The organism is Bdellovibrio bacteriovorus (assembly GCF_001592755.1).
Lineage (GTDB): Bacteria > Bdellovibrionota > Bdellovibrionia > Bdellovibrionales > Bdellovibrionaceae > Bdellovibrio > Bdellovibrio bacteriovorus_E.
The window spans coordinates 152,117-206,867 of the sequence record NZ_LUKF01000001.1 but is presented as its reverse complement, the minus strand read 5'-3'; the positions used below and the strand labels follow the sequence as shown (position 1 = coordinate 206,867).

General features: G+C 45.3%; 61 protein-coding genes (2 of these 61 cut by a window edge). 36 read left to right on the top strand and 25 right to left on the bottom strand.

Annotated elements, in window-relative coordinates; translation table 11 throughout:
• Both AZI85_RS00985 and AZI85_RS00980 read left to right on the top strand, forming a co-directional pair.
• Positions 1–187 carry the 3' end of a hypothetical protein gene (locus AZI85_RS00985; protein WP_063242324.1) on the top strand. The gene continues 407 nt to the left of window position 1, outside the view, so 187 of the gene's 594 nt are visible here — the last part of the coding sequence; the start codon falls outside the window, past its left edge; the stop codon is at positions 185–187.
• 9 nt (positions 188–196) lie between these two features.
• Positions 197–907: an SDR family NAD(P)-dependent oxidoreductase gene (locus AZI85_RS00980; protein WP_063242323.1), complete on the top strand. Its 711-nt coding sequence runs from the start codon at positions 197–199 to the stop codon at positions 905–907.
• Between the two features lie 12 nt (positions 908–919).
• Here AZI85_RS00980 and AZI85_RS00975 read toward each other — a convergent pair whose 3' ends face one another.
• The 5 genes from AZI85_RS00975 to AZI85_RS00955 form a co-directional block, all read right to left on the bottom strand.
• Entirely contained in the window at positions 920–1,369 is a 450-nt protein-coding gene (locus AZI85_RS00975; protein WP_063242322.1) for an OmpH family outer membrane protein, read from the bottom strand.
• A 170-nt stretch (positions 1,370–1,539) separates the two neighbouring features.
• The gene (locus AZI85_RS00970) at positions 1,540–2,913 is read right to left on the bottom strand and encodes an HAD-IG family 5'-nucleotidase (RefSeq protein WP_063242321.1); all 1,374 of its coding nucleotides are present in this window, start codon (positions 2,911–2,913) and stop codon (positions 1,540–1,542) included.
• Between the two features lie 7 nt (positions 2,914–2,920).
• Positions 2,921–3,286 (bottom strand): rhodanese-like domain-containing protein, encoded by a 366-nt coding sequence (locus AZI85_RS00965; RefSeq protein ID WP_253720765.1) that lies wholly within the window; start codon positions 3,284–3,286, stop codon positions 2,921–2,923.
• Positions 3,287–3,361: 75 nt separating this feature from the next.
• Complete coding sequence (locus AZI85_RS00960; protein WP_063242319.1) at positions 3,362–4,294, bottom strand: hypothetical protein; 933 nt, start codon at positions 4,292–4,294, stop codon at positions 3,362–3,364.
• 118 nt (positions 4,295–4,412) lie between these two features.
• The gene (locus tag AZI85_RS00955; RefSeq protein ID WP_063242318.1) at positions 4,413–6,401 is read right to left on the bottom strand and encodes a M13 family metallopeptidase; all 1,989 of its coding nucleotides are present in this window, start codon (positions 6,399–6,401) and stop codon (positions 4,413–4,415) included.
• Positions 6,402–6,564: 163 nt separating this feature from the next.
• Between AZI85_RS00955 and AZI85_RS00950 the strand changes: the two genes are divergently transcribed.
• The 6 genes from AZI85_RS00950 to AZI85_RS00925 all read left to right on the top strand — a co-directional run bounded on the left by AZI85_RS00950 (position 6,565) and on the right by AZI85_RS00925 (position 11,567).
• The gene (locus AZI85_RS00950) at positions 6,565–7,080 is read left to right on the top strand and encodes a hypothetical protein (protein WP_063242317.1); all 516 of its coding nucleotides are present in this window, start codon (positions 6,565–6,567) and stop codon (positions 7,078–7,080) included.
• A 44-nt stretch (positions 7,081–7,124) separates the two neighbouring features.
• Positions 7,125–8,387, top strand: coding sequence for a DEAD/DEAH box helicase (locus AZI85_RS00945; RefSeq protein ID WP_301335682.1), 1,263 nt, complete (start codon positions 7,125–7,127; stop codon positions 8,385–8,387).
• Between the two features lie 106 nt (positions 8,388–8,493).
• A complete protein-coding gene (gene hppD / locus AZI85_RS00940) occupies positions 8,494–9,549 on the top strand; it encodes a 4-hydroxyphenylpyruvate dioxygenase (RefSeq protein WP_063242315.1) in 1,056 nt (351 codons plus the stop codon).
• A gap of 9 nt (positions 9,550–9,558) precedes the next feature.
• Positions 9,559–10,746 (top strand): bifunctional diaminohydroxyphosphoribosylaminopyrimidine deaminase/5-amino-6-(5-phosphoribosylamino)uracil reductase RibD, encoded by a 1,188-nt coding sequence (gene ribD / locus AZI85_RS00935; protein ID WP_063242314.1) that lies wholly within the window; start codon positions 9,559–9,561, stop codon positions 10,744–10,746.
• Positions 10,743–11,117, top strand: coding sequence for a PspC domain-containing protein (locus AZI85_RS17775; protein WP_081110865.1), 375 nt, complete (start codon positions 10,743–10,745; stop codon positions 11,115–11,117). Before ribD ends, AZI85_RS17775 begins: the two co-directional genes overlap by 4 nt.
• Before the next feature lie 42 nt (positions 11,118–11,159).
• A complete protein-coding gene (locus AZI85_RS00925) occupies positions 11,160–11,567 on the top strand; it encodes a hypothetical protein (protein WP_063205307.1) in 408 nt (135 codons plus the stop codon).
• Here AZI85_RS00925 and AZI85_RS00920 read toward each other — a convergent pair.
• Genes AZI85_RS00920 through rfaD form a run of 3 tightly spaced genes read right to left on the bottom strand, consistent with a single transcriptional unit; the run spans position 11,564 to position 15,081 of the window.
• A complete protein-coding gene (locus tag AZI85_RS00920; protein ID WP_253720763.1) occupies positions 11,564–12,361 on the bottom strand; it encodes an RNA methyltransferase in 798 nt (265 codons plus the stop codon). The two genes, AZI85_RS00925 and AZI85_RS00920, sit on opposite strands and share 4 nt — an antisense overlap.
• Positions 12,361–14,103 carry an aromatic amino acid hydroxylase gene (locus tag AZI85_RS00915; protein WP_063242313.1) on the bottom strand — a complete coding sequence of 581 codons (1,743 nt, stop codon included), beginning with the start codon at positions 14,101–14,103 and terminating at the stop codon, positions 12,361–12,363. The genes AZI85_RS00920 and AZI85_RS00915 overlap by 1 nt, the downstream gene beginning before the upstream one ends.
• A gap of 9 nt (positions 14,104–14,112) precedes the next feature.
• The gene (gene rfaD, locus AZI85_RS00910; protein ID WP_063205305.1) at positions 14,113–15,081 is read right to left on the bottom strand and encodes an ADP-glyceromanno-heptose 6-epimerase; all 969 of its coding nucleotides are present in this window, start codon (positions 15,079–15,081) and stop codon (positions 14,113–14,115) included.
• Positions 15,082–15,325: 244 nt separating this feature from the next.
• Between rfaD and AZI85_RS00905 the strand changes: the two genes are divergently transcribed.
• From AZI85_RS00905 to AZI85_RS00895, 3 genes are all read left to right on the top strand, one after another.
• Positions 15,326–16,810: a S41 family peptidase gene (locus tag AZI85_RS00905; RefSeq protein WP_253720761.1), complete on the top strand. Its 1,485-nt coding sequence runs from the start codon at positions 15,326–15,328 to the stop codon at positions 16,808–16,810.
• On the top strand, positions 16,807–17,448 hold the full coding sequence (locus AZI85_RS00900) for an alpha/beta hydrolase (protein ID WP_063242312.1): 642 nt from the start codon (positions 16,807–16,809) through the stop codon (positions 17,446–17,448). Before AZI85_RS00905 ends, AZI85_RS00900 begins: the two co-directional genes overlap by 4 nt.
• A 237-nt stretch (positions 17,449–17,685) precedes the next feature.
• Positions 17,686–18,432, top strand: a complete 747-nt coding sequence (locus AZI85_RS00895) for a murein L,D-transpeptidase catalytic domain family protein (RefSeq protein WP_063242311.1) — start codon at positions 17,686–17,688, stop codon at positions 18,430–18,432.
• Between the two features lie 639 nt (positions 18,433–19,071).
• Here AZI85_RS00895 and AZI85_RS00885 read toward each other — a convergent pair.
• Positions 19,072–19,515: an Lrp/AsnC family transcriptional regulator gene (locus AZI85_RS00885; RefSeq protein ID WP_063242309.1), complete on the bottom strand. Its 444-nt coding sequence runs from the start codon at positions 19,513–19,515 to the stop codon at positions 19,072–19,074.
• An 86-nt stretch (positions 19,516–19,601) separates the two neighbouring features.
• On the opposite strand from AZI85_RS00885, the gene AZI85_RS00880 reads away from it, so the two are divergent.
• Positions 19,602–19,847, top strand: coding sequence for a DUF2917 domain-containing protein (locus AZI85_RS00880; protein WP_155723877.1), 246 nt, complete (start codon positions 19,602–19,604; stop codon positions 19,845–19,847).
• Here the strand turns inward: AZI85_RS00880 and AZI85_RS00875 are convergent.
• Positions 19,840–21,696, bottom strand: coding sequence for a hypothetical protein (locus tag AZI85_RS00875; RefSeq protein ID WP_063242307.1), 1,857 nt, complete (start codon positions 21,694–21,696; stop codon positions 19,840–19,842). The genes AZI85_RS00880 and AZI85_RS00875 overlap by 8 nt on opposite strands.
• A gap of 178 nt (positions 21,697–21,874) precedes the next feature.
• Between AZI85_RS00875 and AZI85_RS00870 the strand changes: the two genes are divergently transcribed.
• Entirely contained in the window at positions 21,875–22,441 is a 567-nt protein-coding gene (locus AZI85_RS00870; RefSeq protein WP_253720759.1) for a hypothetical protein, read from the top strand.
• On the opposite strand, the gene AZI85_RS00865 is transcribed toward AZI85_RS00870, so the two are convergent.
• On the bottom strand, positions 22,430–23,596 hold the full coding sequence (locus AZI85_RS00865; RefSeq protein WP_063242305.1) for a hypothetical protein: 1,167 nt from the start codon (positions 23,594–23,596) through the stop codon (positions 22,430–22,432). The two genes, AZI85_RS00870 and AZI85_RS00865, sit on opposite strands and share 12 nt — an antisense overlap.
• 1 nt (position 23,597) lies before the next feature.
• The gene (locus AZI85_RS00860; RefSeq protein ID WP_081110862.1) at positions 23,598–24,125 is read right to left on the bottom strand and encodes a peroxiredoxin; all 528 of its coding nucleotides are present in this window, start codon (positions 24,123–24,125) and stop codon (positions 23,598–23,600) included.
• 67 nt (positions 24,126–24,192) lie between these two features.
• Between AZI85_RS00860 and AZI85_RS00855 the strand changes: the two genes are divergently transcribed.
• Together AZI85_RS00855 and AZI85_RS00850 are read left to right on the top strand one after the other, a co-directional pair.
• Positions 24,193–24,963, top strand: coding sequence for an exodeoxyribonuclease III (locus tag AZI85_RS00855; RefSeq protein ID WP_253720757.1), 771 nt, complete (start codon positions 24,193–24,195; stop codon positions 24,961–24,963).
• A gap of 54 nt (positions 24,964–25,017) precedes the next feature.
• Complete coding sequence (locus tag AZI85_RS00850) at positions 25,018–25,593, top strand: FxsA family protein (RefSeq protein ID WP_253720755.1); 576 nt, start codon at positions 25,018–25,020, stop codon at positions 25,591–25,593.
• A gap of 54 nt (positions 25,594–25,647) precedes the next feature.
• Here the strand turns inward: AZI85_RS00850 and AZI85_RS00845 are convergent, their stop codons facing one another.
• On the bottom strand, positions 25,648–26,931 hold the full coding sequence (locus tag AZI85_RS00845) for a penicillin-binding transpeptidase domain-containing protein (RefSeq protein WP_063242303.1): 1,284 nt from the start codon (positions 26,929–26,931) through the stop codon (positions 25,648–25,650).
• 137 nt (positions 26,932–27,068) lie between these two features.
• Here AZI85_RS00845 and AZI85_RS00840 point away from each other — a divergent pair, with 137 nt between their 5' ends.
• The 5 genes from AZI85_RS00840 to AZI85_RS00820 all read left to right on the top strand — a co-directional run bounded on the left by AZI85_RS00840 (position 27,069) and on the right by AZI85_RS00820 (position 31,089).
• Entirely contained in the window at positions 27,069–27,677 is a 609-nt protein-coding gene (locus AZI85_RS00840; RefSeq protein ID WP_063205294.1) for a TetR/AcrR family transcriptional regulator, read from the top strand.
• A 94-nt stretch (positions 27,678–27,771) separates the two neighbouring features.
• Positions 27,772–28,116 carry a hypothetical protein gene (locus AZI85_RS00835; RefSeq protein WP_063205293.1) on the top strand — a complete coding sequence of 115 codons (345 nt, stop codon included), beginning with the start codon at positions 27,772–27,774 and terminating at the stop codon, positions 28,114–28,116.
• A gap of 431 nt (positions 28,117–28,547) precedes the next feature.
• Entirely contained in the window at positions 28,548–28,919 is a 372-nt protein-coding gene (locus AZI85_RS00830; RefSeq protein WP_063242302.1) for a TraR/DksA family transcriptional regulator, read from the top strand.
• 220 nt (positions 28,920–29,139) lie between these two features.
• Positions 29,140–30,324 carry a hypothetical protein gene (locus AZI85_RS00825; RefSeq protein WP_063242301.1) on the top strand — a complete coding sequence of 395 codons (1,185 nt, stop codon included), beginning with the start codon at positions 29,140–29,142 and terminating at the stop codon, positions 30,322–30,324.
• Positions 30,325–30,333: 9 nt separating this feature from the next.
• Positions 30,334–31,089 carry a ferritin-like domain-containing protein gene (locus AZI85_RS00820; protein ID WP_155723873.1) on the top strand — a complete coding sequence of 252 codons (756 nt, stop codon included), beginning with the start codon at positions 30,334–30,336 and terminating at the stop codon, positions 31,087–31,089.
• A 40-nt stretch (positions 31,090–31,129) separates the two neighbouring features.
• Here the strand turns inward: AZI85_RS00820 and AZI85_RS00815 are convergent, their stop codons facing one another.
• Positions 31,130–31,630 (bottom strand): GAF domain-containing protein, encoded by a 501-nt coding sequence (locus AZI85_RS00815; protein ID WP_063242300.1) that lies wholly within the window; start codon positions 31,628–31,630, stop codon positions 31,130–31,132.
• A gap of 85 nt (positions 31,631–31,715) precedes the next feature.
• A complete protein-coding gene (lexA, locus tag AZI85_RS00810; RefSeq protein ID WP_063205288.1) occupies positions 31,716–32,441 on the bottom strand; it encodes a transcriptional repressor LexA in 726 nt (241 codons plus the stop codon).
• 190 nt (positions 32,442–32,631) lie between these two features.
• Between lexA and AZI85_RS00805 the strand changes: the two genes are divergently transcribed.
• Together AZI85_RS00805 and AZI85_RS00800 are read left to right on the top strand one after the other, a co-directional pair.
• Positions 32,632–33,453 carry a hypothetical protein gene (locus AZI85_RS00805; protein ID WP_063242299.1) on the top strand — a complete coding sequence of 274 codons (822 nt, stop codon included), beginning with the start codon at positions 32,632–32,634 and terminating at the stop codon, positions 33,451–33,453.
• 208 nt (positions 33,454–33,661) lie between these two features.
• A complete protein-coding gene (locus tag AZI85_RS00800; protein WP_063242298.1) occupies positions 33,662–34,987 on the top strand; it encodes a polysaccharide deacetylase family protein in 1,326 nt (441 codons plus the stop codon).
• Positions 34,988–34,989: 2 nt separating this feature from the next.
• On the opposite strand, the gene AZI85_RS00795 is transcribed toward AZI85_RS00800, so the two are convergent.
• Both AZI85_RS00795 and AZI85_RS00790 read right to left on the bottom strand, forming a co-directional pair.
• Entirely contained in the window at positions 34,990–35,334 is a 345-nt protein-coding gene (locus AZI85_RS00795) for a hypothetical protein (protein ID WP_063242297.1), read from the bottom strand.
• 102 nt (positions 35,335–35,436) lie between these two features.
• Entirely contained in the window at positions 35,437–35,658 is a 222-nt protein-coding gene (locus AZI85_RS00790; protein WP_063205284.1) for a hypothetical protein, read from the bottom strand.
• Positions 35,659–35,822: 164 nt separating this feature from the next.
• Here AZI85_RS00790 and AZI85_RS00785 point away from each other — a divergent pair, with 164 nt between their 5' ends.
• A complete protein-coding gene (locus AZI85_RS00785) occupies positions 35,823–36,710 on the top strand; it encodes a M14 family zinc carboxypeptidase (protein ID WP_253720753.1) in 888 nt (295 codons plus the stop codon).
• Positions 36,711–36,901: 191 nt separating this feature from the next.
• Here AZI85_RS00785 and AZI85_RS00780 read toward each other — a convergent pair whose 3' ends face one another.
• Together AZI85_RS00780 and AZI85_RS00775 are read right to left on the bottom strand one after the other, a co-directional pair.
• On the bottom strand, positions 36,902–37,861 hold the full coding sequence (locus tag AZI85_RS00780; RefSeq protein ID WP_063242296.1) for an aldo/keto reductase family protein: 960 nt from the start codon (positions 37,859–37,861) through the stop codon (positions 36,902–36,904).
• A 29-nt stretch (positions 37,862–37,890) separates the two neighbouring features.
• Positions 37,891–38,292, bottom strand: a complete 402-nt coding sequence (locus AZI85_RS00775; RefSeq protein WP_063205282.1) for a hypothetical protein — start codon at positions 38,290–38,292, stop codon at positions 37,891–37,893.
• A gap of 147 nt (positions 38,293–38,439) precedes the next feature.
• Here AZI85_RS00775 and ung point away from each other — a divergent pair, with 147 nt between their 5' ends.
• From ung to AZI85_RS00725, 10 genes are all read left to right on the top strand, one after another.
• Positions 38,440–39,126 (top strand): uracil-DNA glycosylase, encoded by a 687-nt coding sequence (gene ung, locus AZI85_RS00770; RefSeq protein WP_063242295.1) that lies wholly within the window; start codon positions 38,440–38,442, stop codon positions 39,124–39,126.
• A 14-nt stretch (positions 39,127–39,140) separates the two neighbouring features.
• Positions 39,141–40,037: a DUF72 domain-containing protein gene (locus tag AZI85_RS00765; RefSeq protein ID WP_063242294.1), complete on the top strand. Its 897-nt coding sequence runs from the start codon at positions 39,141–39,143 to the stop codon at positions 40,035–40,037.
• Positions 40,038–40,120: 83 nt separating this feature from the next.
• Entirely contained in the window at positions 40,121–40,435 is a 315-nt protein-coding gene (locus AZI85_RS00760; RefSeq protein WP_063242293.1) for a hypothetical protein, read from the top strand.
• A gap of 40 nt (positions 40,436–40,475) precedes the next feature.
• On the top strand, positions 40,476–40,889 hold the full coding sequence (locus AZI85_RS00755; RefSeq protein WP_063242292.1) for a hypothetical protein: 414 nt from the start codon (positions 40,476–40,478) through the stop codon (positions 40,887–40,889).
• Between the two features lie 2 nt (positions 40,890–40,891).
• Positions 40,892–41,944, top strand: coding sequence for a 3-dehydroquinate synthase family protein (locus AZI85_RS00750; protein WP_063242291.1), 1,053 nt, complete (start codon positions 40,892–40,894; stop codon positions 41,942–41,944).
• A complete protein-coding gene (locus tag AZI85_RS00745) occupies positions 41,937–43,112 on the top strand; it encodes a 3-phosphoshikimate 1-carboxyvinyltransferase (RefSeq protein ID WP_063242290.1) in 1,176 nt (391 codons plus the stop codon). Before AZI85_RS00750 ends, AZI85_RS00745 begins: the two co-directional genes overlap by 8 nt.
• Positions 43,109–44,908, top strand: a complete 1,800-nt coding sequence (locus AZI85_RS00740) for a shikimate kinase (RefSeq protein ID WP_063242289.1) — start codon at positions 43,109–43,111, stop codon at positions 44,906–44,908. Before AZI85_RS00745 ends, AZI85_RS00740 begins: the two co-directional genes overlap by 4 nt.
• On the top strand, positions 44,905–45,930 hold the full coding sequence (gene aroC / locus AZI85_RS00735; RefSeq protein WP_063242288.1) for a chorismate synthase: 1,026 nt from the start codon (positions 44,905–44,907) through the stop codon (positions 45,928–45,930). Before AZI85_RS00740 ends, aroC begins: the two co-directional genes overlap by 4 nt.
• Positions 45,931–45,941: 11 nt before the next feature.
• Complete coding sequence (locus AZI85_RS00730; RefSeq protein WP_063242287.1) at positions 45,942–46,841, top strand: 1,4-dihydroxy-2-naphthoyl-CoA synthase; 900 nt, start codon at positions 45,942–45,944, stop codon at positions 46,839–46,841.
• A gap of 126 nt (positions 46,842–46,967) precedes the next feature.
• Positions 46,968–47,213, top strand: a complete 246-nt coding sequence (locus tag AZI85_RS00725; RefSeq protein WP_063242286.1) for a hypothetical protein — start codon at positions 46,968–46,970, stop codon at positions 47,211–47,213.
• A 135-nt stretch (positions 47,214–47,348) separates the two neighbouring features.
• On the opposite strand, the gene AZI85_RS00720 is transcribed toward AZI85_RS00725, so the two are convergent.
• From AZI85_RS00720 to aroF, 5 genes are all read right to left on the bottom strand, one after another.
• The gene (locus tag AZI85_RS00720) at positions 47,349–47,663 is read right to left on the bottom strand and encodes a hypothetical protein (protein WP_172795282.1); all 315 of its coding nucleotides are present in this window, start codon (positions 47,661–47,663) and stop codon (positions 47,349–47,351) included.
• Between the two features lie 121 nt (positions 47,664–47,784).
• Complete coding sequence (locus AZI85_RS00715) at positions 47,785–48,255, bottom strand: hypothetical protein (RefSeq protein ID WP_063242284.1); 471 nt, start codon at positions 48,253–48,255, stop codon at positions 47,785–47,787.
• Entirely contained in the window at positions 48,252–48,977 is a 726-nt protein-coding gene (locus AZI85_RS00710; RefSeq protein ID WP_063242283.1) for a TIGR04255 family protein, read from the bottom strand. The genes AZI85_RS00715 and AZI85_RS00710 overlap by 4 nt, the downstream gene beginning before the upstream one ends.
• A 101-nt stretch (positions 48,978–49,078) precedes the next feature.
• The gene (ubiE, locus tag AZI85_RS00705) at positions 49,079–49,789 is read right to left on the bottom strand and encodes a bifunctional demethylmenaquinone methyltransferase/2-methoxy-6-polyprenyl-1,4-benzoquinol methylase UbiE (protein WP_063205271.1); all 711 of its coding nucleotides are present in this window, start codon (positions 49,787–49,789) and stop codon (positions 49,079–49,081) included.
• A complete protein-coding gene (gene aroF, locus AZI85_RS00700; RefSeq protein ID WP_063242282.1) occupies positions 49,779–50,612 on the bottom strand; it encodes a 3-deoxy-7-phosphoheptulonate synthase in 834 nt (277 codons plus the stop codon). The genes ubiE and aroF overlap by 11 nt, the downstream gene beginning before the upstream one ends.
• Before the next feature lie 78 nt (positions 50,613–50,690).
• Between aroF and AZI85_RS00695 the strand changes: the two genes are divergently transcribed.
• From AZI85_RS00695 to AZI85_RS00685, 3 genes are read left to right on the top strand one after another with little or no spacing between them, the layout of a single operon-like run.
• The gene (locus tag AZI85_RS00695; RefSeq protein WP_253720751.1) at positions 50,691–51,716 is read left to right on the top strand and encodes a chorismate-binding protein; all 1,026 of its coding nucleotides are present in this window, start codon (positions 50,691–50,693) and stop codon (positions 51,714–51,716) included.
• Positions 51,713–53,281, top strand: a complete 1,569-nt coding sequence (menD, locus tag AZI85_RS00690) for a 2-succinyl-5-enolpyruvyl-6-hydroxy-3-cyclohexene-1-carboxylic-acid synthase (protein WP_063242281.1) — start codon at positions 51,713–51,715, stop codon at positions 53,279–53,281. The genes AZI85_RS00695 and menD overlap by 4 nt, the downstream gene beginning before the upstream one ends.
• The gene (locus tag AZI85_RS00685; RefSeq protein ID WP_253720749.1) at positions 53,269–54,036 is read left to right on the top strand and encodes an alpha/beta fold hydrolase; all 768 of its coding nucleotides are present in this window, start codon (positions 53,269–53,271) and stop codon (positions 54,034–54,036) included. The genes menD and AZI85_RS00685 overlap by 13 nt, the downstream gene beginning before the upstream one ends.
• Here the strand turns inward: AZI85_RS00685 and AZI85_RS00680 are convergent.
• Positions 54,016–54,751, bottom strand: the 3' portion of a protein-coding gene (locus tag AZI85_RS00680; RefSeq protein WP_063242280.1) for a S1 family peptidase. Its footprint extends 113 nt past the window's final position; 736 of the gene's 849 nt are visible here — the last part of the coding sequence; its start codon lies off the right edge, out of view; the stop codon is at positions 54,016–54,018. The two genes, AZI85_RS00685 and AZI85_RS00680, sit on opposite strands and share 21 nt — an antisense overlap.

Sequence of the window (54,751 nt, the reverse complement as noted above, 5' to 3'; positions counted from 1 at the left end):
TGATTGGAACGGTTGGGGTTGGGTTGAAACAGTTTATCACTTCCCGATCGAACGTTGGCGTGTGATTTCCAGTGAATGCGTGATTGATGCGCGCAACTGGTCTACAGGTGTTCTAGTTCCGGTTGACCCCGTTGATGGCGGCGGCGGCGGTGCGGGCCCTGACTTCCCGGTTCCACGTCCTCAATAAGGAATTGTCATGAAAAAAATTGCCATCGTCACAGGTGCGAATCGAGGTTTGGGTCTTGCGACAAGCGAGGCCTTGGCGCAAAGAGGTTTTAAAGTGGTGATGGCCATGCGAAATCCAGATAAGGCGCAAAAGCAAATCAATGCCTTCAAAATGAAGGACTTGGATGTGGTGCCGATGAAGCTGGATCTTTCGCAAGAAAAAAGTATTAATGATTTCGTTGAAAACATCCGCAAAGATTTTGGTTTTGTGGATGTTCTTGTGAATAACGCTGGAATCCTGATCGACAGTGAAGATGGCGGAAATTCTTCTTTATTTAAAACGAAAGCTTCAACTATTCAGAAAACATTTACGACGAATACTTTAGGTCCTTTTTTGCTGACTCAGAAAATTTTTCCGTTGATGCAGCAAGAAGGTTACGGCCGTATTGTAAATGTCTCTAGTGGTATGGCCCAGCTGTCAGTTCCGCAAAACGCTTCCGCGTCTTATCGTATCTCTAAAACGGCTCTGAATATGGTGACGAATCTTTTTGCTTCGGAAGTGCAAGGGGCAGATATCTGTGTGAACTCCGTATCACCGGGGTGGGTGCGCACGGATATGGGTGGCCCACATGCAGACCGTACAGTTGAGCAGGGAATCAAAGGCATCATCTGGGCAGCCACTCTTCCTAAGGGTGGTCCTAACGGTGGCTTCTTTCGCGATGGTGACCCTTTACCTTGGTAAAGGGTGCTGGCACTATTTCTCGCTTTCGTAGGCCTTAATCACATCTTCTGTTAAATCAGCGTCCGTAGATGAATATACGATCATACGAGTGTCTTGCAGCACCATCGTAAATCCTTTTTCTTTAGAAACTTTCGCGATGACCTTTTCCATTTTTTCAAGAATAGGAGCTGTCAGTTGCTCTTGTTTCTTTTGAATGTCGTTCTGACTTTTTGTTACGTTTTCACGAAAGGCGATAACGGCTTTTTGATATTCAATTTGTTTGGCTTTAAAAGCCTCTTCTGAAAGAACCGCCTTTTTCTTTTCTAGCTCCTGAGCCATGTTTTTAAGTTCAACTTCGCGCTTTTCGAAATTCTTTTTCTCTTCGGAATACTGTGCATCGAGTTCGGCGGTGGCTTTTTTTCCAGCCGCAGTTCCTTTGATTGCTTTTTGCATATCGATGAAACCGACCTTGGCGTCAGCCATGACATGGGAAGTAGCAAAAACAAGCAGTGCGGAAACAATAAACTTTCTCGTAGACCATCCTTAGAAATGTGTTCTTCGAGACTCTCTAGATCAGTTTAACTGTCGAAATAAAAAAAGCCACTCTTATGGAGTGGCTTTGCTGCGGTGTAGACCCAAAAAGAAGCAGGCACCTAGTAGATTTCGTGGGCTAGTGGGCGGCGTGGGGCGCGGAAATAAGTTCTTGGCGAAAGATCCAAGAGGTCTCCGAGCTTTTCCATGTAAACGCAGGCGTAGCGGTCTAACTGATAGGCGAAGTAGCTTTCTTCGTTACCGGCTCTCATCAGTTGACCCCAGTTGCCGTTGTACATGGCTTGCTGCTTTTTGATCAGCTGACTGATTTGCGCGTCGATTTCAGAAATGGTTTTCTGAAGACCATCGATTTGCGTGTCGTTGATGTTCGCGGCTTTTTCAATTTTACGAGTCATCAGGTCTGTCAGTTCATCTTCTAAAGGCTCTTTCTTTTTCATCAAGACTTCGATTTCTTGATTCAAAGGTTCGGCTTTTTTATTGTTGTTCACTTCGTCATCCAACTCTTCAATGACCATAGCTGTTCTCCAGTTACAGTCCTTTTTCAAGCGAAGGATGTCGCCGTAAATATGGTCCCCGATGTACAGGATGTCGTCGCCGGCAAGCTCAAGATCGGCCGTGAATTTCTTCGCGTTACCGCCTTGGTAGATACCGGGAGTCAGTTTTCCTTCCATGTTTGTCATCGTGCCATCTTCGGGATTTACGCGAAGATATTTTTGGCTTTCATAGAAGAACTTGGGTTTCGAGGCAAAAGTAATTACGAATTCAAACAGATCTTGCCAAGACTTGTGTTCTTTCAAGAAAGGTTGAATCGCATAATCCAACAATAATTTTGTATAGTGGAAATCAGAATTCGTTAAAACGAAGATCTTCTTTCCATGACGACGGAATTTTTCAAGTCCTTCAACAAGCTCAGGATCCTTAATGATGTAGTGATCCAGATTTTTCTTAACAACGTCTTTCAAAGAGCCATCGCGATGGGCTTCATCCAAAGCATCCAACACGTCGTCGGCGATTTGGGAATACTCCGGATACTTGTTTCCAAGATCCGTGTCTTTAAGCTCGACGATCTGAGCGATCAAGTTCGCCAAAGAAATTGAAAACGAAGTATCGACGGCCAAATAGTCCGAGTTGCTTAAGTCGATGTAAGTCGACTTGTAAAGCTTTTGATGGCTTTTGAAATCCAACGGCTTCAAACCATGGTAGCTGGCGCGAATCGCCGTATAGCGATTCAATTTCAAAAGGTTCCCCATCTTACGATCGATCACCAGACCGCGAATCGCGTAGTTGTAGTCAAACGTCAACTTACGCAAAGCTTCTGGATAACCACGTTTGATCAATTTTTCGATCATAGTGGTGTGAGAAAGGCGTTCGAAGTTTTCACTGTTATAACGAACCAACGTATGGTCCATATCAACGCCGATGTAACGAATCTTTTTCAGATTCAAAGTTCTATTAACAAATACTTTTCCTGGCATATTTTTTCTATCTTTCAACAGGCAATTGAAGGTGGTTCCAAAGCATCATTCCACCTTGCATATTATAAACGTGTGTAAGGCCATTCATTTTTGCAAAAGCTGTGGCCTGAGCAGAGCGACCGCCACTTTTACAGATGAAGACCACGGTTTGGTCTTTAGGTAAATTTTCAAGATGATCGGGAAGAGTGTTCAGAACTACTAGCTCTGAGCCCGGGACGTGACCCAATTCGCCCGTGTACTCGTCAGGTTGACGAACATCAATAAGCTTCACATTCGCCATCAGCTTTTGCACTTCAGCCGGTGCGATGTCGTAGACTCCCTCATAATGAGGATTTTCAGTTTTTGTTTCGAAGTTCACTAACTTCACTGTCACAGATTCCTCCTGCGTCACAGCCAAGATTCTTAGCATAACAGGACTTGCTTTGAAATGCAGCAAAGAGAGGCTTTTTTATTGGGGTGCAGCAGTGGCCGAAGTCACACAGCGGAAACCCACGTGGGTGTTTGAGTACGAGGTTGAATTGTCGAGGTCCACAGCGAAAACTCCGGTGTCAGTTCCATTATAAAGGCTTCCGCCGCGTGCAATCGCTCCGCCCGGTCCATTAATCCAGGCAAAACCCATTCCGCAATATTCGTTCGAGTTAGGACTCGCACAAACCAAAGAGCTTGAGGGAGCAAACAAAGTAGCAAAACTTCCGCCCAGTCCCACTAAATCAGCGATGTAGTCATTGCTTGAAGCGCCGGGATCGGTGAAATCTTCTTTGTTCCACTCCCAAGAGTTCCCCGCGAAATCCCAAAGCACTTCGCCGTTAGACAGTTGATGAGTTCGTCGGTTTTCATGCCACAAGCTGGGACTGCAAACGGCGTCGAGCGAAGCTTGCGAATCCGCAGCTCCAGAGCTATCGAAGTCATAACCATAACAGGGATGATCGTCTCCGCCGGCTTCAAGCAGACTTCCGTAAGAGTTATCAAAGTGACCGCGATTTAGAGCCCCTGAACTAACAGCACCGGAACTCCAGTTTGCCGTCGTTTCAGTGATGTTGGTGGCAATCTTATTCCATTGAACCGTGCTGATAAGGTCGTAGTCAGAACCCAAAGCCTGACAAGCGGTGATCGCATCATCGCGATCGATATTGCCCCAAGGTGTACCACCAGCTTGTGAGGTGGCAATGCCAGCGACATCTTTCATTTCATATTTTGCGACACAGAATCCGGGAGGAGTTTCGCTCGCGGAAGGGGGTACGTAAACATATCCCGTGGGACAGGAATACTGAATGACGTCCTCTTCAGGGATTTCTGTGAGTGCATCTGTCACTTTTTTAAGATCCAAGCTACACGCACTCAAAGATATGAGTAACGCCGAATAAAACAAGATACGTTCCATGATCTTCTTATCGGTTCTTTAACAAAACACGCAAGCTTTGCGCCGTCATTTTGCTTAAATGCGATGAAGAGTAGAATTCAAAAAAAGCCGCTTCAATTTGATGCGGCTTTTTGTCTTATTACCAGATTTGTACTCTTTCTTTTGGATCTAAAGTCATTTTATCGCCTGGTTTGCATTGGAAAGTTTCCGCAAACGCGGGCTGATGTTTTACTTGTTCATTGATACGCGCCCATCCCGCCGAGTGCGGATCGGTTTTACGCATCAGCTTTTCAAAATCAGGGCGGATCACCGTGCACCACAAACGACCATAGGCGATGAAGAAATCTTTTTTATCTTTTTCAGTGCCTTGGCCCTTAGGGAAAGCGGCATTGTAAGCAAACGTCAAACCGACAAGATCAGCGACGTTTTCACCCAACGTCAGCTTGCCGTCGTGACCAATTTGATTGAATTGATCAATCATCTTTTGCCCGCGAAGGTTGAACTCCATGATGTCTTTTGTTGTCATCCACTGACGAAGACGGCCCTGAGAATCATATTTTGATCCGCTGTCGTCAATGCTATGACCCAATTCATGTCCCATCACTGCGCCAACGGCGCCTAGGTTTTCAATCACCGATCCATCTTTGTCGTAGAATGGATATTGCAGAATACCAATCGGCAGAACAAATTTGTTTTCGTTACTGCTGTAATACGCGTTCACCGTCAACGGTCCCATACCCCAGGCGTCTTGATTGGCGGGTTCACGAAGCTCTGTCATGTTCTTTTCCCAGCGAGCTTCGTTGTATGTGTGCATGTTCTGCACATAATTTGTTTTAGAATATTGACGAAGAGGAACGAAATCCCATTCTTTGTCCGTGTGAGGCTTTACTAATTGCAAGCGCGCAGTTTTAATTTTCGCGATGGCTTCTTTTTTACCTTCTTTAGAAAGCCATTTGTTGGCTTCTAGGCCCTCCAAAATACTTTGACGAATACGTGCGCCCACTTCATTGACTTTGCTTTCGTCGAAATGAGGAAAGACTTTGTCGACCAACGCCGCATCAATTTCTTTCATGAAATAGTTGCCCGCGGTCGTCGTGCAACGCTCTTGACGGTCAGGACGCTTTTCAGGACCGCCAAAGAACTTTTTTTCAAAATTAAATCCGGCTTGGAAAAACTTCGGGTAACCATCGTCCATTTGATCGCCCAAAGCTTTATACAGATAAACGTCTTTCCATACTTGCAAAGGAAGCTTGTCTAGTTGCGCGTTGATGAAATCCAAAGATTCGGGGATCGGTGTATTTACAACCACTTCAGGGGGGATTTTATCAAACAGAGGTTTTAAATAGAGCTGCGGATACTTTTTTAAAAGATCTGCTTGAGAGCTCACACGTTTTTCACTCCAACGCTGATGACGAACAGCAGTTACCGGGTAAGTTTTAATAAACTCTTGTTCGAATGCGACCATCGCCTTTGCGCGCGCCTGAGCATCCGCCTTCTTTACTTTGGGTTCGATGTTTTGGATGAACATGGTGAGCAAGGATTCGTACTCTTTCAAAAGCTCTGGCTGCTCATAGTACTTGTGATCGGGAAGAAGCATGAAATTGGCATAAAGCATGGCATCCATCTTTTTCGGATTGTCCAAATTCGGAGACGCCCAAAGATAAACCATGTTGCCAAAGCCCTTCGGCAAATTTTCATGAGAGTAACGAACTAATTCTTCGGTGGTTTTAATTTTACCGATCTCGTTCACCATGCGAACGACTTCGGCTTTTTCGTCTTTGGCTTTCGCGGAAGTATTCATGCACGACATGTAAACATCGCGGATCTGTTCGCTGCGCGAATCCATATTTTTTTGCGCAGGAAGGTCCTTCATGAATTTCTTTTTAACTTCCAAAAGACGTTCTCTAGAATCATTGAAGGCAAAGGTGTGGCTGCGGCGATCCGGGCGTAGTTTGAATGAGGCCTCCGCTTTTTCGCAAACGTATTTGTGAAAGTCTTCACAGGGACTGACATCCGTGCTCAAGGGGAAGGATCTTTTTTCGGGGATGTCGGAAGAGGGAGCCGCCGTTTTTGCGGACTTAGCCTGTGCTGACAGAACGAGGGTGGAGGCCAATAGAAGTTTTAACATGCTTGAGTTCCCACATTGGAAAAGGTTGTTCGTTTGTAAATCGTAAACCTGCCTAAATTCATTTAAAAGGCCTTTGGGACTATGATCGAGGGCGTTATCGACAAGTTAATCAATTTTACTTACCCGGAAACTCGCGGTAATCGAAAAGGAAAGGGGATCTCTTATGAAAAAATTTGTTTTGCTCCTCGTAGCAACATTGGCTTTAACAGCCTGTAAGACAGTCAAAATTGAAAATGGCGAAGTGCCGGATGAATATCTGTCTCGCGCGAAGAAAGTAGAAGGCGTTTATCAAGGTTCTTTCGAAGGACGTCGTGGTGAATTGGCGATCACATTTCAAGGAAACAGACCCGTACTTACTTACAAAGATGCTCGCGGTGACAGTTTCGTGATGCCTCAATGTCAGTCTTCGGTAAACGATTTGAAATGGGCGTACGTGACTCGCAAGGGTGTTGTTGAATCCGTGGGATTCTACTTTGATCCAGGCGTGTGCTTTATGGATGGACGTGAGGTTGTCTTGAGTTTCAGTAACAACTACAACACCATTCACGTTAGAATCTTAGATCGTCGTTATTTTGACCGTCACTGTCGTTGGGAAGTCGTAGATCCACGCATGGGCCCTCGCGAAATCTGCGAGACTGTGCAACGTGAAGTGAACTTAAACGGTAAATTCTCTCGCTAAGCTATTGAAGGAACGATTGTGTCTGTGGCATGATCGTTCCATTCATGTCAAAAACTCCTGTCGACCTTTCTCCTGAACAATCTGGCGCCCTGGAACTTCTTCGTTCCGGCGAAAATGTTTTTCTGACAGGCGGAGCCGGCAGCGGCAAAAGTTTTCTTATTCGTCACTTCATGAAAGAGCTTGATCCCAAGTCCATGCCGATCTTGGCCAGCACGGGGGCGGCTGCGGTCCTTCTGGGCGGACGGACTTTTCATAGCTTCTTTGGACTAGGCATTATGGAAGGCGGACCTGACGCCACTTATGCTCGCGCCTCTAAAGATACAAAATTAATGGCTCGTCTTCGTAAAGTCGAAGGCGTGATCATCGATGAAATTTCCATGATCCCCGGTCAAGCTTTGATGATTGCCGAAGCGCTTTCGCAAAGAGCTCGTGAATCAAAACTTCCCTGGGGAGGAATGCGCATAATATCCGTCGGTGATTTTGCACAGCTGCCACCCGTCACGCAAACAGGGCAAAGAGACTGGTGTTTTATGAATGCCGTCTGGCACCAAAGCGGTTTTCAAAACGTCAAGCTGTCCCACAATCAACGTGTCAGCGATAACTTATTTTTGGATATTTTGAGTGATGTTCGACACGGATTGACCACGGAACGCGTGCGGGATTTTTTGAATGAACACTTGCAAGAACACGATGAAGATCATCCGGGCACGCGCCTTTTCCCTAGAAAAATAGCAGCGGATAATTTCAATCAAAAAAAATTGCGTGAACTCGACGAAGAAGAGATCACCATTGCATCCATTTACTTTGGAACTGAAAAACATATCGAGATTTTACAGAAATCAGCACCGGTTCCTTTGCAGCTTGTTCTTAAGCTGGGTTGTCGGGTGATGTTTTTACAGAATGATCCGCAAAAGCGTTGGGTGAATGGGACTCGCGGTGTTGTCACCGATATCACCGCCGACACCGTGATGGTGAAAAAAGATGGTGGTCGCGAAGTCCAAGTCGAAAAAACATCTTTTGCTATTCAGGACGCTGAAGGCAATATCATGGCTCAAGTGGTGCAGTTCCCACTGACTTTGGCTTATGCTACGACAATTCACAAAAGTCAGGGGGCCACCTTGGACGATTTGTGGTGTGACCTAAGCTCATTGTGGGAACCGGGTCATGCTTACGTGGCTTTAAGCCGATTGCGGGCTTCAGACGGACTTCATCTTATTGGTTGGAATCCTCGTTCTATCATCGTGGATCCGAAAGTCTTGGATTTCTATCAACGAATATTCGCTTCATCTTCTGACCTCAGGGCTTAATGCTAAAGGCCAGATGTTCCCTGCTTAAGTGATTGATATTCCTTAGCTTCTTCTTGCTTGAAATCAGTGTTAAATAGGGCTACTGTCGGTTTTTTAGGAGGAAGCAATGGCTCAAATTACAGAGCAAAATCCCATCGGCCTTAATGGCGTGGATTTTATTGAATATTCAGGTCCCGATGCTCACTATTTCGAAACTATCTTCAAACGTTATGCGTTTAAAGAAGTGGGACAAGTTCATGGCAAAAACATCCGCTTATTCCGCCAAGGCGACATCAATTATATTTTAAACTGTGAACCGCAAACTTTCGCGACGGACTTTGCAAAAATGCACGGCCCTTCGATCTGTGCGACGGGCTTCCGCGTTCAAGATGCAGAACACGCATTTAAGACCGCAGTGGCACGCGGTGGCCGTCCTTACGAAGGCAATGATCACCAAAAAGGAGCGACACCATTCCCAGCTATCTATGGCATTGGTGACTCTTTGATTTATTTCATCGACGAGAAAAACCAAAACAAACTTTATAACGAAATCTTCCAAGTAAAGCCGGAAGATAAGTTTCCTGAAGGCGTTGGTTTTACAGTGATTGATCATTTCACCAACAACGTTCCTAAAGGTGAAATGGATAAGTGGTGTGACTTCTACACGAAAGTTTTGGCTTTCCGTGAGGCTCGTTACTTCGACATTCGTGGTGCAAAGACCGGTTTACTTTCCAAAGTTATGCGTTCTCCTTGCGGAAAATTTTCGGTCCCAATTAACGAACCGACAGAATCGAAATCTCAAATTCAAGAGTACTTGGATGAATATAAAGGTTCTGGCATTCAGCACGTGGCTTTGTTGACGACTGACATTGTTCAAACTTTGGAAAACTTGAAGAACAGTGAAATTCAATTCTTAACTCCACCTCCGCACTCTTACTATGAGATGCTTCCTGAGCGCGTGCCAAACGTGACAGAAGATTTGAACCGCCTAGAAAAGAACGCAATTCTGGTAGATGGAGATGAAAAAGGTTACTTGCTACAAATCTTCACGAAAAATACGTTCGGTCCGATTTTCTATGAAGTGATTGAACGCAAAGGTCATGATGGTTTCGGTGACGGTAACTTCCAAGCGTTGTTTGATGCTATCGAACGCGATCAACGTGAACGTGGATATTTAACATAGTCAGGATCTATGGAACTAATTAAGCCCCTTTCAATTCCCGCAACGGGAACGAAGCTTTCACCCGAACAGGCAATGAAACTTGCTATCAGTGAGGCTTACAAAGGGGCGACGCGAGTCAGTCCCAATCCCTTAGTGGGCGCTGTCGTTTTAGATGCCAATGGAGGATTTATTTCCTGCGGGCATCATGAATTTTACGGCGGCCCTCACGCTGAGGTGAATGCTCTTAAAAATCTGTCTTCGGAAACTTTAAAAGGGGCTCATGTCTTTGTGACCTTAGAGCCTTGTGCCCATGAAGGTAAAACTCCTTCTTGTGCAAAGATGATGGCTAAACTTCCTTTGAAAAAGGTGACGTTTGGTCTTATCGATCCGAATCCTTTGGTTGCTGGTCAGGGTGCTGACATTTTGAAAAATGCCGGTATTGAAGCCGAAGTTTTTTCATCCCAGAATGCGGAAGAAGAAAAAGAAATCAAAACGCAGCTTGAAGAGGTGTGCGAAGCTTTTCTTTGGAATTTCCGAAAGAAAAAAGTTTTCGTCGCTTTGAAGATGGCTTCCAGTATTGACGGTCAAGTCGCTTTGAAGTCGGGTGAAAGTCAGTGGATCACGGGACCTCAATCGCGTGAATATGTTCACTATCTGCGGGCTTGTTACGACGCCGTTGTCGTGGGCAAGGGGACCATCGACTTTGACAATCCTTCTTTGAATATTCGTCACCCCGAGATCAAGAAAGACAATAAAGTCGTCGTGATCGACGGCGAAGGCGAATTGCTTTATCGCTTTGACGATCTCAAACTTTCCGAAGTCCATGCTTCAGAAAATATCTTTTGGTGTGTGGCTGAAGAAGCCAAAGAGCGAGTTGATAAAACTTTATCGAAACTTAAGAAAACTCCGCAGATCGTTTATGTGAAAACGAACGTCGGCGGGGATCTAGATCTTGAAGCTCTGTTAGCTCAGCTTTACGCAAAAGGCTTAAGATCGGTGATGGTCGAAGGCGGAGCCATGACGGCAAGTACATTTATCAGCTCCGGTCTGGCGAACCGTCTTTACATGTTCCAGGCTCCTATCATCATGGGATCTGGTGGCGCGCGCTCGTGGACCGAGACGGTGCGCATCTCTGAAATGAAGAATAAGATTCATATTAAAAACCCTCGTTACCTGACTTTTGGAAACGACTTTATGATCACGGGGACATTGTCATGACAGTAAATACGGCGACTCAAAACTACCGTTGGGTTCGGGCGAGTGATGGTGCTTTGGCAGGTGTCTGCAAAGGTTTAGGTACGGCCTTAGGTATTGAAACGTGGATCGTGCGCGTCATTTGGCTTGTTGCAATATTGTGGTTCGGTACGGGAATCCTGCTTTATTTGATTCTGGCAGTTTGTTTGCCCCGCGTCGACAAGCTAGACCATGCGCTGGATGGCAAGCTTCTAGGCGTCTGTGCTAGAATAGCCAAGAGATACCGCATCGAAGTCGGGTTGATCCGAACAGGTTTCGTGGTCATGGCTCTTGTGACTTTTGGTGTGGCGATCTTGGGTTACGGGCTTTGTTACTTTCTTATTCCGAAAGCCTGAACCTGGTAAGTCGCTTTCGAGCGCAGGAGTATTTAATTATATATGGGTGATGACAGTAGTAGGTCGATCGTAAAAGCCCTCAAAAACGAATGGTCTCTTTTCTGGGAAGCCTTCCAAGGTGAAGAGACCCCATCTGACGATTCCTTTAAAACTGGAAAACTGGAAGTTCTGACTTCAGAACAGATTCATGAAATGACGAAAGCTTTGGTCGAAGACCGCAAAAAGCTGAATCAAAAAATGGAAACCGTTTCCAAAGAAATTGATCTTAATTCAGCTAAACTTGAAAGCCTTCGCCTGGTGGGAGCCGAAGATTCTGACACCATTGCCAGAATCAATGAGCTGACGGACTTAGGCCAAAGTATGACAACGGCTTTAACGAAACTGGATCAGCAGCTTCGTGTTATTCGTGAACAGCAAGACCGTCTTCAAGACGACTTGATCACGTCTTAGGCTTTGCCGTCTCTTTTTTGATATTCTTTCCATTCACGAAGCTTGCGAATGCTTTGTTGAAGTACGGTTTCAAGAACAACCAGTTCTTTCTTCGTCGGTGTGTTTTGTAAAAGCATGCGGCGAAGAACCGTAAACACATTGATTTTGCGCTGACGAGTTAAATCAAAACCCATCTCTTGTAACCACGTGTGCAAAGTTTCTTCGGGATTGATGCCCTCAATTCCCTGAGGAGCGCGACGGCTTTTTCCGCCATCAAGCTTTGTGCGTTGTCCGCCCCACATTTTTCTTAAAGAGAACATACCCAATAAAGTCGCTTGAGCTAAGTTCAGGCTCCAGTTTTCACCGAATGTCGGTAAGCAGGCACAGAAGTTTGCATGTTCTAAGTCTTCAGCAGCCAGTCCCCAGTCTTCAGGGCCGAAGATCAAGTGGATGACATAAGGTTCTTCGCTTTGAACTTGAAATTGAGGCGCATGATCCGCGATATCTGTCAGTACCTCGTCGATGTCTCGGACTTGGCGTCCTTTTCCGTCGCGGGCCGTGAAGCAGATTTTAATGCTTTCAGGTTCTTTGGCAAAAAACTCGTCCCAAGAAGCGTAAGTCGTTCTGTTTTGCAGACCCGTTTGTCCAGTAGCTGCGGCCTGCTGAGCTTCATAAGTAATTTCACAAGCAGGCGCGACAAGTACGAGTTTATCAAAACCCATATTGCTCATCGCGCGCGAAGTGGAACCGATGTTTCTTTCATAGATAGTGCGCACCAGAACAATGCGCACCTCAAAGGGACGTTTCAAATTCATTAAAGAGCTCCTGCCAAAGTCAGACCGTCTTGGATCAAACCTTGGGTTTTTTCATCCTTTTTCGCAAGCCTTGCCAAATCTTCTTCGATTTGTTTTTTCAATGAAGATTGGGGATCGCGGGCTTGAAGAATTTCTAAAGCTTCTAATAACAAAAGCCAATCCTCCGCAAAAAGACTGCGGTGAGATTGTAAAATTTCCGATAATTCTTCTGTCAATTTCGAGCCTTGCACTTTTTCTTCACGCAGTTTTCTGACGGCGCCATAGTTGCGATGTCTTGAAAGCTCTTGTTCGGAATAGCTTGGAACGGGAACGCGCTTTGCGATGAAGTCGACGGTTTCGCCATAGGCCTCACGATCTGCAGGTCCTCCAAAGACCGATGTCACCGAAGAGCCGATAGCCATGTCGTAAGTGCCCCATTCCGGTGCAAACAAAACGCGGCCATTAAGTTCTGCTTTCGCGTTTTCCAAAGTCAAAGTGATGGTTTTACTGTTCTTGATAAGGCGATACTGAACCACGCCTGTTACAACCACACCCGAAGTAAATTCTAGGCGGGTGGTCTTTCCAGATTCCACTTGAAGTTCGGCCCACTCTGCATCCGTAAATGTTGACGGGCACTTCTTAGGATGAGCTTTCAAAAAGCCCACCGGAGTTCCAAAACCATGCGCGTGGTATTTCTTGTCATGACCAGACAGCTCTTGATCCATGTAACAAAGCTGTGTCGGTCCGCTGAGACGCAGATAAGCGACTTGCCCTTTGGCGTCTGTGATAGCCTCAACAATTTGACCCGATATTTGAATTCCTGAATTAAGTTCCGCGGTATTTACCGAGTGAGCTTCTATAGCTTTGTTTAAACCCGCAAGTCCCCCCAAGCGGAAGGCCATTTGCTGGGCCATATCTTCTAACACTTTGCTGAGTGTTTTAAAATCGGGAGTCACAAAAAGTTGAGGTTGTGGCTCCGTGATATCGTAAGTCTGTTTGATGCAGTCTACAGTCAGTGGAAGCTTTTTAACTTTCTGGCTTAGACACCACTTGGATTCACCCACGCTGGAAAGCAATCCCGCGCCGAAAATTTTTGGATTATCCAAAGTACCGATAAGCCCGTATTCCGCCGTCCACCAATTCATGCGTGATAATTCAGAAGCTTCTGAAACATGCGACATGTTTTTGCTGACGATTTCCAGATGTTCTTCTGCAGCTTTGATTTGTTCCGGAGTTGAAGCTGGATTTTCTTTAATGTCAGAAAGATCACGAATTGCTTCATACAGATCGAGATCTTCTTTGCTGATGATCGCCTTTTTTGCGACTTGAGCGTATTGACGAAGATATTCAGAAAATTCAGGGTGAATCAAAATCGGTGCATGTCCTGCCGCTTCGTGAACAATATCTGGAGCTGGCGTGTAAAGAAGATGCTCTAGGGTGCGCATATCTGAGGCGATAGGAAGCACACCCAAAGATTGAAGCTCCATAAATGCGGCTGGTGGAATAAATCCGCTAACAGGAAGAGCTCTCCAGCCGAATTCTTTCAATTTTGCGCTGACGTCTTCAATGCGCGGAATTTTTTCGATGTTGATGCCGGTTTTTTCTAAACCTTCGACATAACATTCATGAGCGTGCTTTGAAAGAAACGCCTTCAACTGACGAAGAATGTATCTCCAAACCGCTTGATCTACGGGGGTGTATTTTTCGTAGTGTTGTTCAACGACGTATTTTCTTAAATGTGGCGGTAAAAAGTCTGTCTCCATATTCAGTCCTTAAAGCGAAGGATCGTCTTTTGACAGGTAGTTTTGCACATAATCAGCAACAGCTTTTTCAAGCGGCCATTTTGCTGGGCTCATACCGGCAGCCAACCATTTATCTGTTTTTGCTTCAGTGAAATACTGATATTGCCCACGAATATTTTCTGGCATTTCCAGCCAGTTGATTTTCATTTCTTTTTTCATCGCTGTAAATACAGCGCCGGCTAAATCCAACCACGTACGAGGTTTACCAAAGCCCATGTTGTAAACACCGTTCTTCGGTTTTTTATCCATCAGCTCTGCCATCCAACCTGTGACATCTTTTACGTAAACGAAGTCGCGCATGAATTCGCCGTCCTTGTATTTTGGATCCGCGGATTTGAAAAGACCCAAGTTTCCATTGGCTTTGATCTGATTGTAAGCTTTGAAGGCCACACTCGACATCGCCTCTTTGTGGTACTCATTAGGTCCAAAGACGTTGAAAAATTTAAGTCCGTACCAGTGAGGAGGCGTTTTTGTCTGCTTCAATGCCCAACGATCGAAAAGAACTTTCGATTCGCCGTAAAGATTGAGTGGACGAAGTTTTTCAGGGTCCGTCGTATCGTCAAAGCCAAGCTCACCTGCACCGTAAGTTGCGGCGCTGGAAGCATAAATCATGGATTTTCCATGTTCTGCGCACCATTCAAAAATTCTTTGCGTGTAGTAAGTGTTGTTTTCCCAAAGAAACTCTTTGTTGGTTTCAGTAGTGGAAGAACACGCCCCCATGTGAATGATCCAAGTGACTTTTTTCTTGGCTTCGTCGGTTTCAAGGAAAGGCCAAAGCTCGTCTTTAAGAAGAAACTTCGTGATTTGACGTTTTTTAAGAAGATTGCGTTCGTTCAGCCCAACAGAGTCTACGGCGATGATGTCCGTAAAGCCTTTTTCGTTGAGTTCCCACACCATCACGCTGCCAATAAAGCCGTTTGCACCAGTTACAATAATCATAGTTTTTCCACCCTATTACAGAGCCGATTTTTTCTCAAGGACAGGGGCCAGTTTTGCGGCCTGTTAGAGGCCTGTTCAACCCAGCAAAAAATACCAAAAAAGCGCCTCAGAATGGAACTAATTCGATCTGAGGCGGCACAACCGTTGCTCAAGAGTGTCACTAATCGGGAGGCGATGAGTGCTTAGTTCACCACGTTTTTTCATAGCATCATTGTTAGTATTGGCCGTGGGGGTCAGTCTTTCCTTGTCGCGTACTTCTTACCGCGACACTTCCAAGGTGAAGTCTGTTGAAGACTACTGGGCTGAGACGGGGCTCGGCCCAGAAGCCTTGGAAGACCTTTTACAAGATCAAACCTGCAGCAGTTCAGAGCGCTACTATTTGGCTTGTGCCAACGCGGTCTTAACTATCGCGGGTCGCTTCAATCTATCCCTGACTCAAGACGGAAAACTGGTTTCTGCTGACGATGTGTCCACTGACATGAGTTCAGAGAAAAAACAGCTCGCTCCATGGAGAGAGTTTTTCTCGAAAGACACAGCAAAGGCAGTGAAAGTTTCATTCTTCAATGCTTGGAAAGAACTAGAGAAAAAGCACATTTCTGAAAATCAAAAATCTTGGATGGTGGGAATGGGCCTTAATGGTTTCATTTCTGTCTTTCGTGATCCGCACACTTACTTGATGCCTGTTTCTCAATTTAAAGAAGTTGTTTCGAAAGCGGACAATCGTTCGACTTCTTTGGGAATCACTTTGGGGCAATCGGCTTTAGGTTATGTGGTTCGTAAAGTGACCGAGGGCAGCCCGGCAAAGTTGGCCGGAGTTGAAAAAGGGGACTTGTTAGTTTCCGTGAACGGTAAAAAAGTCCGCGGTTTGATGCAAGTGCGTGTCTCTGAACTTTTAAAAGGCGAAGTCGGTGACGTGACTTCTGTTGTTGTTGAACGTGATGGAGAAAAGAAAAAGTTCCGTCTTCGTCGTACTGAGATCACCGTGGCCACAGTTTCTACTCGTGTGATTGATGGTATCAAGCCCATCGCTGTTGTAGGCATCAACAAGTTTGCAAAAGGTGCTTGTGACAAAGTGAAAGAGTCTTTAGAGATCGTTAGAAAATCCCACGTCCGTGGAATGCTTTTGGATCTTCGTGATAATCCAGGTGGTCAAATGGAAGAAGCCGCTTGTATTGCGAGCCTTTTTGTTGGCGGCGATAAAAAGATCTTTGAAGTTCGTTATCTAGATCCAACAAAAAAGCCTGAAGAGTACTATGGTGGTGAAGAGAAAATGTTCTCGTTGCCGATGGCGATTCTTATCAATGGTTCTTCTGCCAGTGCGGCTGAAATCGTTGCGGGTGCATTACGTGACTTGAACCGTGCTGTTCTTGTGGGCGAGAAAACTTTCGGTAAAGGTTCATTCCAAGAGGGTGAATACTGGTCGCAAAACAAGAAGATCGCTCTTTTTGAAACCAAAGGTTTTTACTATCTTCCATCGGGACGTTCTCCGCAGATGAAGGGCTTAGAGCCGGACGTGGCAGTGAACTTTGAAAAGATCTCTGTTTCAAGAGAGTCTGATCAGTTCATGAATCCATTGTTAGCTCCTGAAAAGCAAGTGCGCTCGTCCATGGCGTATTCTTCGGGAGATTGCCTTGAGATGGAAGAGCTGGGTTCTGGTGATGACGTTCAATTGACGAAGGCGCGCCAAGTTTTGTTTTGTTCTCGTTCTGTGGCTAGAGCAGGTTTATGATTTCGACGAATTTATTTAAGCATAAGTTTATCCCCGCAAAAAAGAAGTCCGAATTTTTGATGATTGTTTTGCACGGTCGCGGTGACAGCATTCGTCCGTTTTATTCCTTTAATGATGAGCTGAATATTCCAGAAATGAATTATCTTCTGTTGAATGCGCCTCGCCGTTTTATGGATGGTTACACTTGGTATGGAGAGCCTCCGTTTCAAAGTAACGGTGTACTTAAAATTCGGGAAAAGCTTTTTGATCTGTTAAATGATTTAGAAAATCAGGGCTGGGATCCGAAAAAGATCTTTCTATTTGGTTTTTCTCAAGGCTGTCTGATCAGTGCTGACGTGGGTTTGAATTATCCTAAGAAGCTGGCCGGCGTTGTAGGCATCAGTGGGTATTTTAATTTCTATCCTCGCTGGCGTTCGAATTTATCTATGGAAGCCCGCCACACACCATGGCTATTCACCCACGGTCATCAAGACGATATTCTTCCTCTAGAGGAAACTAAGTACGGCGTTGAGAAATTGAAAGATGCCGGGCTGAAAGTCGACTGGGTAGAGATGGATAAAGACCATTCTCTTCAGGATGAAGAGTATCCGATCATCCGTAAATGGGTGCGCGATCAGCTTTCCGAACTTAAAAAATAAATCATAACGGCGAGGGTCCTCGCCGTTTTCTTTCTTTAAATCTGAATATCCTTTAAATGTAAAAACTGAACCTGAGTTTGTTCACGAACCTTGGACTTGCGATATCAAAAGCATTCTCAATTTTTTTGGGGATGAACGTCTTAAATTTCTTTTTTCCGTAACGAAAATTGCCGCTTTGTAAGGTCGTTTATGTAGGATCTCACAAAACACACAACGCCAATTTTTCACGGAGGAAGAATGACGAAAAAAACATTACTAAGCTCACTTGTGTTGACTGCTTACCTAGGACTAGCTGCATGCGCAGGAAACAGTGAAGACTTAAGTTCCACGGAGACGTTGCAAGACGATGCCACTCAAGAGCAAGTATTTGACTCTACGGCTCAGACAGAAAACCCAGAAGCAGCCAATATGGTTGAAGAGAATGCGGTTGCAACAAGTACTAAATCTGCGATCTTAAAAGAGTACGATTACGTGGATCCAAACAGAGCTATTAATACCGATGCTCTGGCAAAAGCTTTGATTTATTTCGATTCAAATAAATCAAAAATCAAAAATAAGAACTATGTTTCTGTGATCGACTTCGGATCGAAATCCACAAAAGCTCGCTTCCATATTATTGATATGAAAACGGGTAAAGTATGGAGCATCCACGTAGCTCACGGTAAAGGTTCTGACTCGAACCACGACGGTTACGCAGAGAAGTTCAGCAACAAGTCGGGTTCTAAAGCGAGCTCTTTGGGTTATTACCTGACGGGCAGCACTTACAACGGAAGCAATGGTTTGTCTTTAAGACTTGATGGTCTTTCTTCCACAAACTCAAATGCGCGCGGTCGTGCGGTTGTTATCCACGGTGCTAGCTATGTAAAAGAAAAGTCAGTGATCCAAGGTCGTAGCTGGGGTTGCCCTGCAGTGGCGAGCTCACTAAAAACTAAAGTTATTAACATGTTGAAAAATGGTACTTTGATCTACGCTTACGCGAACTAATTGTTTCGGTATCAAAGCCCCTCAAAGCCCACACGTGTCCTTCTGGAAATCCCCGCGTGTGGGTTTCCTTTTTTCTTCCCTTGTCGTTTCAGACGGGGGATTTGCTTTTCGAAGAAGTCTTAGAGTGTTTACCGCTTCGGCGGGCACGCCTTCCAGGCTCGGTCGCCGCCGAGGCTTTGCCTCGGTTCGCGCCATCGTGGCGCCGGCTAAGGCCCTTCTTCGGGTAAGCACTCTAAGACTTCTTCGAAAAGCAAATCTTCGTTAACTCCTAGGGGAAGAACTGCGGAAGTTTTGTTTTTGTTGCCGTGGGCGCTTTTGGGGAGGGGATTTTTTTGGAGTTAGAAATGCAAAAGCGAATCTTGCTTTCGCCAGATTCGCTTTTGGTGGATCTCCTGTCCGTTTAACAACAGGAGGTGTCCGATGCGTAAACACAACTATTTACGTGTTCGGCGTATTCTTGAGATTGCTAAAGTGGTCTTGGTGATAATTTTATTGCTGATCACTATTCTTAGTAAGATTTAGGGTTCGTTAGATGCCTTCACCGCGTGTACAACAGTCCAAGGACCAGTGACTGGGGCTCGGACTGTCTCGAATTGGATATGAGGTCTCTCATGGATAGTGAGTTTGGCGAAAGCGCTTTTAAGCTTGGAGGCCTCTTTCGAAGTGGGTTTCTAGGACTACTACTGTGACTGTTCGGTCTACGCCTTCTATGCTTCTGATTTCGTCTATTAATTTTGAGAGTTCGTTGGTGGATTGGGTTCTTAGTTTTATGTAGATGCAGTCTTCGCCGGCGACGCCGTGGCATTCTTCGATTTGTTTTATTTTTTTGAAGTGGTGGGCGATGGAGGCGGAGGTGCCTTTGCTTTTTGCGATTCTTACGAAGGCGCAGAGGCTGGCTCCTAGGGGTTCTGGTTCCATGTCGATGGTGTATCTTTTAATGATGCCGTTGGTTTCCATCTTTTTGACTCGGGCGTGGACGGCGGGGGCGGAGAGGTTTACTTTTTTGCCTATTTCGGCGTACTGAAGTCGGGCGTCTTCTTTCAATAAACTTAATATTTTTCTGTCGACATCATCAAGAGTCATGGGTCCCCCTGGGGTCTGGCTGAATGCCATTCGTTTGTTTAAGGATAGCACCTATTTGCGATATTTATCTAATGATATTCGGTATAATGGCTTATATGGTTTATCAGATTAAGATTCATAAAGGCGAGCTATGGAATCCTGCGAGAGTCCTTGTACCGGATGCGTATAAGGTTTTAGTGGGGAAGGCTTGGGTGACTATGGAAGGATCTCTTGAGGACTATATCATTGGCGAAGGGGAGTTATTGCCCTTGCCTCGGGCGGGGACATTGATTGAAGCCCTCACCGATGAACTTATCGTTGAGGGCGTGTCTTTAAATAAGAATTCTAAATAGACTCGGCGTTTTCTTCGACGAGGCTTAAGAGTTTTGCGTAAAGATCCATTTTCACGGCCGGCGTGCTTTGCAGATCTTTATAGAAACGACTGGTATTCACTTCAGGCAGGCCGTTGTTTTCAAAAACCAAACGATCGACGATCTTTTGGATTTGGTCCATCGGCAGACCTTTTTTCTTTTCGGTGATGATCTCTTCGACCATTTCAATCAAGGCGTTTCCAGTGATGCGTTTGTCAGAGTTTAATTTCTCTGCGCGTTCACTGATGCCTTTGATAATTGTCTCGGGCTTTTGTTTTCCAGCGGCCGCGACAACTAAAGCGCGGTAAGCCATCTGGAATTTTTCAATGTGGCGCTGTTGTTTTTCACCCATGCGCGCATCGCGAGCTTTAGCAAAACTAGAAAGAATGATCTTAAAGAAGTTCCCGTCCGTCATCCAACGCTTTTCAAAAGGCACAGGACTTTCTTGAAGGAACTTTGGATATTCTTTTAAAATCGCACGCATATTGAAAAGAGCCGGATGATTGACTCCGTCAGCTACTTTTTCTGTGGAACCGCTGATTTTAGCGCGCTCAAAGAAAGTGAATTCTTTATCGAACTTTTCGAAAAGATTCTTCTGCGCAAAAATATTGTTTCTTTGCGTTTCGTTAAAGCCCATGCGGTACAAAATACGCTCGGCCCGCTTTTGATCGAAAGTTTTATTAAATTTTAAAACTTCGGGGTGACGAGCGAAGTCACGCAAAGGTCTTTTCTTTTTTGTCTTCAAATAGTCCACCATCTGGGCAAACACTTGCACAATCAGGCGGGCTTTTTGTTTTTGCTCGTTGAGATTCGTCGAGAATCTTTCAACGTCGTCATAGCGGTATTTATCGTGACGAATACCAAACTGACGAACACTGCCGTAATCGATGATTCCCGCGTCGGCTAGAACGTTGTCCCCATCCCAGTCCAACCAGGCAAAGACATAGTCGATATCCATTTGTGCGGTGAATTCGCCGAAGGCTTTTGAAATACAGCTTAAAAGAGCATCGTATTTGTTCGGGCCTTTTGTAGGAATATTCCAGGCTTTGTTCGAAACCTGACGTTCAATCAAATAGTCGGTTGCTGATTTCAGTGTTTCGTATTTTTCTTGTTTCAGATAAAGGAAAAGATGTGCAGGGCGAATCAAGTTCTGTGCGGCTCTGACGCCGATGCCATAACCTTTGCCAAGATCAATCACGCAGAGCACGCGTTCCGTGCGCAGTCCTTGAAGATGCATGACTTCTGCTAAGATAGAGGCGCCAAGAAGCTCGTCAATTTCGGCTAAGCCGCAACCGTACCCGAATTGAGTGCCGCCTGTTTTCAAAGGCTTTGCCGCTTCGACAGCTCCCGGAGCTAAACACGTGACTCCCGTGCCACGACTGGAAACGTCCCACGTCGTACCACGGTGATAAACCGTACCATTCCAGATACCACGGCCATCGCCGGAAGTTTTACCTTGTTTGTTAGCGTGTTGAAGTTGAAGGTAGCGAGTGGCCATGTGGCGATGAGGGCGGACAGTCTCAGGATCAATGCGGCGTTGGGTGAGTTCGTCGTATTCGTTGATGATTTGAATCGAAAAAGTTTCGATCAGCTTATTTTCCAAATCTTCCGTCATCTGCAAAGGATGATCAGGAGAAATAAGGCCCATTTCTTTTGCTAATATAAAGTTGAAGTAAGCCACTTTGCCGGTGCGAAGTTCGCGAACGCGGTAAGAAACGTAACCCTCTTCAACGGACTCCATCCAAGGATGCACGCCATTGAGTTGGTCGAAAGATGAATAAAAGTTTGTCGATTCCTTCTGTTTTCGAGCGCCGCTTAATTTCATCGTCATGTTACTTCCACACTCCTTGTAGAAAAATGAGACACTCTTTATATCGGCAGAACACGACTGCACTTTAATATTAAGCCTTAAAAACTTTCTGCCGAATACTGGACTAGACATAAAAAGGGGACCTCTTGAAACATCTGGCTTTCTGCTACTAGTGCTTCTTTCGACAAGTTCCTTCGCGGTGAAGAACGCGGATGCGGGTCGCTTGTTGCAACCGCAATTCTCAACAGCTCCGGCGTGTGACGAGCGTCCCGAGTTCTTAAATGAAATGCGCGCTGACTTTGTGGGAACTCTTTCGCGTCTTCCGGAAACCTTGCTGGTCGCGCGAGATGCTGAATTTTATGTAGAAGGCCAAGGGCAAGAAACGAAGCTTTATGGCTATCAGTCTTTCTTAAAAGGCCAATCGTCAGAGCCTTCTGTTCTTTGCGGGAATTCAAAAGAAGAGGGACGACGTCGTTTTGCTTTATTTGCCCCAACACTTATTGATACTTACAAGAAACCAAAAGTAGGCCAAAGTCTGTGGCAGTTTCAAATGATGACGGATGGGTCCAAGTTTTCTTTTTGGAACTTAAAAAGTCCATCGTTTCCACAGAAAGAACAGCTTGAGGCTTGGATTCAAAGTGCAGGTGCGCAATACAAAATTTATCAGCGCTCTCATAACGAGTACGAATTATTGTTAGTAAAAAAAGATGGTGAGACGACTCAGTATCTTTCGATCCGCTATGATGCGGTGAAATCACTTAAATAAAACCGTCGCAAAGCCACCGTACGGAGTGCGTAAGTTCGTCACTTGCCCTTGATAGATGCGGGCAAGTACAAGCTGTAAGCGGCCTTGATAAGCATAACAGCGTAAATCAAATTTAAACTTTTGAGGACCCTCTGGAGTTTCAAAAGTCATTTCCGGAGCTGGCACAAACTCTTGCGCAATCATGTCTTGGCCAAGAATATCTTGAAAGGCCTTATTGCTGATCGACGAGCCCTTGTAAGAAAGCTTAGATCCAAATGCATTCTTCGGCTTGAAGAATAACTTCTTTCTTTCCGCCCAAATCTGCTCAGACAATTCTGATTTTAAATCGTAAGAAAAGGGCACGGTTTGACGGATCAAGGCCGCTTGTTCGGGTTCTACGCCCACGTTTTCAAGAAAGTTCGGCTGCATCCAATCGATCATGCGCTGTTTATCCGCTAAAAGCAGATATTCAAACGGATTTGGGGAAAGACAGACTTCTCGATGCAGAAATTTTTCGCGCAAAGTCTGACTGGTAGGTGCCGTTAAAAAGAAGTCCGTGTAGCGGTTGTAAATAAACTCCGGATGAAAGTCTTGGAAAAGTTCGCGGTAATCCATGATGCGCGAATCCCATCCGAAAGATTTATAAAGTTCATTGTAAACCAAGAACTCCACGTACAAACGCTGTTCTGAAGGGGCTTCATCGATGATCGCGATCTTGAGGTTTTGCGAAGGTGACTTTCCTTGTAAGGAAAGTTCTTCGCGAATGTTAGCACCCATTTCCAGCGGAGAAAAATCAGCGACGGGAAGTGGATGGCCTTTCATTCGATACATCTCGTATCCCAAAACCTGAAAGGCGGCGTTCGTATTCACTTCAATCAGTTTTAAGTTCTGATTTTCATCTAAGTGAAAATCATAGCTCATCATGATGGATTTATTTCCGGGGTCTTTCAGACCTTTTTCTTCGATCAGATTTTTATAGTGATCAAGATAAGACTGGTTCTGGCGCAAAGAGAAAAGAGCTGCGACCACATCTTGAGCTTGCTTAAGTACAGAAGAAGGAAGCTCAACGGCGAAAAGAGAAATCAGATTCTCAGAGACAATATCTTCCAACTGCTTCTGTTGAAGCGCCGGATAAGAAGTCTTTAACTGCTGAATAAAATCTGATTTCAAGTTCATATTACTTCAATGGAGAAATGTGCATGTCACCTTTTTTCCAACCGGCTTGGCAAAGCTCACCAGATTGGCAACCTTGAAGGACGCGCAAGATTTCTTTGGCGTCGCGGCCGACAGAAGTATTGTGAATGCTCATGTATTGAATCTTTTGGTCTGGGTCGATGATGAAAGTTCCGCGTGTCGCAATACCGCGGTCCTCAAAGAGCACGCCGTAGTCACGTGCGATGCGTTTTGTTAAATCCGCAAGAAGAGGATAGCCCAAATTTCCTAGATCATCACGCAACCAACGTTTGTGAGAATGAACAGAATCTACGCTGCAACCCATAACAACGGCGCCAGCGGCGTCAAATTCGCGAAGATGCTCGCGGAACTGAGTTAACTCTGTGGGACAAACAAATGTGAAGTCCAAAGGATAGAAGAAAAGAATGACCCATTTTCCTTTGTAATCGTTCAAAGAAATGTCTTTCACTTCGCCTGAATCAAATACGGCTTGCGCAGTGAAATGGGGTGCGGGTTGGTTAATCATTGGCATAGACACTGTCTCCTTGCATCTGCTATTTATAGTTGCTCCCTCTAGGGCGGAAACTCAAGGAGAAACTGTGAAAATCGTCTCTTGGAATGTGAATGGAATTAGAGCCTGCTATAAGAAAGGCCTGATGGATTTTGTGAATGCGGAAAAGCCCGATATTTTTTGCGTGCAAGAAACGAAAGCTCACATTGATCAGGTGGAAATTGAAACAAGAAAGTTAGGATGGGAATATTCTTTTTGGTCTTCGGCGACGAAAAAAGGTTATTCCGGCGTTGCCACATTTGTGCATCAAGATCCGCAAGCGGTGCAGTTTCATTTCGACAGCATTCCCGAGTACGAAGCGGAAGGTCGCATCGTGATGTCGGATCATGGTGCGTTTGATCTTTACAATATTTATTTTCCAAATGGCGGTTCCGGGGAAGAACGCCACGGTTTTAAACAAAAATTTTTGAAGGATCTCAATATCCATCTGAAAGAGAAAATGAAAACGGGAAGACAAGTTGTTGTCGTTGGTGATTACAACGTCGCCCATGACAATATCGACGTGCATGATCCTGTTCGTCTTTCTAAAGTCAGCGGATTTTTACCTGAAGAAAGAGCGTGGTTCGATTCCTTTTTAGAACTCGGCTTCATCGACACCTTCCGTTATTTTAAACCAAGCGAAGCAAAGCGTTACTCGTGGTGGGATATGCGCACATTTGGCCGCGTTTCTAACAAGGGCTGGCGGATTGACTACATTTGCATCTCAAAAGGCCTTGAGAAATATCTTTCTTCAGCAGATATTCTCGACCAAGTTCAAGGCTCTGACCATTGCCCCGTCGTAGCCACTTTGGATCTTTAGGTACCTGCTTCCCTTTGTGTGGAAAAGGTACCAGGTATCTTTTCCCAAGGAGTCATGATGTTCTTTATTCCTTTTCCCTTAGTGATCGCAGAAATCGTGATCTTCTTTGTTGGAGTTCGTCACTGGGGCTTCTTAAATACTTTGGGGCTTTATCTTCTGCCATGCTTGTTGGGACTTTTTATCGTTTCAACAGTGGGACGCATAGCTTTGATGACTCTGCAGACAACGGTGATGCGCGGGCAGCTTCCGGCTTCTAAGATTCTTCACTCGGGCGCGATCTTTCTTTCCGGATTGTTATTCCTAGTGCCATCTTTCTTCACCCGCGTGTTGGGACTAATTTTATTCTTACCAGGCTTGCGTCACTTGGCAGTGTGGAGATTTAAACTCTACATGGCAAAACAAGTCGCTAAAGGGATGAGCGGTTTCGCTGGCGGATTTTCGAAAGGACCTTTTGGCTTCGGAAATGCGGGGATGGATTTCCGTTATTATGAGTTCCGCAATGATGGTCAGGGCTTTCGTAGAACCGATGGGTCTTCTCCTCAGAATGAGCGCGAGGTGAATGAAGCAAATGTGCTTGATGTCACACCGATAAAAATCACTCACGAGGAAAAGAAGAAAGAAGAAGAATAAAAAAAGGCACCTCGATGGTGCCTTTTTTTATTTTTTTAAAAAGAACCTGGTACCTTATTTTGCCGAAGAGATCACGCGGCCTTTTTGGTTAGAGACGATAGGGCCAAAGTATTTGCGGAACATGCTTTGTCCCAAGTGCGCAGATTTTACTGTCCAAAACTTCTTGTTCACAGTGATCGCGGCGACGGCGATTTTTCTTTCGTCGTCTAAAGCGTAACCCACGAACCAGTCCACGCGCCCACGAGGGTTGTCGCCGGTAAGGTGACCCGTTTTACCGCCCATTTCAATTTCGCGGAATTTGCGATCTCTAACAATCGGGCGGAACGAACGGCGAGAAGTTCCCGCAACAACGGTTTGCTCCATCAACTGGCGCACTTTAGCCGCAGATTCTTTGCTCATGATAGTTCCGTTAGTCAAAGTCGAACCTTGGTAAAGAGCACTGCCTTTTTCGTCTTCAATAGAATTGAAAAGATAAGGAACAACGACCTGCCCGCCGTTAGCGACCGCAGCTGCGATCATCGCACCTTGAACAGGGCTCATGCGATTTGTTTTGTTGTATCCCGATGCCACTTCCGCAAGCTCAAAGCCTTTTCCTGGAGGAACATAGGCCACACCCATATCGACGGGGAAGTCGGCAGGGATTTCTTGGTTGAACATAAAGCGGTTGGCGTATTCATTGAGATCTTCAGGATGAAGATTTTCAATGCTTAAACGGCCGAAGGCAGTGTTAATAGAGCGCGCAAAAGCATCTTTCAACGAAATCACATTCGTCCAGCGAGTCACTTTGTCAGAAAGAACATTCTTTTTATAAAGAGTGTAAGCGCCGCCATTATAACGGATTTTGTGCTCAGGATTTACGCCGGCTTTGTCGACCGCTGCCGTCGCAGTCACGACTTTAAATACAGAGGCCGCAGGAAAGGTCGCTTGAAGATTAAGGTTGGGAGCCGAAGGGTTGTCGCGCTGAAAGCTCGACATCGCTAAAACTTCGCCAGTCATCGCATCAATCATGAAGATCGCGCCGTAATCGGGCTTGTAAGACTTCAAAAGGCGATCCGCCTCTTTTTGCAAACCCTCATCAATCGTGTAAGCCAATTTTACGGATTGGCCTTCACCATCCCAGTTGATATCCATCTTTTCTGGGAATTGATTGGAGCGAATTTTTTCTCCCACCACTTTGGCGATGTGAGTTCTTTGTTCCAGTTGAGTTTGAATTTTTTTAAGAGCGGGTGCTTCTTGGCTTTCTGAAGAGGTGAAGCCCATAAGAGAATACAAAGCGAAGAGGCTTGCTCCAGAAAAGGCGAATAGTTTTAACAACTTATATTTGTTTTTTGCGCGCATTATTTAATCGTAGCATCAACTTTTAATTGGTTACAAGGCCAATCTCAGAAGAAGACACCCGAAAGCCTCATCTGCTGCTGATTTCAAGGCTGTTCTCGCGTGACTCTCTAGCGGACTTGGACTAAAGACTTAGAGACATGAAGACCAAAGAACGCATCCTCCTTACTTCCATCGAACTCTTCAACCGCAGCGGCGTCGTGGCGATCACGACAAATCACATCGCAAAAGCGATGGAAATCAGTCCTGGAAATTTGTATTTCCACTATGACAATAAAGAGGAAATTCTAGTCGAACTTTTTAAGCGCATGGCGAAGGAAACCTATGATGTTTGGCGTCCTCGTCGCACGAAAAAAGTCAGCCCCTTGGAATTCATCAACGAAAATTTTGAGCTGTACTGGCGCTATCGTTTCTTTCATCGCGAGATGTATGCCCTTCGTCGCAAAGACCAACAGTTGGCAAAAATGTGGAGAAACCACATTCAAAAAATGATGAAGTTGATGGTCATCCTTTACCGCCAGTGGGTGAAGGACGGCAAAATGGCGAAGATCGAGCAGCTGTCTGAAATGCAGTATATTGCGGAATCCTTACTAGCCATGGCGACGACGTTCTTGCAGTTCTTTGAATCGGCAGAAAAGCAGCCGGGAAAGCGCAGTATCGATCGCGGCCGCCGTCACGTCGCTCGTCTTCTTTTGCCTTATACTTCTGGCGAAACAAAGGACGAGTTTGAAAAATTTCTCAAGTCCTAGCCAAAAATGTCACCTGAGAGCGAATTAAACGGCTTTTCAGGTGGCAGACTCGTTGCTTTAGTTGCAGATCACAACTGACTGAAAGGCAACGACAATGAAAACCATCGCTACATTCTTCACTGTGATTCTTTTCACTTCTGGTTCATTCGCCGCTTCGAACTGTGCGCAGCTTAAGGAAGAACTTAAAGCCCTTCAAACGGCGCAACAGCAAATCATGCTCAGTCTGGTTAATAATCACGAAACATTCGCATCATCTATGGAAGAGTATTCTTCTGTTGTTGCATCGGCAAAGGGGTCCTCAGTGAATGCCGTTACTGCACAAATGGATGAGTCCGCTCAAGCCTTCCGCACCCGCGGAGTACAGGGTAAAAAAATGGCTGTTAAGTTGAACGCCGCGACCGGAGATCTTCTGGCGCGCGTGGCTTCTTGTTTGAAATAACAGCTTAAAGACATTCTCTCGGGGGAGAGAGTCTTCATTTTGAAAGGCGATCTGAGGAAGATCGCCTTTCTTTTTTTATTTATCTATTAGCCTAAATCACTTTTCCCTGTGTCCTAACATGAGACTTTAGAGCCTGTTTGCGGGCTGTGAGTTTTCTTTTTAGGAGGTTTGCACTAAACTATAACGCGCTGCGAATGCTGATGGCTCTAATCAAAAACAGGATTGAAATTGTAAGATCCTGACGTGAGAACGCGATTTTTGAGGACTTCGGATCGGCGCATCCATGGCTACATTTAAATATTCATTAAGATTTTCATGGATTTGTTTAATTTTAAGTTAATGTAAGATTTTTTAGTTGCAAAATTTACAAGGGTAGAACTTAATAGGTCAGTTCCAAATTGGCACTTAAGCTGGAGGAACAGGGGGGCAATATGGCTATCTCTGAAAAGCTGGTCGCTGAATGCAGATCGAAGCTTTTGCAAACGAAGCAAGACATCCTGAACAGGGTTAAAGAAGCTCGTTTGAACTTGGACCAGAACGAAGAAAAAGGCGGCGATGAGGGTGACCAAACTGTCCGCGTACTTGCTGAACAAGAATTCTTGAGCATGCACGAAAGACTTCGTTCCCAATTGATGGAAATCGAAAGTGCACTTGCACGTATCGAGGGCGGTTCATTCGGTTACTGTGAAGAAACCGAAGAAGAAATCGAACCAGAACGTCTGCGCGCGATTCCTTGGACTCGCTTGAGCATCGAAGGTGCTGAAATTCGCGAATCCATGAACAAACGCTACGCTCGCGGATAGTTTTCGCACGTACTTAAAATAGAAATTTATCTCGAGGGGATATGAGGGGGAGTGCTATGCGCTTCCCCTTTGTTTTTTTCGGCATGCTTTTCTACACATGTCATTTGCGTCCTTTCTTTTGCTTCTCGTGATTTGAAGCAGTTTAAATGAAAATGAATTGAAAGCCTGGTGGAGGAAGTTCACCGTGCCCTAACTAATATATTTTTGGAAAGGGCAGATCATGAGCTTGGACCTACTAAAGACAAAAGGCAGACCTTTGGCAAAACAGGGGTTTACCTGGAAGGATCTTGTACGTAAACCCATCAGCAAATTAGATTGTGATGCGTTCTCACGCGTCCGCGTGATTTTGATGAATGGAATCGAAGAAGAGGCGATGCGCTTTTCTCATTCATGCGCGCGTATGAATAAAGAATGGCAAAAAGATTTAGCAATGCTTCGTCGTGTAGAGCAGCATCAGCACACAATGATTAACTGGCTGATCCCCGCTGATCATTCGCCTCTGGAAACAACAATCGCTTACGAACAAGTGGCTATTGAAGTCACAGCGGCCTTAGCACAAGTGGAACCTGATCCCTATATAGCTCAAAGTTTTCGCTTCGGTCTTTTAGAAGATTTCGATCATATGTATCGTTACTCGGCTCTTTTAGATCGCTTAGAGGGAAAAGACGCGAATAATATTTTGCAAAGTTATACGGATGTCCATCCGGGGCGTCCTACGATCATCCAGCACCGTCATCCGCACGATGATTTGCGCACACCTTATGATAAAAATAATACGTCTCCGATCACAAAGCTCAACGCGCTCACCTTGGTGTCGGGTGAACAGCAAACACATAACTACTATATGAATATCGGGCCTCTTTTTACAGATCCTATGGCAAGGCTTCTTTATGCGGAGATTGCTTCCATTGAAGAACAGCATGTGACTCACTATGAATCCCTGATAGATCCCGAAGAAACCTGGATGGAAAAGTGGCTTATGCACGAAGCGAACGAAGTTTATAACTACTATAGCTGCGTGCAAACAGAGGATGATCCTCGATTAAAGGAAATCTGGGAGCGCTTTCTGGATTACGAGCTAGGACATTTGAATCACGTGATGGAGCTCTTTAAAAAATTTGAAAGAAGGGACCCGGCTGAGATTCTACCTGAAACTTTACCCACACCGATATCTTATAAAAGTCAGCGCCAGTTTGTGATGGACACCTTGCGTGCGGAAGTAGATCTACGCACAGACGGCCCGAATTATGTCGATAAATCTCAAGAATCAGAAAAGTCCAAGCGCTATCGTGACACCTTAAATTCGGAAGGCTCACCGACAGAGATCATCACCCAAGGTTATATCTGGCAACCCGGTGGCGAGTTAAACAGTCCGCAAATTCGCAACTCTATTTATCCTCAGTAGGAGTCAAAAATGAAAGAGCATGTTCATATTGGAAGTAATCGTACGGGGATTCAAATGTCCCCGTTAGACAGTAAACGCATGATGCAAGTCGCGGAAAAAACACCGACGACACCGATGACGGATTTTTCGCAAAGTGAATTTGTGAAAATCCGCCAAGAGTATATTCAGGAATCCGATGATATCGGAAGCGTTCCTCCTCCGGGAAGTCTGAAGGGAATGGCCTCGACCGGCGCTGAACTATTGCAAGGTATACGACCCGAAGCGTTTATCGATAAATTAGGAGAGCGTCTGGCTTTTGAAAGAACCGGCGCGCGACTGTATGAATCGGTCATCACAAAATGCCAAGCGGCGGGGGTGACTGAAATTCTGACAGATCTTATGCGGATTCATCAGGAGGAGCTTGAGCATTTTGAAATCGTGAAAAATGCGATCGAACAGATTGGCGCGGATCCCACGGCCGTAACTCCTTGTGCGGATGCCAACGGGGTGACTGCCATGGGGCTATTGCAGGTCGCGGCCGACCCACGCACCACAGTGACCCAGTCTTTACAGACGCTGTTAATGGCGGAACTCACGGACAATGCGGGTTGGGAGCTTTTAATTGAAATGGCCCGTAAAGCGAATATGGATGCCATGGCTGATAAGTTTGAAGCAGCTCTTTCTGCAGAAGAAGAGCATCTAATGACTATCACCAGTATTTATAAACAAATGAACTTCGACGATATGGAGCGCGGCGAAGATAAATCATCATCGCGCCATATTTGATTTTTTAAAGGCGCAGGAAACTGCGCCTTTATGTTTTAGGTTACGTGAACTTTTCCGGCCACGTCGTGCCTTTAGTAAGGATGTGCACGATTTCTTCGAGTCCTTTTTTATCTTCCTGGTCAAAACGATTTAGAATAGGTGCATCGACATCTAAAACGCCCAGAAGTTTTCCGTCGTGAATAACCGGAATCACAATTTCTGATTTTGAAGCGGCATCACAGACGATGTGACCGGGAAATTCATCCACGTTCGCCACAAGCTGAGTTTGCAACGTTTTCGCAGCAGTACCGCAGACACCTTTTCCTAAAGCAATCCTTGTACAAGCAGGCAGACCTTGAAACGAGCTTAGCAGCAATTCGTTATTGTGAAGAAGATAGAAGCCAACCCAATTAATATCAGGAAGATGCTGTCTTAAAAGAGCTGAGATATTCGCTAAATTTACAAACCATTCTTTTTCAAGAATGCCAGAAGCTTCCGACTGAAGTTCTTTGTAGAATTTGGATTTATCTTGATAGCTGATTTGAGCGTGTGTGCTTTGCATTTTGCTTAGATATCACAAAAAGCAAAATGCGGGGGAAAATCTTTAAGAAAAACTTGGTCATCCCTGACGCAAGCTTAGATATGAACTATTGGAATTTACGGATAAGGCCCACGACGATACCGCGGATTTCGACTTCTTCAGGTGAATACCACATAGATTTCATTGTGGAGTTTGAAGGACGAAGTTCTACTAGTTTTTCGCTAGAACCGCTGTCGGGACGCGCGCGCACATAGATGCGTTTAACCGTGGCTTCATTTTCTACCGTAGCCACAACAATATCGCCGTTAGAGGCCGAATCCTGTTTTTGAACTAAAATAATATCTTCATCAAAGATGCCATCTTCAATCATCGAGTCGCCTTGCACTTTCAATGCAAAGGATTTGGAAGGATTGCGAATCATAGAAGGGGGAACATCGACAAATTCGTCATGTTTGATGGCTTCAATCGGCTGACCTGCGGCCACTTTCCCAAGAAGGGGAAGGGACAGGACCTCATCACGTGCCTGGAGGAGCTGTGAGCGGTGAGATCCTGTCGTCGTCGAGACTTTTTTCGATTGAAGATGTTCCTGCACAGCACTGGCTGAGTGGAGCACCTGGATCGCTCGCTTTTGACCCAATGGATTTTCGATGTATCCCTTGCTCGTCAATTGCTTCAAATAATTCTGAACAGAATTAAACGAAGCCAAGCCGAAGTGATCCTTAATTTCTTGATATGACGGAGAAACTCCTGAACTTAAGATATGGCTCTCGATAAACTCGAGAACGGATTTTTCTTTCGGTGTCAGTGGGGGGAGGGGCAATTTCTTTGTCATAACTTACATATGAACTTACAGTGTAAATAATATGTAAGTCAATAAGCTTTTTAAAAATATTTTCTGAGGTCTAGAAGCGCCGCAATGGACGCGAAATTAAGAGTGGGTAAGCCGTTCAGGTTTCGCGAGTCAGTGTGATTTCTCGGTGATAAAAAGGGGGCTCAACCAAAAATCACTACAGGAGTTTCACATGAAATCATGGCTTAAAGTGGCAGCGCCCGTCGTTCTTGTCGTTTCCTCCGTGGCCGTTGCCAGCGTTATTAACAAAGAAGAAGTAAATAAGAAGGTGGCGGCGATTGCTGCGGCTTACAACAATGAGTCGACAAAGCTCGATGTAGCATTCACTGAACTTCGTGTCGACGCCGTTCGCACGTTGGATTTCGCTTTGAAAGCGTCGGCGTATAAAAAAGGCCCAGCGAATGAATTGTACCTCCAGTTGAACAATGCTTCTTATCACTATGGTGATGGCAGTGCTCCGCGCGTTGCCGGAGATCTGGCTGTGAAGTTTGATTTGGTGAAAGCTTTCGGTCAGTCGATCTTGAATGAGTTCGGCGGCCAGCTTGAGGACTTAGTGAAGTCACTTGTTGGTGATTACGGCCAAAAATATGGGGACGCCATCACTGTACAAGTCGTGATGGACGAACTGCAAAAGGATGCAGAAGGAAATATCATCTCTGCAAAACTTCATTTGCAAGCTTCCGTGGATTTTCAAAAGCTTCCTGCAAATTTGAAAATCGAAGATGTCGAGTTTAAGTCTTTACAAGCACGTTTGGGTGCGGACCGTACGGGTCTTAGCGGCAGCATCGAAGTTCTTATCAATCCGGCTTTCAAAGGTTTCAATGCCGATCAGCCAGGTTTGAAAGATTTTATCGAAAAGCTTCTAGCTGATGATAAAGACACTTTAGAATCCGTCGCTCGCAATATGCAAATGGTGGATGATATCGCTACGTATTTGGTGACTCACACTCCAGAAGAGCAAAAACCTGCTCCGACACCAGAGCCACAACCTTAATTTTCGTTCGACAAAAAAGCCCTTCGCAAGAGGGGCTTTTGGTATCTGAAACTCATTCACCTCACAGAAGATCCTGTCGAACTTCTCGACACCCACGCCGCACAATGTGTCTCTCATTGCTTTTTTACTGACTGGGTACCGAATAGAACCGTGCTCAGCCGGAACAGAACTTGCGATACCTTCAATTGATATAATTTGAGGTGTTCATATGTTTAGAAAGCACATGTTGTTAATGTCGTCGCTTTTTGTAGGTTTAAATGCCTTCGCTGCCGGTGAAGTTCACGAGCAAACAAAGTTTGCGGCAGAGATGGAGCGTGTGTCGGGCGTGTATAACCAGATCATCCAAGACATTTCAAAAAGTAAAAGTGGAAATGAATTTGATGAGCACTTCCATAAACTCCGTGCTTTCATTGTGAATCCTGGAAATGACAAGTTTTCTAATCTAGCTCTGTGTGTTCAGCTGAAGTCATTGCCGATGGGTGAGCTTGAATACGTTCAGTCTATTATTGAATCTGACGACGCTGCCATTGCTCTTAAAGATTGCAGCGGCGATCTGCAACGCAAAATCATGATCGCGAACCTTACTAAAAAAGCGTCTTTGAATTTGGATGCAGACATCCAAAAGATCCGCCGCATTCCTTTTGAAGAGCGCACAGTTCCTAATATTGATTATCTTTCAATGCAGGGTTTGAACGACAAAGAAGTCATGCTGACATTTGACGACGGTCCTACACAAAGAACAACGGTACCTATTCTTGAGGCTCTTAAAAAAGCAGGCGTCAAGGCGGCCTTCTTTTCTACCGGTCGTCAGGCACTACAGAATAAAGCATTAACACAAAGAATTTTGGCAGAAGGTCATATCTTGGGCTCTCACTCGTTCTATCACACGCTGATGATGGGCCGTGAGGTGAACCGCGGTAAAATGTCTTATGATTACTTCCTTTCAGAGATGATCGGCGGTCACGTGGGCGTATTTTCTTCTGCGGGATATATTGACCCTTACTTCCGCTTTCCAAATGGTTGCATGAACAAAAACATGCGTCGTAACGCGACAGAGTTGGGTTTAAAAATCTTCGGTTGGAGCATCGACAGCTTTGACTGGCAGTATGGAGTTTCCAAATACAAAAATGATGAAGAGCGCCGTCAGTTGATCCTCCAAAGTTTCTTGAAGGCTCTTAGAGGCAGCAAAAACCGTGGTATCGTTCTTATGCACGATGTGTTTAAGCAATCTGCAGAAGCTCTTCCTTTGATTTTGAATTACTTAGCTGACAACGGTTACAAAGTGGTTCTTTTGAAGCCTGAACATCGTGATACGCAAGACCGCTCGAATTTAGCGGTGGTCTCTCAGGCGGTGCAGTTTATGAATACTTACAACATTAAGGTGACGGATTTGAAACCGCGCGCGGATCAAAACGGAGAGCCGGTAAAACCTCTAGGTTATGAGCCCGACAGATTCCGTTATCGTGATATGTTCCCTCAATTGAGCTATCAGAATTCTCCGATTGATCCGCTCACAACGGCTTGCGAGAAATAGTCTTAGCGAGACAGCTCGGCTACACAGTGGTTCAAACTGTCTTGAGCATAACGGGAAAGGGTGAAGACGCTTTTTCCCGTCGTTCTTTCTACTTCTTCAGTATATAAATCTGAGACATCCGCGATTCTTTCGATCATGCAGCCAGCTTGGCGTTCTGCCACGTGCAGGCGCACTAGGCACATGCGGTTGCGTAATGAGCAGCGAATGCCTTCTGCATGCGTTTGCGCAGGGCTAGCGTCGTTAATAGCTTCAATCAGGGCTTTTTCTTCTTGCGGAGATACAAAAGCAAATGCTGGGGAGCTAAAAAGAACGGAGATTGTTGAGAGAGTTAAAACGAACTTAATCATAGAAGCCTCCTTGTTCTGAATCATGCTTCATGATTCGTTCTACAAGGGACTCTATGATTAGTAAAAGGCATAGAAAGAATTCAGATATTCAAGAAATGAATACTATTCCTTTTGGGGGCATTCCTTTTTCTCGACGCAAGTCTGTTTCTTAATAGTCGCTACAGTAGGCTTAGCTTCAGACGCTACCTGACGCGACACCTTCACTTGAGGTGTGGTATTTTTCGCATAGCTCACCGGGGCCATGGAGCAGTTTTGATAAAACAGTATCACGATGGGATTAATCACCAACATCGCTACAAAACTAAAACCGCCACGATTCACCATACAACCTCCGACCTGAGTCTAATTCGTCACACCCTTTACATTACGGACGAAAGGCACTAAGACTTTAGTCAATTTATAAGGATTCTCAGCTTGATTCAAAAAAAGCCACTTTCTCATCTTGAGAGATTTCAAAGTTCGGAGATAATAGGGAAGTGATGACAAAAATGATGAAGACAATCTTATTTGGTCTGATGTTTATGTCAGCTGTTGGCGCTCAAGCAGACTTTTCTAATATCCAACAAGACTGCATCAATGATCTAAAAAAATTCCCCGGAGCGTGGGATGACAAACTTCTTACGAAGGCTTGTGAAAAAGTCAAAGTAGAAGCCCTTTGCGTGAGCGCGGAAGGTCGTCCTATTTACCATTACGACAAACCCTCTTCCACACCAGGCGCTAAAAAAGTATTGGTGTTCAGCTTAATCCACGGAGATGAAACACCGGCAGGCACTGTCGGCCGTTATTGGATGGAGCGTTTGGAAGGCATTGATCCGCGCAACTCTTGGCGGGTGATTCCTGTCGTCAATCCCGATGGTGTGAAATACAAAACTCGTACGAATGCGAACAAGATCGATATCAACCGCAACTTTCCCACAAAAGATTGGGATGTAGGTGCAATCGAAAATTGGAAGCGCACGACGAAGTCAAATCCGCGCCGATTCCCAGGTGAAGTAGCTGCAAGTGAGCCCGAAACGAAGTGTGCTTTGCATCACTTGGAAGACTTCCAACCGGATTTCATCGTTTCTGTGCATACGCCGCTAAAGGTTTTGGATTTTGACGGTCCCAAGGTTTCCCCTCCGCCCAAGTTTGATTATTTGCCGTGGAAATCTTTAGGCAACTATCCTGGAAGTTTAGGTCGTTACATGTGGCTTGAAAGACAGACACCTGTTTTGACAATGGAGTTGAAAGAAAGTCTTCCGCCAAATCTTTCTCCGTTTGAAAAGTTGCAAGATATTATCGGCAGCTTAGTGAAGTTGGAAAATGGAAAGACGAAAGCCAATACGGCTGAATCGAAATCGCCGACGAGTTTTCTTCCCGTCGCGCTAGAACACTGATCCCTAAAAATGGAAACGAGGCTTAATCTAATGACTAAGTCTCGTCTCGTACAATCTCTTAGAACTTAAATAACCAATCAATGGTATCTTTTATTCTCAAGAGATCGTTTCATGCTCAGTATAGCTCTGTAGTAAAGAAACGGAATCCTCCAGTGCCAATAAGCACGAATGTCGCCGTCTTTTTCCGGTCTTTAGGAGTAAGAAAAAAGTTTTTTCAGAGCTTTATCTACATCCTCGGTCATCGGAACCTTGAGACAACTCAGATTCTCTTGCAGTTGTTCGATGCTGGTCGCACCCAAAATCACGCTTGTCATTCCAGGCTGGTTCAATAACCACGCAAGAGCGAGTTGCCCGCGTGTGCATTCCAACTCATCCGCCAGCGCCTTCATATTTCGCACGCGTTCTAAGTTTTGTTCAGTATAAAAAGTTTCTCTAAGCCAATCGATGCGAGATAAACGGCCTTCGCTGATTCCATTGTCATATTTTCCAGTTAACATTCCCGAAGCTAAAGGGGACCACGTCACTAAGCCCATGCCGTGTTCCTGAGCTTTCGGGCGAACATTGTCTTCAAATTTTTCGCGGGCAAGCAGGCTGTATTGAGGTTGTTCAATTTGCGGGCGGTAGTAACCACCTTGATCGCAGACATCCATCGCTTCTTGAATTTGTTCGGCGGTCCATTCACTCGTTCCCCAGTACAAAATTTTTCCGTGATGAATCAGATCATCCATGATGCGAACTGTTTCTTCCACGGGAGTTTCGGGATCATAGCGATGGCAGAAATAAATATCCAAATAATCGGTACCGATACGTTGCAGACTTTTATTGACGGATTCTAAGATGTGCTTGCGTGAAAGGCCGCGATCATTGATGTCATCACTCATCGGCCAGAAAACTTTAGAAGAGATCACAAGTTCGTGACGAGGGAAGTCTTTAAGGGCTCCACCCATGATGCGTTCGGATTCACCTTTGGCATAAATATCGGCGATATCAAAAAAATTAATCCCGGCTTCATAAGCCAGGCGAAGAATGCTGCGTACGGAAGTGAAATCTTTCACGGTGCCCCCGAACGTCGTCCAGCCTCCCAAAGAAAGCGAACTCAGTTTCAGACCGCAACGACCCGCATTGCGGTAGGGCATAGTAGGATTGAACATAGGGCCTCCTTCACGGAAGCCCTATTATCTTAATGAAGAACGGGGTGTTGCAAGTAGTGATTGATCTCGACAATTCTGTCTTGTTGGCTAATGACAGAATCTTGGATAGCAACCAACTCTTTCAGTAAAGAATCTTTGGCTAACTTAATAGCTTGGAAGATATCTTCGTGAACTCCTTCGGCTTCAACGCTCGTGTCACCCTCGCGCAACACGATCGCAATGCGATAGAGTTTTTTGAGACCTTCAGGGGTAAAGTCTTTGCCTTCTGTTTCATACTGAATCGCTAGTTTTTTCGGATCCCGTGCAACCACTGCGACGATTGTCTGAGGTGTCACGAAGGGTTCGAACTCCACGATCTGTTGATAGATGAAGGACTTAACCTCTGGATTCTGCTCGATAAGTTGTATTGTGGGGTTGAGAAGGGTCGTCATAGGCGGCCTCCTTTTCCTCTACTCATAGTGTAACAATGTGGTCGAAATTTGTCTGGTCAAGTTGGGCAGGAATCAAAAAATAAATTGAAAACCAATAAGATTGATTTAGAATCCGGGACCTAGACCTTTGTCATGTATCAAGGTGAGATGGAAAATTCAAAAAGTGAAATTAAGTTAGATTCGAGCTGGAAACGGCGACTGCAGAGCGAATTCGACAGTGAGCGAATGAAAACTCTGCGCGAGTTTCTTGTGCAAGAATACAAAAAGGGTAAGACCATCTATCCGCGTGGTGAAGAATGGTTTGCCGCCATGAACCTTACGCCATTTGACAAAGTGAAAGTCGTGATCGTCGGTCAAGATCCTTATCATGGACCGGGTCAAGCGCATGGTTTGTGCTTTTCAGTTCGTGAAGGAGTTCGTTTTCCGCCGTCTTTGCAAAATATTTTTAAAGAACTGAATTCCGATCTGGGTTTGCAAATTCCCAAATCCGGCTGCTTAACAAAGTGGGCGGAGCAAGGTGTGCTATTGTTGAACGCTGTTTTGACCGTCGAAGATGGTAAAGCGGCGGCTCATCAAAAAAAAGGTTGGGAAGAATTCACAGATAAGATTATTCACTTACTCAATGAAGAGCGCGAACACTTGGTCTTCATTCTTTGGGGCTCGTATGCTCAAAAGAAAGCGGCCTTTGTTGATCGTAAAAAGCATTTAGTGATTGAAGCTGTTCACCCGTCACCACTTTCAGCGCATCGTGGCTTTTTCGGAACCAAACCTTTTTCAAAAACCAACGCTTATCTTCGCTCTCACGGTATTCCTGAAATTGACTGGAGTCTTTAAGCAGAAAGGCTGTCATGGAATTTGGAAAGCTGCCTTCCGTTGACGGTGTAAACTGGGACCTTCCCGCAGATGATCCTCTGACAGCAGGCTATCTGCAAAAATTCAAGTCTTCTTCAGTCGCGAAATATTATATTGGGACCCCCGCATGGGGTCATAAAGAATGGATCGGGAAGATTTACCCCGAAAAAACAAAAGCCGCTGATTTTCTTTCTTACTATTCGCGCAACTTCAACACGATCGAACTCAACACATCTCACTATCGCATACCGACAGCCGAGCAAACACAAAAGTGGATCGCGCAAGTGGGTTCGGATTTTCTTTTTTGTCCGAAACTCTTTCAAGGCATTTCGCATTCTGAGCAGGGGATGTTGGATAAAAAACTTCTTGCCGAGTGGTTTGATTTTCTGAAAAACCTTGGGGCTCATCGCGGCCCTTGCTTTGCGCAGTTTCCTCCGCACTTTGATTACAGGAAAAAATCTTCGTTGTTTTATTTTCTTCAGCAGTGGCCGGAAGAATTTGAACTGGCCCTCGAGTTTCGTCATCCCAGTTGGTTTCAAAACGGATGCATTCTTCCGGCGTTGACCAAGTACTTACAGTCGCGAGGTATTGGTTTGGTGATTACCGATGTGGCGGGAAGAAGGGACGTTCTGCATACCTCCTTGAGTGCGCCTTTCACAATGCTGCGGTTTATTGGGAATGACCTTCACCCTTCGGATCGTCAGCGTTCAGAAGACTGGGCGGCGCGGTTGAGCTCGTGGTCTCAACAAGGATTACAAAAGGTTTTCTTTTTAGTGCATGAGCCGGATGATGTTTTGGCTCCCGAGATGGCACAAATTGTAATCCAGCAATTGAATGAAGAGGCGGATGCTCAATTAAATCCCTTACAATGGTGCGCAGCGACCTTGCTGTAATGAATCTCAGAATGCGACAGACTCCTGGACTGTAGGCTTGCTTTAGATCGCCGATAAGATAAGGCGACAAAAAGGAGTGACTCATGAAGTGGATTTTAATCGCAGCCTTGATAGCCACAGCGACAATCAGTGTAAATCCCGCTTTTGCTCGTTCTGCGGCTCGTGGACCGGCGAATGCTGAGGAGCATCGTTCTTTGGAAGACACCATCAAGAAGATTCGTGAGGATGACGAGGGGATCGTCGTGCTTTTTACGAAAAATCCGGGATCGTATTATCTGCGCCGAGACGTGGAAAACTTTGATGGCCTTCGTAAGAAATTAGAAGAGGCCTTTAAAGCGAAGAAGCCTGTAAGCGTCACGTTTGATGCTGTTCAGCTCAATATTCTTGAAGTGAAATAAGTCCCTGTATAAACTGGTCTTCGCCCAAGGAGACCAGTTTATGAAACACATTCTTCTCTCTACTATTCTTTGTTTTTCTCTTTCCGCTTTCGCGACGACCAAAGAAGAAGTTCAACAAAAAACCAGTGATGCGGCGGCCGCAGCGGTGGATTACTCTAAAGAACAAAAAGAGCAATTCCAAAAAGACATGGATGCTAAGCTTGCTGAATTGAAGCAAGAGATCACGGCTTTAAAAAAATCCGCTTCAGAAAAAACCGGCGATGCAAAAAAAGAAATGAAAGAACAGATCAAAGCTTTGGAAGCTCAGCAAGACGAGCTTAAAAAAGATTTGGCAAAGCTTAAGAAAAGTTCCGGTAAAGCATGGACCGAAATGAAAACGGGTATGAGCAAAGCCTGGGATGCCCTTTCTTCGTCTTACGCAAAAGCCAAAGAAGAATTTAAAGAATCCAAGTAATAATGAAAAAAAGTACTTTGCTCTTCACAACAGCACTTCCTTCTCTTACAGATCTGGGCGAAGAGCTTTTGCTTATTTATGATGAGGTTTTGCCTCGCAAGTCGGCGGCCTTTAAAAAATGGTCGCAAAAGTTTTCGTTGAAATATGGAGTGAAGGCTGGAGAGACCTTAAAGTCTGTCGATCAATTTCCTCAGCACATTCGTAAAATCGTGCAGCTTTGTGAAAATACGTCGAGTCGTCGTTTGACTATCGTCGTTGCCGGCGGTGGCAGTGTTGGCGATTTTGGAGGCTTTGTCGCAAGCATTCTGAAGCGCGGAGTGAAGCTTGTGCACATGCCCAGCACTTGGCTTGCTGCGATTGACTCTGCTCATGGTGGCAAGACGGCATTGAATGTCGGCGGGGCGAAAAATCAAATTGGCACGTTTTATCCCGCAGACAAAATTATTCTCTCTCGACAGCTATTGATGTCCCAGCCCGAAGCTCGGGCCTTTGAAGGTTTTGGTGAACTTCTTAAAATTTCTTGGATTCAAGGCGGATCGCTTTGGCAGGAATTATCGAAAGAGTTTGAAATCACTTCGTCAGTGCTTTGGAAGTATCTAGCGCGTGCCGTTGATGCAAAATATAAAGTCGTGTCTAAGGACCCGGAAGAAAAGTCTGGTCATCGTCACATTTTAAATTTAGGGCACACCGTCGGGCATGTTTTGGAATCTTATTATAAACTGCCTCATGGGGTCGCCATCAATTACGGCTTGGATTTCGCTCTTCGCTACAGCGTTCAGTTAAAGATCATGTCTCAAGGTGAGTACGAAAAAATATCTCACGCTCCTGTATCAGGATATCTATTATCGCCTTTGCGCGATGATTTGTTGCAGACGAAGGCTTCGGTTTTAAAAGAATTCCGTCAGCTTTTACTAAGCGATAAAAAGAAAACCAAATCGCAGACCTTGCGTTTCGTGTTTCTAAAGAGGCCCGGTCAATGCGTAGTGAAAGAAGTGACCGTCGATGAAGTTTTGATGGAGATCTGCCGTCAAAAGGAAGATGAACTGAATGGCTGATTTTCATTTTCAAGGCGAAATTCCAGGTTCTAAATCCGTTTTCAATCGCGCCTTGATTGTGCAAAGTTATTTTCCTGTATTAGATCTTCAGGGTTTTTCAGAGTGTGATGACGTTGTTCACATGCGCGAAGGCCTGAAGGATATTCGCGATCGCAGTCGTATTGATTGCGGCGAGGGCGGAACCACGTTTCGTTTTATGGCTTTGCGCGCTTCCCGACAAAAAGGGGTTCATACGCTTGAGGCTTCTTCGCGACTTATGCAGAGACCTCAGGCCGGTCTGTTAGATTTGCTGAAACAATTAGGCGTGCAAACCCAGATCAAGGCGAACGAACTTTTTATCGTCAGTGACGGATGGAAAAGACCCCGCAAGCCTTTACGGGTGGATACGTCCGAATCCAGTCAGTATGCTTCTGCTTTAATACTAAATGCCTGGCTTCTTGATTTTGATTTAGAGTTTGATCTTGTTGGCGATAAAGTTTCTGAATCCTATTTTCTTCTGACCTTAGAAATGATGAAGACATTAGGAATGCGTCCCAAGAAAACTGAGAAAGGGTATTTGATTCCGGCAGGGCAAAGAATTAGCAAACTCAGTTGGAATGTCGAGCCCGATTTGAGTTCTGCCTTCACGATGGCGACAGCGGGTGCTTTGGCCGGAGAAAGTATTATTCAGAATTTTCCTGAAAAGAGTTCTCAGCCGGATCTAGTCTTCTTACAGATCTTTAAAAAAATGAACGTCGATTTCACTCTTGAAGGAGCAAAGCTTATCACTCGCAAAAGTGAAAATCTTCGTTCCGTGGAATGGAATCTTGCGCAATCTCCGGATTTGTTCCCGGTGCTTGCGGTTTTATGCAGTTGGACGGCGGGGACTTCGAAACTTTTTGGCGCTCCTCATCTGACAAAAAAAGAAAGCAATCGGATTGCCAAGGTTTCAGATTTATTAACCTTGATCGGCATTCAGCACGAAAGCTTGCCGGATGGAATGATCATTCATGGTCAATCTTCGCAAAAGCTTATCACCACAGGGCGCTTTAATCCTGATCAAGATCACCGCATGGTCATGGCGGCCACTTTGATGAAGCTAAAAGGTCATCAATTCACATTGGAAGAGCCGCAAGCCATAAATAAAAGCTTTCCAGAATTCTGGGACATGATAGGTATCAAAGCATGATTACTGTCGTTGTCGGGCATCGTGGCACTGGAAAAACAGAACTGATGAAGCGTTTGCAGCTTTATTGGCGGGATGACGTCGATGCCATTGATCTTGATACCGAGATCGAAAAGAAAATCGGTAAGACCATCCGTGAACTTTTTATGGAACATGGTGAAGCTTATTTCCGCGAAATGGAAAGACAGCTTTTTCTAGAGATCCTGCAAAGACCCTCTAAAAAAACATACCTCGTATTAGGAGCGGGTTTTGATCTTGCCGTCATTCCCGAAAGTATTCCAGTTCTTTGGGTTAAAAGACGCACGGATTTAGACGGTCGCATCTTTTTAAATCGCCCGCGCTTAGAGCCGGATATTTCGCCACTAGAAGAATTTTATAAAAGAGCACACCTGCGAGAGCAACGCTATCGCGAACGAGCCGATGAAGTCTATCTCATGCCCGAAGGGCAGCTTGAAAATCATCATAAAGCTCTGACAGTAGAAAAAGAAATCCTGTCGCACACATTGACGGGCTTAGGTGGCATCATCACTCTTTTGCCGGAAACTTTTGCGACTGATTTGCGTTGGTCTTTGTTTAAATCCCGATACGCCAATCGTGGTCTTGATTTCATTGAACTTCGCGATGATCTTCTTAGCGAAGAACAAATAGAACGCGCTCTTCAAGAATTGCCACGCGAAAAGTTTATTTTTTCTATTCGCAAATCGCGTGAATTTTCGCCCGCATTTTTATCCCGCGTTACTTATGTAGATTGGGCGTGGGAGCTAGGGGAACCCGCAGAGATTCTGTCGGCCGTAGATTCTCAGAAACTTATTCTGTCTTTACATCGCGGCTTTGATTTCCAAGAATGGTCACGTTGGGAAGATAAAGCCGCACATATGAAATTTGCGCCAGAGATTTCATCTTTTGTTGAACTGTCGACTTATCATGAATGGCAGCGCTCTAAAAAGGCCAACCGCAGTTTTCTTCCTCGTTCCAAAGAAGGACGCTGGGAGTGGTATCGTCGTTTGCAAAAAGGTCAGCAGCTTCTGAATTTTATCCGTGAGGGTGACGGCAGTGCTTTAGAGCAGCCTTCCTTATGGTCTTGGCTTATGACGCCGCAGTCACCTCAGGAATTTGCGGCTGTTCTAGGAGCACCTGTTGCACACAGTTTTACGCCTCTTGAGCATTCCGATTATTTTGCTAAAAAGGAAATGCCTGTCTGTGCCGTTCACATCGAACGGGAAGAGTGGGATGAGGCTTTACCCGTCCTGCGTAAACTAGGTCTTACTCATGCCGCAGTTACAGCTCCTCACAAAGAAAATGCGGCGAAGCTTTGTCATCATCCTGAGCTGAAAGCAGTGAACACGCTTTATTGGAATAAAAAGCAAGAGATGTGGATCGGGACTTCTACTGATGAAGAAGGTTTTGTCGAACTTATCGAAGGCGTTGGGATGATTGCTCCGTTACAGAAAGAAATTTCCGTATGGGGTGGTGGTGGAACTTTGGAAGTGATTCAAAAAGCCTTGCCTCACGCGAGTTATTTTTCTTCTAGAACGGGGCAGCCTCGGGCTGGAAGTGAGTCGGCTATGGATCTTTCTCCAAAGATTATTATTTGGGCCGCACCCAGAGCTAAAGAAACCATGATGCCTCCGGCTTCTTGGAATCCGGTGATGGTATTTGATTTAAATTACAAAGAAGACTCCATGGGAAAAGAATACGCACAAACCTGTGGAGCGAACTATCAGTCGGGGCTAGTTATGTTTACCGCCCAGGCCCAAGGGCAACGCCTTTTCTGGCGTCACTGCGAGGAGAACGCATGAGCGCAAGTCAGTTTGGATCTCGCTTCGTCATCACGAGCTTCGGTGAAAGCCACGGCACGGCTTTAGGCGTTGTCATTGATGGATGCCCTGCGGGAGTCCGCTTTGATTCAGAAATTCTTAAAAAAGAATTGGAACGTCGTCGTCCCGGCCATCATGGCTCAGGACAAATCGTTTCGGGTCGTCAGGAGGCAGATGCCCCCGAAGTACTGAGCGGTGTGTTTGAAGAAAAAACTTTAGGAACTCCGATTGCGATCATCGTGCGTAATCAAGATGCTCGCTCTCAAGATTATAAAGAAATCAAAAACAGCCCGCGCGCCGGCCATGCCGATGATATGTGGCGGAATAAGTTTGGTCACAGTGATCATCGCGGCGGTGGTCGCTCTTCAGGAAGAGAAACTGTTTCGCGCGTGATGGCAGGGGCCGTAGCACAAATGCTTCTAAAAGAAACGTCGCCGAAAACTCGTGTGATGGGCTACGCCTCGCAAATTGGGCCTTTTTCTTTAACGCCGGATGAGCGTGTGCAAGTTCCTTCGAAAAATATTGATTCATTCCAGGCGCGCTTTCCCTCGAATCGAGATGTCGAAGTGGCGGAGCTTTTAAAGTCCGCTCAGGAATCTGGAGACAGTTACGGAGGAGTTGCTGAGATTCTCATCGAAAATCCACCGGCGTACTTGGGGCAACCCGTGTTTCACAAATTGAAATCAGATCTGGCTCAAGCCTTTTTAAGCGTTGGCGCAACGAATGGCTTCGAATTAGGCCTGGGCTTTGAATCTGCTGAGGTGAAAGGCACCGAATTTCACCAAGGGACTCAAGAAGCTTACGGCGGCATCCGCGGCGGCATTTCGACAGGCGAGAGTATTTTATTAAAAGTGTCTTTTAAACCAACAAGCTCCATTTTGGATGTAGCAAAGAAGGGTCGTCATGATCCTTGTATTGTCACTCGCGCCATTCCGGTGCTAGAGGCGATGACATGGTTGGTATTGGCAGATCACTGGCTGTGGTCTAAAACAGATCGTATCTAATCGAGGTAAAAATGGTTTCCGATATTTTCAATCCCGAATGGTGGACTGAAGTTCCTGGTTTTAAATTCAAAGACATCACTTATCACCGCGCTAAAGATCAGGGCACAGTTCGTATCGCCTTCAATCGCCCTGAAGTGCGCAATGCTTTTCGCCCACAAACCGTGGATGAACTTTACACTGCTTTAGAGCACGCACGTATCACAGCGGATGTCGGTGTCGTTATTATCACTGGAAATGGTCCTTCACCTAAAGATGGCGGCTGGGCTTTCTGTTCTGGCGGTGACCAGCGTATTCGTGGCAAAGACGGCTACAAGTATGAAGAAAAAGAAGCGGTTGGTAAAATGGATCTAGCACGCCTGGGTCGTTTGCATATCCTTGAAGTTCAACGCTTGATTCGTTTCATGCCGAAGATCGTGATGGCGGTTGTGCCAGGCTGGTCGGTAGGTGGTGGACATTCTTTGCACGTGGTCTGTGACCTGACTTTGGCTTCACAAGAACATGCCATTTTCAAACAAACCGACCCAGATGTCGCGAGCTTTGATAGCGGTTATGGTTCTGCTTATCTTGCTCGCATGGTGGGGCAAAAGCGTGCGCGTGAAATCTTCTTCTTAGGTCGCAACTATTCAGCGCAGGAAGCTTTTGATATGGGCATGGTCAACGCCGTTATCCCTCATAAAGACCTAGAAAAAGTCGCATTGGAATGGGCTTACGAAATGAATTCAAAATCTCCAACGGCGATGCGCATGTTGAAGTATGGATTCAACTTGATTGACGATGGTTTGGTGGGCCAGCAATTGTTTGCCGGAGAGGCCACTCGCCTTGCTTACGGCACTGAAGAAGCCGTCGAAGGTCGCAATTCTTTCGTTGAAAAACGTCCCAAAGATTTCAAAAAGTTCCCTTGGCATTACTAATTTTCTCATGAATTAGACCAACCAGACATCCCTGTTTATTACGATGTATTTATAAACGGGGATGTTCTTAGGGTTTCTGCACGAATACAAGTTCCTCCTACAAATGAACCGGAGGAAAATGGACGTATGAAACTCGCACTCATTCTTCTTATCACTGGCTCTTTGGGATTGGGCATCTGGGGATGTCCTACGAAGAAGAATGTTCCGGATCCTACACCACCAGAACCTGAAATGGTGATTCCAACACGGCTTGAGGTTCGGGCTTTTTATGACGAGCTTCTTAGTCTTGAAGGCCGCGCGCCTCATATCGGAGTTCGTGTTGAGCCTCTTCGTCTTCTTGCTTCCTCTTCTGAGACTTCGCTTCGGCCTTAGATTGGGTTTTCGCTTCGAGCGACGGATTTACGCTGGGGCCTTTTACGGTCAACGGGGTAGCTTGTTACTTATAATGCAATAGCTTGTGGCCACTTAAGCGAGATATTTTAATTAAGCTGTGAAAGAAATAATTTTTCAACTTTCAGAAGGGGTGGTTTCAGGAATTTCAAATAGAGTCATTGGTATTTTCTCAGCGAGAATTTTCGCTTCTTCTACCCAATCTTCGTAGTTTTGTTTCGATAAATCTTTAATGTTTGCGTGACGATTATGATGAGTAGTTTCTGGAATTACATCTAGTGACAATTTCTTTTTATCTGGATATTCTAAAACTCTTACTTCTAGAGCCTTAAATTCTACCCAAGCTTTTGGTGGTTTTCCCCTGCCAACGCCAACAAATTCGATACCTATTTGCTTAATTTGATCATAATTCAAGCCTTGAACTCTCATCACAGAGACTTCCGACTGATAAGGCTTAAACGCAGGCCACTTTGCTCTGTTTTGATTATAGTGGGAACTAGAGAAAATATATCTATTAATATTTTCCGTATCACCTACTAGTGCCGGCTGTGTACTATTCATTGTTCAATGTGGATTTAATGGCATCAACAACATGCGTGGGGATTTTAATTCCATCGAACTGAGCAGAACCTTTCAGGCGGCTACCATTGTTTAACAGAGCTGCGAAAAAGAGTTTTTCATCAGCAATAACTATAGATAGAGATCTTCCATCCTGATTGTTCCATTCGAAGGACAAAAAACCGTCCTCTGAGATGGGTAAAACTTCTTGAGGTAATTGCGCAAGAGGTAATAATCGAAGAAAAAATAGTGCGTTAGAGTACGTCAAATAAGATACCGGAGTATCAAAATTATCCGATTGGCCGGAGGTATTTTCTCGCCAAAAATGCTCAACTTCTTCTACTAAAGCTTCTTTTGCGTCAGTGGTGAACGCGGTGGATTTATCTTTGTCGACAACAATAGCGAACATAGCTGCGGGGCGAGTTACGCTGGGGCTTCCAACTTCATAATCAAAATTATATGTCATAGAAAGGTATCCAATGTTCTTTTTGTTACTGTTCGGAAGAATATACTATTAAGTTTAGCTTTCAATCCTAAAATTGTATCCCAAGTATCTGATATCGGCTGGCTTTTTTCAAAAAGTCGAAAAACATCGATGTCAATGGTAACACTGCTCTCTTTTGGATTAGAAGCCGGATTCCAGGTTTGAGTCAATATGCTCATGGCTGCGAGATCAGGAATGGGCACTGAAATGCGACTAACGAAGTCGATGGGAAATTCATCTAAACCCGGAGGACTAGGTGGAATGTTGAAAAGATAATCTCTAGCGTAGCTAGACGAAGATGGTACGCTAAATGAATTAATGTACCTCACACCCACACGAAGAACTTTAAGCTCAGAAGGAAGTGGTAATTTCCTTAGATTTGATTCAATCCAGTTTCTAAAGTCTACGAAGCTTGAGTAAGGTTTAAGCCTCCCGAAAGTGATGCCGTTGTCCTTAATTGTGATTACATACTTTCCTGATTCAAAAAAATATCTCTGGCCTTGGCCTTCGGCTTTCTTAACTTGTGGTACGGAATTTTCTTCTGCGCCAACCTGAATTTGATAATTTTGTATCCGTTCAGAACGTTCCGACAAAGGCTTAAGGTAATTGCACATTAAGGTGTAAGATTTTGGGTCAAAATTATTTTCGAAAATAAAATCTACAATAGCTTCTATGATAGGAGGATTCTTAAGTTTATTCTCCAAGTTCACACCTCAAGTCTATTATCTAATACCTTCATCACATTAGGAAGTATAGTGACAAATATAGACGTTAGTCCATATGCACTGCTAAATGAAATCTTCCGTTATTTTACGGTGCCTTTGTAGATGTAGGCTATTCCGCCGGTCAGGCTGATGTATTCCATTTTTTCGAAAGAGTTTGTTTCTTTCATTAGATCTAGGAAGCCTTCTCGGCAGGGGAAGGCTGCTGAAGATTTTTGTAGGTATTCGTAGGCTTCGCCTTGGCCTGTTACTAGGCCTCCTATTTTGGGTAGGATGTTTTGTGAGTAGAAATTGTAGATGGCGCCGAAGATGGGCAGATTTACTTGGCCGAATTCTAGGACCATCACTTGGCCGCCGGGTTTCACCACTCTTGCCATTTCTTTCAGGCCTTTTACTGGGTCACCTACGTTGCGGATTCCGAAAGAGATGCTGCTGATATCGAAAGAGTTATCGGCGTATTGAAGTTGAGTTACGTCGGCTTGTTCGAATTTGATTTCTAGGCCGCGTTCTTTGGCTTTGCCTGGAGCGGGGATTAACATTTCGGCGCAGAAGTCTGTTCCTACAACGTCACCCGTTCCTACGGTTTTTTTGAATTCGATGGCTAAGTCGCCTGTGCCTGTGGCGCAGTCTAGGACTTTGTCGCCGGCTTTAGCGCCGCTGTACTTAACTAATTTTTTTCTCCAAAGGTGATGGATGCCCATCGACAAGACATTGTTCCCTTTGTCGTAGTTCGCTGCGACTTTAGAGAACATGCTGCGAATCACTTCTGGATTTGGAGAATGTTTAGTTTGCATAAAGCTCTACCTTGTGAAGAGGTCTGTCGACGGCTTTCAAGATTTTATCCATCTTGTTCATCATGTGTTTGAAATCATCCAAAGTCAGAGCTTGCATGCCGTCAGAAAGAGCTTCTGCCGGGCGAGGATGTACTTCAACGATGATACCGTCAGCCCCTACTGCCGCCGCGGCGTAAGCTAAATCTGGCACAAGAGCGCGAATGCCGACAGCGTGAGAAGGATCGACGATCACTGGAAGATGTGTATTTCTTTTTGCGAAAGCTACGGCGTTGATATCTAGCGTGTTGCGTGTCGCTGTTTCGAAAGTGCGGATACCGCGTTCGCAAAGGATCACGTTCGGGTTGCCACCGTTTGTGATGTATTCAGCGGCTTTCACCCACTCTTCAATCAAAGCGGCGAAACCACGTTTCAACATCACGGGTTTTTTTTGCATGCCCAACTCTTTAAGCAAAGAGTAGTTGTGCATGTTGCGAGAACCGACTTGGAAGCATTCTACGATGTCATAGATTTCTTCGATTTGACGAGCATCTGTGACTTCAGAAATCAGGCTCATGTTTGTCTCTTTGCAAACAGCTTTGATAAAATCGAAGGATGAAGAACCCAAACCTTGGAAGGCTTTTGAAGACGTGCGCATTTTCCAGATGCCGCCACGAAGAATGTGCGCGCCTGAAGATTTAACGCCTTTTGCGGTTTCCATGAATTGCTCGTAACTTTCGATCGAGCAAGGACCAGCGATCACAGTGAACTGTGGTCCGCCGATATCATATCCGCCGACATTGACGATTTGGGTTGAGGGAGTTGTTTGCATAGTTAGCATTTCCATAATACGACTTCTCTAGTGGAACGGCAGAATAGCATAACGCTCTCAGGCATTACAAACTTTTTGGAGGCAGGGGCCCTCTTGCGCCATAAGGATCAATGGATTCTTATTGAAGGTCCTTTTCAGCCTGCTTCCGACGCGAATAGTGATGAAATTACAGTATTTTGCCCTGATTTCTATGATCTAGGCTCAAGCAAACCCTTGCGGGGAGCGAAAACTTACCGTCTCTCGACCGAAGACATGCGCCTTCATTGTGAGGCTTACTTGGCTCAACATCCGTCTTCTGAGGTCCCCGTAATGAAAGCTTCTTGGGAAGAGCCCCAAAAAGAAGACTTCGCGCAAGCTCTGACAGTCATTCAAAATCGCATTCGCAATAACGAAATTCAAAAGGCCGTTCCCGTCGTGTTTTCTAGATCAACACAAACCGTGACGGCTACGGAGCGAGCGCAAATGATTTTGAATCTTTTGAAAGCTCCGCCGACTCTTTACGTCTATGGACTTTGGCAGAACGGGCAGGGTGTTTTAGGGGCGACTCCAGAAACACTTTTTGACTATTCACATGGAATTTTAAAAACCATGGCTCTGGCTGGTACTTGCCCGAAGAGTGAGGCTTCCGAACGGAATTCTCTTTTGAAGGACGCGAAAGAGATGCAAGAGCATCTTCTGGTTTTACAAGACATCAAAGAGGTCTTAAGTCCCTGGGGTGAAGTGAAAACTCACGGGCCTTACATCGTGGAACTGCCGACACTTTATCACTTAAAAAGTGATATCGAGATTCGCTGCCGTAAAAAACCCGAGTTTCTTTCTTTGATAAAAGATCTGCATCCAACCCCAGCGTTGGGAGTGGCTCCACGTGCGCAGGGTTACAAGTGGATGGCCGAGCTTCCAGGGCAAGACGACCGCGGACCTTATGGGGGACCTTTCGCTGTTTTTGCGGGCGAAGAGGCCTTGTGCCTTGTCGGCATTCGAAATTTGCAGTGGAATAGAAACCTTGCGATGATTGGTTCGGGTTGCGGGATCGTCGCTGACAGTGAATTGGAACGAGAGTGGCGAGAAGTATTTCAAAAACGCCAATCAGTAAGAAAGATTTTGGGGCTTGAGTTATGACAAACATGGAATTAGCAGCGAAGGTCATTCAGGAACTGGTGCACACCGGTGTTCGTGAATTTGTTTTATGTGCCGGAGCTCGCAACAGCCCTTTAGTTCACATCCTTGACGAAAATAAAAATCTGAAAGTGTATTCTTTCTTCGAAGAGCGCTCGGCCGCTTTCTTCGCTTTGGGAAGAATCGCAAGCACTCGTCGTCCCGTTGCCATTATCACGACATCGGGAACGGCGGTGGCAGAGCTTTTACCTGCGGCCGTTGAAGGAACTTATTCTTCTTTGCCACTGATCATGGTCACTGCAGATCGTCCGAAGCACTATCGTGGCTCAGGTGCTCCGCAGACGATCGAACAAGTCGGAATTTTTTCTTACTACAATGAAGTGGCGTTGGATATCGACGCCGAAAATTCACACATCTCTTTCAAGTCACTTTCGTGGAAAAAACCAATTCACGTGAATATCTGTTTTGAAGAGCCACTGATCGATGGCCCTGTTCCAAAAATTGAATTTTCAGTTTCAGAAAGAACGAAGTTGCCAGGTCAATTGCCTTTGGGAACTTTGAAAGAGGTTGAAGATTTCATCAACTCTCACAAGCCTTTGGTGATCGTCGGAATCTTGCCAGAAAAAGCACACACCACAGTGCTCGAATTTTTGAAGCAATACAAAGCGCCGGTTTATTGCGAAGGTATCTCGAGTCTGCGCGGTCATCCCGATATCAAAGATATTGAAATTCGTTCGGGCGAAAAGATGATCCATCGAGTTCTAAATTCAGGTCTTTGCGATTCTGTCTTGCGCATCGGTGGCGTGCCCACCGCACGTTTCTGGCGTGATCTTGAAGTCAAGTACCGCGAAATTCCGGTGTTTAACATCAGCTTCAATCACTTCTCCGGCTTAAGTCGTCCGGTGCTTCATTGCAACTCGATCGACTTATTAAGCCAGGTCGAATTCACACACGTGCATCGTGAAAATGTGAAGCTTAATATCGAAGACAACACTCGAACTGAAGCCGTGCGCGCACTCTTAGAAAAATATCCGCAGTCAGAGCAAGGTTTGATTTATTCTCTTTCAAAAAAGATGAAAGGGGCGTCCGTTTATTTGGGGAACTCTTTGCCGATTCGTGAATGGGATTCTTGTTCTTCTCACGATGCGATGCCATTGCGAGTGGCGGCCAATCGCGGTGCTAACGGCATTGATGGACAGCTTTCAACATTCTTAGGTTGGGCCTCTCCACAGACGGAAAACTGGTGTCTTGTTGGAGATTTAACAGCGCTGTATGATTTATCGTCACTTTGGGCAACTTCTCAACTCGAAGCCAACAAATTCCGTATTGTCGTCATCAACAACGGTGGGGGGCAAATTTTCTCCCGCATGTTCAATAAAGAGATTTTCGTAAACAAACACCAGATTTCTTTCGAATCATGGGCAAAGATGTGGAATTGGTCTTATCAGAAATGGCATAATATTCCTGAAGAGAACAATTTTGCTGATCACCAGATCATCGAACTCTGCCCTCACTGGGAGCAGACTCAAGAATTCTGGAAGGAGTACGAATTTCTGTGGAAAGAGTGAATCTCTTTTTCCTGCATGGATTCCTAGGACGGCCCTCTGATTGGGCCATTGTCAAAGCCCACGTGCCTCAGCATGATGGCGTTAGGATCTATACACCGGATTACTTTAAAGAAGCGCTATTAGGCCCCCAGCACGCGTTCGAGGCTTGGGCCGATAATTTCATCAAGTGGATTGAAGTGCACGGCTGTTCGGCGGATAGAAACATCCTCGTAGGATATTCTTTGGGCGGGCGACTGGCCTTGCATGCTCTTCAGCGTCGACCGAACATTTGGCATAAAGTTGTCTTAGTTTCGACCAATCCCGGCTTTAATGATCCCCACGAAGATTTAGATCCGACTTCAGAAGAACGCCGTCAGCGCTGGATGAATGATTCGTACTGGGCCGAAGAATTTTTAAAAGCCCCTTGGGAAAGTGTTCTTCGTAACTGGAATGCGCAACCTGTGTTCGGCGGGGGAGAAAACGAACCTCTTCGCCTGGAAAAAGAATATTCCCGCGAATCCTTAAGTCTGGCGTTAACTCAATGGTCCCTTGCCCAACAGAAAAACATGCGCAGTCTTTTGATTAAGAATATTCAGAAGATCGTATGGATGGTCGGCGACCGCGACGAAAAATTTATGGAACTTTCACGTCGCTTGCAGGAAGAAGTGATGGGGCTTCGTGTGGAAGTGGTTCCTAATTCTTCGCACCGGATTCTTTTTGACAGCCCCAAAGTCCTTGGCGAAAGACTTCGCCAATTAGTACAACAATTTCTTTGATTCTTTTTCAATCCACGGGCGGTATTTTTTAACGCTCATGTAGATTGATTTCTCTGAACAGAAATCTTTTTTGCGAATGTATTCTTCGCGTTCGCTTTCGGTGATTTCACTAGGAACGCTCCACGACGTCGCAGAAGCAACGCCGACAAGATAGTCCTTACCCTGATAGCGCATCATGGCCGGTCCACCAGAGTCTCCGTTACAGATGCCTTTATTCCATTTCTGATTCACGTAAAATTGTGCGTCGTCTTTCGAGATGCTGTCGATCAAAAGGTCCACATGGCGAAGAGTTCCAGATCCTTGTGTATCGCTTTTCTGCACCGGGGTTTTTCCCGACGTGCGACCATAACCTGTCGCCGTGAAACCCAATCCCGCTTTGAACGGAAAGTTATCATCAGGAAGAAGTGCCGGTTCAAATCCTCGAGGAGCGTCGCCTTTGATTAAGATCAACGCCACATCATCGCGATCGTTCGCACTTTGTTTTTTATAATCGGGGTGAGGAACTGCACGTGCCGCCTGACGAAGAATGTATTGACCCGCCAAAGGTTTCAAACCAAACGCCAAGGACAAAGTGGCAGGACCACTGGGAATGCAGTGAGCCGCCGTCAGGATCACATTTTTTTTGATCAAAGTTCCCGTGCAGTAAGTTTTTGTAGGGCCATCATGAATAAGTACAACGTACTTAGAAAGCACATTGTCTCTGGTTGTCTCTTTG

What these genes read in the sequence shown, in the direction of transcription:
- AZI85_RS00980 (WP_063242323.1), top strand. Translation starts at nt 197, where the DNA reads ATGAAAAAAATTGCCATCGTCACAGGTGCGAATCGAGGTTTGGGTCTT.
- AZI85_RS00975 (WP_063242322.1), bottom strand. Translation starts at nt 1,369, where the DNA reads ATGGCTGACGCCAAGGTCGGTTTCATCGATATGCAAAAAGCAATCAAA.
- AZI85_RS00970 (WP_063242321.1), bottom strand. Translation starts at nt 2,913, where the DNA reads ATGCCAGGAAAAGTATTTGTTAATAGAACTTTGAATCTGAAAAAGATT.
- AZI85_RS00960 (WP_063242319.1), bottom strand. Translation starts at nt 4,294, where the DNA reads ATGGAACGTATCTTGTTTTATTCGGCGTTACTCATATCTTTGAGTGCG.
- AZI85_RS00955 (WP_063242318.1), bottom strand. Translation starts at nt 6,401, where the DNA reads ATGTTAAAACTTCTATTGGCCTCCACCCTCGTTCTGTCAGCACAGGCT.
- AZI85_RS00950 (WP_063242317.1), top strand. Translation starts at nt 6,565, where the DNA reads ATGAAAAAATTTGTTTTGCTCCTCGTAGCAACATTGGCTTTAACAGCC.
- AZI85_RS00945 (WP_301335682.1), top strand. Translation starts at nt 7,125, where the DNA reads ATGTCAAAAACTCCTGTCGACCTTTCTCCTGAACAATCTGGCGCCCTG.
- hppD (WP_063242315.1), top strand. Translation starts at nt 8,494, where the DNA reads ATGGCTCAAATTACAGAGCAAAATCCCATCGGCCTTAATGGCGTGGAT.
- ribD (WP_063242314.1), top strand. Translation starts at nt 9,559, where the DNA reads ATGGAACTAATTAAGCCCCTTTCAATTCCCGCAACGGGAACGAAGCTT.
- AZI85_RS17775 (WP_081110865.1), top strand. Translation starts at nt 10,743, where the DNA reads ATGACAGTAAATACGGCGACTCAAAACTACCGTTGGGTTCGGGCGAGT.
- AZI85_RS00925 (WP_063205307.1), top strand. Translation starts at nt 11,160, where the DNA reads ATGGGTGATGACAGTAGTAGGTCGATCGTAAAAGCCCTCAAAAACGAA.
- AZI85_RS00920 (WP_253720763.1), bottom strand. Translation starts at nt 12,361, where the DNA reads ATGAATTTGAAACGTCCCTTTGAGGTGCGCATTGTTCTGGTGCGCACT.
- AZI85_RS00915 (WP_063242313.1), bottom strand. Translation starts at nt 14,103, where the DNA reads ATGGAGACAGACTTTTTACCGCCACATTTAAGAAAATACGTCGTTGAA.
- rfaD (WP_063205305.1), bottom strand. Translation starts at nt 15,081, where the DNA reads ATGATTATTGTAACTGGTGCAAACGGCTTTATTGGCAGCGTGATGGTG.
- AZI85_RS00900 (WP_063242312.1), top strand. Translation starts at nt 16,807, where the DNA reads ATGATTTCGACGAATTTATTTAAGCATAAGTTTATCCCCGCAAAAAAG.
- AZI85_RS00895 (WP_063242311.1), top strand. Translation starts at nt 17,686, where the DNA reads ATGACGAAAAAAACATTACTAAGCTCACTTGTGTTGACTGCTTACCTA.
- AZI85_RS00885 (WP_063242309.1), bottom strand. Translation starts at nt 19,515, where the DNA reads ATGACTCTTGATGATGTCGACAGAAAAATATTAAGTTTATTGAAAGAA.
- AZI85_RS00880 (WP_155723877.1), top strand. Translation starts at nt 19,602, where the DNA reads ATGGCTTATATGGTTTATCAGATTAAGATTCATAAAGGCGAGCTATGG.
- AZI85_RS00875 (WP_063242307.1), bottom strand. Translation starts at nt 21,696, where the DNA reads ATGACGATGAAATTAAGCGGCGCTCGAAAACAGAAGGAATCGACAAAC.
- AZI85_RS00865 (WP_063242305.1), bottom strand. Translation starts at nt 23,596, where the DNA reads ATGAACTTGAAATCAGATTTTATTCAGCAGTTAAAGACTTCTTATCCG.
- AZI85_RS00860 (WP_081110862.1), bottom strand. Translation starts at nt 24,125, where the DNA reads ATGCCAATGATTAACCAACCCGCACCCCATTTCACTGCGCAAGCCGTA.
- AZI85_RS00850 (WP_253720755.1), top strand. Translation starts at nt 25,018, where the DNA reads ATGATGTTCTTTATTCCTTTTCCCTTAGTGATCGCAGAAATCGTGATC.
- AZI85_RS00845 (WP_063242303.1), bottom strand. Translation starts at nt 26,931, where the DNA reads ATGCGCGCAAAAAACAAATATAAGTTGTTAAAACTATTCGCCTTTTCT.
- AZI85_RS00840 (WP_063205294.1), top strand. Translation starts at nt 27,069, where the DNA reads ATGAAGACCAAAGAACGCATCCTCCTTACTTCCATCGAACTCTTCAAC.
- AZI85_RS00835 (WP_063205293.1), top strand. Translation starts at nt 27,772, where the DNA reads ATGAAAACCATCGCTACATTCTTCACTGTGATTCTTTTCACTTCTGGT.
- AZI85_RS00830 (WP_063242302.1), top strand. Translation starts at nt 28,548, where the DNA reads ATGGCTATCTCTGAAAAGCTGGTCGCTGAATGCAGATCGAAGCTTTTG.
- AZI85_RS00825 (WP_063242301.1), top strand. Translation starts at nt 29,140, where the DNA reads ATGAGCTTGGACCTACTAAAGACAAAAGGCAGACCTTTGGCAAAACAG.
- AZI85_RS00820 (WP_155723873.1), top strand. Translation starts at nt 30,334, where the DNA reads ATGAAAGAGCATGTTCATATTGGAAGTAATCGTACGGGGATTCAAATG.
- AZI85_RS00815 (WP_063242300.1), bottom strand. Translation starts at nt 31,630, where the DNA reads ATGCAAAGCACACACGCTCAAATCAGCTATCAAGATAAATCCAAATTC.
- lexA (WP_063205288.1), bottom strand. Translation starts at nt 32,441, where the DNA reads ATGACAAAGAAATTGCCCCTCCCCCCACTGACACCGAAAGAAAAATCC.
- AZI85_RS00805 (WP_063242299.1), top strand. Translation starts at nt 32,632, where the DNA reads ATGAAATCATGGCTTAAAGTGGCAGCGCCCGTCGTTCTTGTCGTTTCC.
- AZI85_RS00800 (WP_063242298.1), top strand. Translation starts at nt 33,662, where the DNA reads ATGTTTAGAAAGCACATGTTGTTAATGTCGTCGCTTTTTGTAGGTTTA.
- AZI85_RS00795 (WP_063242297.1), bottom strand. Translation starts at nt 35,334, where the DNA reads ATGATTAAGTTCGTTTTAACTCTCTCAACAATCTCCGTTCTTTTTAGC.
- AZI85_RS00790 (WP_063205284.1), bottom strand. Translation starts at nt 35,658, where the DNA reads ATGGTGAATCGTGGCGGTTTTAGTTTTGTAGCGATGTTGGTGATTAAT.
- AZI85_RS00785 (WP_253720753.1), top strand. Translation starts at nt 35,823, where the DNA reads ATGATGAAGACAATCTTATTTGGTCTGATGTTTATGTCAGCTGTTGGC.
- AZI85_RS00780 (WP_063242296.1), bottom strand. Translation starts at nt 37,861, where the DNA reads ATGTTCAATCCTACTATGCCCTACCGCAATGCGGGTCGTTGCGGTCTG.
- AZI85_RS00775 (WP_063205282.1), bottom strand. Translation starts at nt 38,292, where the DNA reads ATGACGACCCTTCTCAACCCCACAATACAACTTATCGAGCAGAATCCA.
- ung (WP_063242295.1), top strand. Translation starts at nt 38,440, where the DNA reads ATGGAAAATTCAAAAAGTGAAATTAAGTTAGATTCGAGCTGGAAACGG.
- AZI85_RS00765 (WP_063242294.1), top strand. Translation starts at nt 39,141, where the DNA reads ATGGAATTTGGAAAGCTGCCTTCCGTTGACGGTGTAAACTGGGACCTT.
- AZI85_RS00760 (WP_063242293.1), top strand. Translation starts at nt 40,121, where the DNA reads ATGAAGTGGATTTTAATCGCAGCCTTGATAGCCACAGCGACAATCAGT.
- AZI85_RS00755 (WP_063242292.1), top strand. Translation starts at nt 40,476, where the DNA reads ATGAAACACATTCTTCTCTCTACTATTCTTTGTTTTTCTCTTTCCGCT.
- AZI85_RS00750 (WP_063242291.1), top strand. Translation starts at nt 40,892, where the DNA reads ATGAAAAAAAGTACTTTGCTCTTCACAACAGCACTTCCTTCTCTTACA.
- AZI85_RS00745 (WP_063242290.1), top strand. Translation starts at nt 41,937, where the DNA reads ATGGCTGATTTTCATTTTCAAGGCGAAATTCCAGGTTCTAAATCCGTT.
- AZI85_RS00740 (WP_063242289.1), top strand. Translation starts at nt 43,109, where the DNA reads ATGATTACTGTCGTTGTCGGGCATCGTGGCACTGGAAAAACAGAACTG.
- aroC (WP_063242288.1), top strand. Translation starts at nt 44,905, where the DNA reads ATGAGCGCAAGTCAGTTTGGATCTCGCTTCGTCATCACGAGCTTCGGT.
- AZI85_RS00730 (WP_063242287.1), top strand. Translation starts at nt 45,942, where the DNA reads ATGGTTTCCGATATTTTCAATCCCGAATGGTGGACTGAAGTTCCTGGT.
- AZI85_RS00725 (WP_063242286.1), top strand. Translation starts at nt 46,968, where the DNA reads ATGAAACTCGCACTCATTCTTCTTATCACTGGCTCTTTGGGATTGGGC.
- AZI85_RS00715 (WP_063242284.1), bottom strand. Translation starts at nt 48,255, where the DNA reads ATGACATATAATTTTGATTATGAAGTTGGAAGCCCCAGCGTAACTCGC.
- ubiE (WP_063205271.1), bottom strand. Translation starts at nt 49,789, where the DNA reads ATGCAAACTAAACATTCTCCAAATCCAGAAGTGATTCGCAGCATGTTC.
- aroF (WP_063242282.1), bottom strand. Translation starts at nt 50,612, where the DNA reads ATGGAAATGCTAACTATGCAAACAACTCCCTCAACCCAAATCGTCAAT.
- menD (WP_063242281.1), top strand. Translation starts at nt 51,713, where the DNA reads ATGACAAACATGGAATTAGCAGCGAAGGTCATTCAGGAACTGGTGCAC.